Genomic DNA, 56,879 nt, shown 5'->3' on the forward strand with positions numbered 1-56,879 from the left:
CCGAACTCGGAAGTTAAGACCTCCAGCGCCGATGATACTGCAAGTTCACTTGTGGGAAAGTAGGTCGTCGCCAGGACCTTTTTTTTCTCTTCTCTTCTCAAAAAATGAGCATCACTCTCGCAATCCTCACCTTCCTTCTTCTTGTCATCGCCTTTTTCACCCATATATTCTCTTTTCCTGCAAATTGGTTCATCATTTTGATCTTGGGCGTCTGGGCCTGGATCAGTCCCGAATCTACGCTCACTCTGACAACCTTTTTGATTTTTGTGGCTGTTGCCTTCCTTGGGGAATGTATCGAGTTCGCATTGCAAACCGTAGGTGCTCGCAAATATGGCGCATCATCATCCGGAAACTGGGGTGCTTTTGCGGGCGCCATATTCGGAGCGATACTGGGAGCTCCCTTTTTCCTTGGCTTGGGCGCTCTTTTGGGAGCGGTTGCCGGAGCGTATCTGGGGTGCCTTGGCGTTGAACTGATGAATCACCGTCCTCTCGCGGACGCAAAAAAAGCGGCTCTGGGCGCAATGATAGGCAAGATTCTTGGCTTGGCAATCAAGATCGGGATAGGCATTGCGTTTCTCGTTCACGCATTCGAGCTGCTCTTCGGGAATTGAGGACGTTGACTCGTCTGGCAAAAGTCCTCAATATTCCAAGTTGATGAGGGGATGATTAGGGATGGACTTGTCAGCTATTCCCTGCATATCCTTCATCTACTTCACGTTCACGGGCTTTGGCCGCGTTTTTTGCCAGTTCGTCGCAGCGTTCATTCTCCGGGTTCCCGTCGTGGGCTTTCACCCAATGAAACATCACCTTGTGTTTTTTCAGCAAAATCAGGAGTTGCTCCCAGAGATCCCTGTTCTTGACCGGCTTTTTGGCAGAGGTGACCCAACCGTTCTTGATCCATGACTGGATCCATTTTTTTGAGATGGCGTCGCACACATAGCGCGAGTCCGAATGGACATGTACTACGCATGCCCTTTTGAGGTGCTCAAGTGCATGAATAACACCCCTGATTTCCATGCGATTGTTCGTAGTTTCGACATATCCACGGCTCAGTTCCTTTCTCGCGTCAGCCCAGATGAGAACAGCGCCCCAGCCTCCGGGACCCGGGTTGCCCAGGCTTGACCCGTCAGTATAAATTGTAACCATTGTATCACTCACATTATCCTCAATTTCTGGTTTGAAATGTTGTTGCGATTATAGAGGCGTTGTCCACGATTCCTTGACCTTGCCTCGGGAGTCTTTTACGAAGGAGCACTATGAATTGGGACTGGGAAAAACTACAAGAAAAACGACAGAGGCAGTCTGGCCCCATGCCTGGGCCGGATCTTGGTGATTTAAACGAAAAAGTCAAACAGTTTAAACAGATGAATTTGCCAGGCTGGCGGCTCATCTTGCTTGCGGCCCTTTTGTTCTGGCTCGGGAGCGGTATATATATCGTTCAACCTGATGAAGTCGGCGTTGTCAAACGCTTCGGTGCCTACGAACGCACTACTGAACCTGGACCGCACTATCGACTGCCTTTTCCGTTTGAATCCGTGTTGACTCCACAAGTCACCAAGATTCAGCGGCTAGAAGTCGGTTTTCGCGGTAGCACCGCCTTTACCGTAGGCACTGGTGTCCAGGTGCGGCAGGTTCCGGAGGAGTCCCTGATGCTGACCGGCGATGAAAACATCGTCGACGTTCAGTTCATCGTTCAGTTTCTGATCGATAATGCGCAGGACTATCTGTTCAATGTCGCCAACCAGGATAAGACGGTCAAGGACGCCGCTGAAGCCGCCATGCGTGAGGTCATCGGCTATAACAAGATCGATGCCGCGCTCACCGATGACAAGCTGACCATCCAGAATGACACCCGTGATTTGCTGCAAAAAATTCTGGACAGTTACAAGATTGGTATCAGGGTTGTCGCTGTGCAGCTGCAGGATGTGCACCCTCCGCGTCAGGTTATCGATGCCTTCAAGGATGTCGCCAGCGCGAAAGAGGACAAGAGCCGTTTCATCAATGAGGCGGAAGCCTACGAAAATGATCTGGTCCCGCGTACGCGCGGAGAGGCTGCTGCCATCATGAATCAGGCTCAGGCCTACAAGGAAACCAAAATCCTGCAGTCCAAAGGTGACAGCGATCGTTTCCTGTTTGTTCTTGAAGAATACCGAAAGGCAAAGGACATTACGAAAAAGCGTATTTATCTGGAAACAATGGAAGAGATACTTTCCAGGCCGGAAGTGGAGAAGATCATTATCTCAAATGATTCCATGCAGCGGGTATTCCCCTATTTGCCTTTGCAGCGCTCCGGAAGAGCAGCCGTGACCGGGCAGGGTAAAGACGGAGGAGCGAACTGATGAGATCAATTCAATTTGTAATAGCCGGAATAGGCATCGCTGTATTTATTCTTCTGCAATGTGTTTTTGTAGTCGATCAGACTGAACGAGCCATTGTTCTACAGTTGGGCAAACCAGTTGGTAATGCTGACTATGAACCTGGTTTGCATTTCAAGCTTCCTTTTGTGCAGAATGTCATATTTTTTGATTCACGGGTTCTTGAATACGATGCACCGGCTGCAGAGATTCTCACTCAAGATAAGAAAAATATGGTTGTTGACAATTTTTCCAGATGGAGAATTGTCAATCCGCTATTGTTTTATCAAAAAGTTCGAAGCGTGCAGAACGGATTATCCCGCATTGATGATATCGTTTATTCACAATTGAGAGAAGCTTTGGGTCGTTATACGCTTACTGAAATCGTGGCGGTTGAGCGATCGACAATCATGGACGAAGTGACGACTAGATCCAACGTGCTTTTGGGCGAGTATGGAATTCATATCATTGATGTTCGCATCAAGCGGACTGATTTGCCCCAGGAAAACCAGCTTGCGATCTATGGGCGCATGAAGGCCGAGCGTGAGCGCCAAGCCAAACAGTATCGCTCGGAAGGGCGAGAAGAGGCCACCAAGATCACGACCCTGGCAGATCGTCAGAGGGCTGTCATCCTGGCCGATGCCAGACGTGCGGCCGAGGCTGCACGGGGCGAGGGTGAAGCCGCAGCAACGGCCATATATGCCCAGGCCTTGTCTCAGGATCCTGACTTCTATGAATTTGTGCGAACCATGGATGCATACAAGAAGACCATGAAGGATCAGACCCAGTTTGTCCTGACGCCTCAGAGCGAGTTCTTCAAGTATCTCCAATAAGACGAAACGACAGTACAAAAAAAGGCGACCCTCGGGTCGCCTTTTTTTTGTACTGTATATTTCAAAGGGATTTTGCGTCTTCTTCCACCTGTTCGATCATCTTGCGCCTTTCTTCCAGTATCCGCTGCGTCAGTTCCGGATCATGCAGGGCCAGGATCTGGGCTGCTAGCCAGGCCGCGTTGCGTGCTCCGACCTTGTCCAAAGCCAGCGTGCCAACCGGAAAGCCGGGGGGCATCTGTACAGTGGCCAGCAACGCATCCCAGCCTCCCAGTGCGGATGCTGAAATCGGTATCCCAAGGACCGGCCTTACTGTTTTCGCGGCGACAGCGCCGGCCAGATGGGCGGCAAGGCCTGCTGCGCAGATAAAAACCTGAACACCATCCTCCTCCAGTTCCTTGATCAGACGGGAGGTGCGCTCCGGAGTCCGATGAGCTGAAGTGATTGTGAACGTGCAGGAAATTCCGAGTTTTTCCAGAACATCTGCGCAAGGGCGAACCGTAGCCTCGTCGGACTTGCTACCCATGAAAATTGCTACCTGTGGCATCAGGACCTCCTTAATCCTTTATTGGCGATATCTTTACGATAATAGCTGTTGTCAAAATGGATTTTGGCCACTGCCTGGTAAGCCCGCTCCCGCGCTTGTTGCAGGTCGGTACCAAGGGCGGTGACACCAAGAACCCGTCCGCCGCTGCTGACGGGAATGCCGTCTTGCAGTTGCGTACCGGCCTGGAAGACTTTGACCGATTCAATCTGCTCCGCAGCTTCGATGCCAGAGATAGCCATCCCTTTGGGATAGTTTTGCGGGTATCCCATCGCCGCCATCACGACGCAGCAGCTGGTTTCCTGATGAAATTCCACCTTTTCAGGAGAAAGGGTGCCGTTCACGCAATCAAGCATGATTTCGACCAGATCCGATTTGAGCCTGGCCATGAGCGGCTGGCATTCGGGATCCCCAAAGCGGACATTGTACTCCAGCACCATTGGACCCTTGGCGGTCATCATGAGGCCGGCATAGAGTACGCCCTTGAAAGGCTGGCCGATAGCCGCCAAATGCCTGGTGATGGGGCGAATGGCCAGATCGGCCATGGCTTCGTATCGGTCCGGCGGCAGGATGGGCGCAGGGCTGTAGGCGCCCATGCCTCCTGTGTTGAGCCCGGTGTCGCCGTCGCCGATGCGCTTGTGGTCTTGCAGCGACGGCATGGGCACGATGGTGGTCCCGTCACAGAATGCCATGAAGGAAGCTTCCTCACCGATCAAGGCCTCTTCGACCACGACGGTTTGGCCAGCCTCTCCGAACACCTGCGTGACCATCATGTCCTTGAGGGCCTCTTCAGCTTCGCTCATGCTCTGTGCTATGACCACGCCTTTTCCGGCAGCCAGACCGTCCGCCTTGATGACCATGGGCAGGACCTGTCCCCGCACGTAATCCAGCGCCCGTTCATAATTGTCGAAGACCTGGAAGTCTGCTGTAGGCACTCCGGTTTCCCGCATCATGTTTTTGGCGAAGGCCTTGGAGCCTTCCAATTGGGCGTCGAAAGTGCAAGGGCCAAAGCATGGGATATTCACCGCGTTCAGTGCCTCGTGCAGCCCAAGGACGAGGGGCAGTTCAGGTCCGGCGACGACAAGACCTATTTCATTATCGCGGGCAAAAGCGACAATGCCATCTATGTTGCTGTCTTGGAGGGGAACGTTGGTGCCCAGAAGTGCGGTTCCACCATTTCCAGGCGCGATGAACAATTTGTCCAGCAGCGGACTTTGACTGATTTTCCATGCCAGGGAGTGTTCGCGTCCACCGGCTCCAACTATAAGAATATTCAAACAATCCTCCTGTAGTCCAATTCTGTATGGAAACGGGCGCTCTAGGATCGGCGCTTAAACAGTTTTTCCAGATCGTTAACGCCCCATCGCACCGCCACCGGGCGACCATGCGGGCAGAAATTTTTTTCCGGCAGGTTTTGCCAGGAGTCGACAAGCGCCAGCGCTTCGTCCGCAGTGAGCGTATCTCCTGCCTTGATGGCGGCCTTGCAGGCCATGACAGCCCAGAGATCTTCCATGGTTGTGGCTTTCCCGGTCAGAATATCCTGCAGAAACTCCTTTGCTTTGGACGGGATCAGAAGTGCGGGGATGGATTTCAGTTTCAGGAGCCCGGGAGCCAGCTCTAGAGAAAACCCCAGTTCGTCGAGTTTTGTCCAGATCTCCTGCGCCAATGCAGCCTGTGCAGGATGGAGAGGGATCTCAAGGGGAAGGAGGAGCGGCCGTCTGTCCCCGCGTGATCCCTGTGCGCGCATCATGTTGAACAGGACACGTTCGTGGGCTGCGTGCTGGTCGATAAGCGTGATCTCGTCCCGTGCGGCAAGAATCAAATATGTTTGGGCAAATTGCCCAAGATATTGGACCTCGGAGGGACGTGGCGTTTGTGAAGCCCGCTGCAGGTCCGAGGAGAGCTGTGAAGCTTGTGTGTTCTGATCAGGTGTCCCCGGTTCTGGATACGTGCTGCCAGCGGGTTCGAAGAGTTTTTGCGCAGCGGTGGAGGATGCGAATTTCTGAGGCCACTGCTGGTCGTAAAGCAGGGGAGTCTGCCTTGTTTCGGTCTCGGCCGGGACGGTTGCGGAAAAACGATGTTCCATTGCGGGCAAGGATGCATGCATCTGACTGACGGAGAGCGGCTGGGCATGATCAACGGCCAGCGTCTGGTGCGAGTTTCGCTCAAGGGTCTGCAGCACGGCTCTGCGAACGATCCGGAAAATGAATCCGTCGTCCTGAAAGCGGACTTCGGTTTTGGCCGGATGCACGTTCACGTCAACCTCGTCCGGTGGGATCTGAAGAAAAACGACCGCCTGCGGATATTCCTTGCCGAGAATTCTCCCCCGGTACGCTTCGCGGATGGCGCTCAGTATTGTCTTGTCCTGAACCGGACGGGAATTCACATAGATCAGAATGCGGTCCGGTCGCGCTTGCGCCATGGCGGGATCCCCGACAAGGCCTTGAATGGATAGTGAGCCTTCATCATGGCTGACGACATGCAAGGCGTCGACAACCTCCTGGGGCCAGATAGCCGCAAGGCGCTGCGTGAGTTCCTGGCCTGCCAGGAAACGATGCACGCTACGCTCGGCGTTCAGGAACTCAAAATCGACATGCGGGTTGGCAAGCGCGATGCGTGCGACAAGTTCAGCGCATTTGCGTGTCTCGGTCCCTGGTTTTTTGAGAAATTTGAGGCGGGCCGGTACGTTGGAGAAAAGATCGCTGACCTCAACTTCAGTCCCGCGGGGCATGGCTGTCTTGTCCTCGCGAACAACGCGGCCATGCAGCACTTCAAGGACCCCGCCCTCCCCATCCCGCCTGGCGGAGGCGATGCGGAAGCGAGAAACCGAAGCTATGCTCGGCAGGGCCTCTCCGCGGAAGCCAAAACTTTTGATATCCTGCAGGTCCTGGAGGTTTTCGAGCTTGCTGGTGGCGTGGCGCGTCACGGCAAGTTCGAGTTGATCTTCCCGGATGCCAAGACCGTTGTCGCTGACTTTGATGCATGATTGCCCCCCGTCCCGAATTTGAATCCGGATTCGGGTTGCGCCAGCATCCAGGGCGTTTTCCACTAGTTCCTTCAGCACGCTGGACGGTTGTTCGACGACTTCGCCTGCCGCGATCTGGTTCTGCAGTTCAGGAGGCAGGAGGCGGATCTGCTTTTCAGGTTGCATGTCTTAACGGCCCAGGGAACCCAATTGCGCGAGAATGACTCGAAATTCGAAGCGGGAGTCCTCGTCGGTTTGGCTCCATGATGTTTCGGCGGAGAAGCATTGATGATCGTAGCGCAATGTCAGCCTTTTTTCCAGGTCGGTACTGGCCTCCCAATCGACACGGTACAAAAAGGCGGCACTCCACTGATTGTTAATGGCAAAGCCGCCGCCGAAGGAGGCGATACGCTGGCGCTCTTGTTCCTGTCGCAGGTATTCGTCGATCTCCTCCAGAAAATCCAGCCCGAACGATGCGTAGAGGAGATCGTCGTAGTAGGCGGAAAGGGAGTGTTCATGTTCCGTGACGCTGCCTTCGTACGTGGAGAACCAAGTCTTGTTGTTCAGGTAAAGCCAAGGGTTGATTCTTGTGGTCAGATCCGTCAGCACGTCTGAAAATGGCCGATTGGGGTAAGCATCTGTGTCTTCGTTTCGTCTTTCTTCGCGGAGGCTGTAGGATTGTTCGAAGCGCAACCGCGCCATTTCGAAAAAATCCATCTGTAGCCTGGGCTGTCCTTGTTCTTCAAGGCTGGGCTGCCATTTACCTGTTTTGCTGGTAAAAATATTCGTTATGGAGTATGTGAGTTCGTTTTTGGCGTCGATTCGATCTGTTTCATCAAAATAGGGATATTTTTCCTGTTCGGAATAGGGAATGTAGTTGTATTCCAGACGAGGCTGAAGGGCATGCTTCAATTTCAGCCAGGTTGGAGCCTGAGCATCTTTATCGATGCTGTTTTCATCGTTTATGGTAAATATCTTGGAAAATTCAGTGTATGCTGTTGTGGAAAAATCAGGAAAGAATCTGGTTTGGGTGCTCTTGTCCGTGTCGACATCGTTATCATCACCTTCAAATCGCTGTATGAAATAGCTTGTGCTGCGTAGTCCAGCTTTTGGAATTACGGAGCCGTAATCAAAGTGCATCGGCATACCAATTACGGGGTGAATATCAAAGCGGTTACCGGTGGTTCCGTATTCTCTCCAAAATGAAGCCAGCTGGGAACTTCCTTCGACGGTCAATGGGGTGTCGAACAGTTGAGTCTGGTACAGATGAAAATTGAGTTCAGGAAGCCTCTGCAGCGTGGGATCAAAGGCTCTTTGCTTGTTGGTAAGGTTATTGTTGCTGCCATACTCGAGATTTTGCGTATATTCGAGAAGTCCCTGGAAGCCGATGTCGCCCCAGTTGCGGCTCAGGAGTGCACGGTTGATTCGCAGATAGCTGTCGCTGTCTTCGATATCGCGGCCAAAATACTGGAGGAAGTCGCGACGGCTTTTGCTGAAACCTGAATATCCGTGTGAAAATTCACGCAGGTAATCCTGATCCGAAACCAGATCCAGATCAAATTTGATATTCCAGTCAGGCTCTACGATATAGCCGTCGAATTTGCCTCGAGCCCACCAGCGATTGCGGTTTTCGCGCGCCATGTCAGTGTTATCGCTGTAAAGAGACTCGCCTTCGGTCTGTTGATCGTAGAGATAGTCGAGTTTCCAGATCCCTTTGCTGTGGATGTCGGGCACCATGCGGTATTCGGCGCCGAGCATGAGTCCCTTGCTGCTCATGAGGTGGGAGTAGAGGGTGACGTCCTGCTCTTCGTCGATGACCTGATAATAGGGCTGGTCGTAGGTGATGCCGAGGCGGTCGCTGGTGCCGATCTCGGGCAGAAGGAAGCCGCTTTGCCTCTTGGTTTTGACCGGGATCACCGCGTAAGGGGCTGCAAGGACGGGTTGATCGAGAATTTGAAAGCGGGGAGTCCAGAGGTGCGCATAGCCATCGACCGTAATGTCGCCCCGTGAGGACTTGATCGACCAGGCTGGCCGCTCTCCGTCGCAGACCGTTATGGTGGCTTCCCGAAATTCGTATGTATCCGCGCCTGTTTTCTTGAGTACGGCGCCTTCGAAATACATGTGCGGGTCTTCCATGAAGATCTGGCCGTTCTTAAGCCAGCCAGTGTTCGTGTTGAGGTCGAACTCCGCTTCCTCGGCCTTCAGGAAATCCCCCTGAAACCTGGCTTCAACATTGCCCTTGAGGAAGACCCATTTTGTCGACTGGTAGTACCGCGCATAATCGGCGCGGATGTAGTCGCTCCCCCTGTCCAGGATCACATTTCCGAATGCTTCAAGATACTGGTTGTCGTGACTTGCTGCTGTCTTGTCGGCAAGCAGACGCCATGACTGGGGAGTTTCGTCCTGCGCCACGGCTGGGGCGAAAGCGGACATTGCCAGCATGGAGGTGGCGCAAAGCAGGGATATGAAAAGGATTCGCAGCTTCATGGATATGCCGTTGGATGGTCGAGAGTTGGTGTGGATGTGGCGGCACTGGTAGCATAAGCGACGCTGGATGCCTAGTCCGAAGTGTGCATGCCGCCGGTTTGGGTGTTGACGAGACGCATTGTTTGATGGTTGAGACCCAACAGCGGAGAGCTTGAATAACATATTGGATTCATGATCAAGTTTGAGTCGTCCTCCTTGTTTCATTTTTCACAAACAGCTTGACCTTGAAAAGGAGGTGATTTAAGTACCCCGCTAATCTGTCCTGTGCTTCCAATGCGTTGCGCGGTCAACTGTAAAATATTGTAATTTCAAGTATTTTAAGGTATTTATGGAACTTCAGAAATTCTTGGCTGACAACCATCACGGCATTTGTGCTCAATGGTCAGAGGCAATCATCAAGACCTACCCTGAAGAGGGTGGCAAATTTTTTTCCGGTTCTTCCAATGAATTTGCCAATCCTGTGGGGCATACTTTTCGCACTAATGTCGAGCGGATATATAAGGTGCTGATCAGCGAGGCAGACGTTTCGGAGTGCTCCACCGATCTGGACGGGATCTTGCGCATCAGAGCCGTGCAGGGCTTCGCTCCATCGGTTGCTTTATGTTTTCTTCCTGCCCTCAAGGAGATAGTTCGCCGTCAATTGGAGAAAGCTTGCACCGACGCGGAAGCTGACGCCATGTTGCATGATTGGAACATTCGGGTTGATAGACTTACAATGCTAGGATTTGATCTTTACATGAATTGCCGAGAGCTTCTTTGGAAGCAAAAAGCAAATCAGTTATATAGCAGAACTCATAAATTGCTTGAAAGGGCAAATTTATTAAAAGACGAGGAGGTAGCGGGGTAGTGTCCGTTAAGTATATTTTTTGTGTTAACCCTTTAGCGAGGTAAAAGGTACATGAAAGCTCTTTACTCCCTTTTCCTGGTCTTTGCCCTCGCGGCATTAGCCCTAGTGGGCGCCGGGGCGTTGGGTATGGAAAAAGCCTTTGGGCTGTACATACCCTTCCTGGCAGTCGCGGTTTTTGTGGTGGGATTCTGTATGAGAGTAGTAGATTGGGGGAGATCGGCGGTGCCGTTTTGTATCCCCACTACATGCGGCCAGCAGGAATCCCTGCCATGGATCAAGCAGAGCACCATCGAAAATCCATCCACCACGGGCGGCGTCGTGATGAGGATGCTTTTGGAAGTGTTGTTGTTCAGGTCGCTGTTCCGCAATACCAAGGTTGATCTGCACGAAGGTACAAAGGTTACCTACAGTTCAAGCAAATGGTTGTGGCTTGGCGCTCTGGCTTTCCACTACTCCTTTTTGGTCATTGTTCTGCGGCATATGCGCTTTTTCACAGAGCCGGTGCCGGGCATTATTGCCGGCATTGAAGCCATGGACAGCATGCTGCAGATCGGCGCTCCGACGCTCTATCTTACAGACGTCGTTTTTGTTGCCGCTGTAACTTATCTTTTTGTGCGTCGTGTAGTGGTTCCCCAGATCCGTTACATCTCCTTGGTGCAGGACTACTTTCCGCTGTTCCTGATTCTCGGCATCGCCTTTTCAGGCATTTTCATGCGGTATTTCGCCAAGGTTGACATCATTTCAGTCAAACAGTTGGCGATGGGCCTTGTGACATTTTCCTGGGTCGTGCCGGAAGGGATCGGGGTGATGTTTTACATCCATATGTTCCTTGTTTCCGTGCTTCTTGCCTATTTTCCGCTCAGCAAACTCATGCACATGGGCGGCGTGTTCCTTTCGCCCACTCGCAATATGAACTGTGCTTCCAGAAAGTTCAGGCACATCAACCCCTGGAAGTTCGAGAACGTTCATTACCACACATATGAAGAATACGAGGACGAATTCCGTGAGAAGATGGTCGATAAGGATCTTCCCGTGGACAAGCCTCTAGCAGAAGGAGCCGAGTAATGTCTGATCTGCCACGCCCTGAAGCGCTTTTTGCGAATATCGACTACACGCCGCCCAAGGCGGACTGGATGGACGTGCCGGTGGAGATCAAACCCGGCCGCTACTGCTACTCAGCAAATCCGGACAGTGTGAATTATCTGGGTCTGCCTCATGCCCGGAAGTGGAATCCTCTCGACGACGACTGGAAACTCCCGGAAAACTGGCAGGAAATCATCTTCAACGGCCTGCGTGAACGCCTGCAGAAGTACCGCTCGTTCAAGATCTTCATGGACATATGCGTGCGTTGCGGCGCCTGCGCGGACAAGTGCCATTTCTTCATCGGTTCCGGTGATCCGAAGAACATGCCGGTGCTTCGCGCTGAGTTGCTGCGTTCCGTCTACCGCGGCGAATTCTCGACCTTCGGCAAGATCCTCGGCCGTTTTGCCGGCGGACGCAAGCTGACTCCCGCGGTACTCAAGGAATGGTGGTACTATTTCTTCCAGTGCTCCGAGTGTCGCCGCTGTTCCGTCTTTTGCCCTTACGGCATAGATACCGCCGAAGTGACCATCATCGGCCGTGAACTCCTGAATCTGCTCGGTCTCAACATTGACTGGATCGCGACTCCGGTGGCCAACTGCTACCGCACCGGCAACCATCTTGGCATCCAGCCTCATGCCTTCTTCGACATGATTGACTTTTTCTGCGACGATATCGAAGACATTACCGGTATCCGTCCGGAGCCCTCGTTCAACAAGAAGGGAGCCGACATTCTCTTCATCACTCCTTCCGGAGACGTTTTCGCCGATCCGGGTACCTACACCTGCATGGGTTACCTCATGCTGTTCGAGTACCTGAAGCGCGAATACGGTTTGGACGTGACCTGGTCGACATATGCCTCCGAGGGCGGCAACTTCGGTTTCTTCACCTCGCATGAAACCATGAAGCGTCTCAACTCCAAGATGTACATGGAAGCCGACCGCCTGGGCGTGAAATGGATTCTCGGCGGTGAATGCGGCCATATGTGGCGCGTCATTCATCAGTACATGGACACGTTGAACGGTCCCGAGTTCCAGCATTCACGCATGGAAGTGCCTTCCAATCCGATCACCGGCACGGTGTTCAAGAATGCAGCCAGCACAAAGATGGTACACATCGCCGAATTCACGGCGGACCTCATCAAGCACGGCAAGCTCAATCTGAACAAGAAGCGCAATGCCAATATTCATCTGACCTGGCATGACTCCTGTAATCCCGCTCGCGGCATGGGACTTCTCGACGAACCCCGGTTCGTGGCCAAGAGCGTTGTCGAGAAATTCACCGATATGCCAGAAGGCACCATCCGCGAACAGACCTTCTGTTGCGGTGGCGGCGCCGGCCTCAATGCCGGTGAAAACGATGAGCTGCGCATGATGGGCGGCCTGCCGCGCGCCAATGCCGTTAAATATGTCCATGACAAATACGGTGTGAACATGCTTGGCTGCGTCTGCGCCATCGACCGGGCTGTGCTGCCCAATTCCATGCAGTACTGGGTGCCGGAAGTCGACGTTTGCGGCTTGCATGAACTTGTTGCCAATGCCCTGGTCTTTCCTGGTGAAAAGGAACGCGAAACCGATCTGCGCGGTGAAGACCTGCCCGGGATGGAGGATGAATAATGTACGACAAGAATAAAATTCTGATCGGTCTTGCCGTGTTCGTGGTCTTCATGACCTATCCTTTTTGGAACAACATCGGCAGCGCCGCCTACCAGAGACCTGAACTGGAAAAGCCCAAGAACGCCAAGGACTGTGTGGAGAGCGTCGAATTCATGCGCGCCGAGCACATGGCCATGCTCAACAACTGGCGCGACGAAGTCGTCCGCGGTAGCGAGCATGAGTATCATTCCGTGGCCAATCATCAGGTTTTCCAGAAGAGTCTGTCAAAAACGTGTCTGAAGTGTCATGAGAACAAGGATCAGTTCTGTGATAAATGCCATGCGACCGTTTCCGTGAACCCCTACTGCTGGGATTGTCATGTTGATCCGAAGGGGGAAAACAAATGAAAACTTTGCGTAGAGACTTCTTGAAGATCGCTGCGGTGGCGGCTTTGGGCTGGGGAGTCCGCCCAGCTTCCGAGCTGCTTGCTGCCGGAGGAGGGACGGCAAGAGAGGGACTGCTTTTCGCATCCCGGCATGCCGTTCACTCCGGACCCAATGCTCTCAAGGCTTCCCGGTGGGCCATGGTCATCGACACCGCCAAGTTGACTGATGAGATAGTTGCGGACGTGACAAACATTTGCCACACGACACATAATGTTCCTAATATTCCCGGTAGTCAGAACCTTAAGTGGATCTGGGAAACATCAATGGAGCATCTCTTTCTGGACAACCATCACGAATATCAGCCCGAGGCCGGCGCCAAATCCGCCCTGGCCTTGTGCAACCATTGTGAGAATCCCCCCTGTGTGCGGGTATGCCCGACCAAAGCCACGTTCCAGCGTGAAGACGGCATTGTCATGATGGATTTTCATCGTTGCATCGGCTGTCGTTACTGCATGGCCGGATGTCCCTACGGTTCGAGGAGTTTCAACTTCAAGGACCCGCGTCCGTACATTGAAAAGGTTGATCTTGATTACCCCACCCGTACCAAGGGCGTGGTCGAGAAGTGTGAATTCTGTGCCGAGCGCCTGGCTGAAGGGAAAATGCCTTCGTGCGTTGAAGTCTCCGCAGGAGCCATTACTTTCGGGGACCTGGATGACCCCGAATCCAATGTGCGCCAGCTGCTTGCTGAGCGCTTTTCCATCAGGCGCAGCCCGTACCTTGGAACCAAACCTTGTGTTTACTATCTCGTGTAAGGGGTGAGTCATGCTTGAAAAAGCCATAAATGGATCAAAAATTTATTGGGGTTGGATAGCCTTTTTGCTCCTGCTGATGAGCATCGGGGCTGCGTGTTACTGGCAGCAGCTCTCGCACGGCCTGACAATCACGGGTATGAGTCGTGATGTCACCTGGGGATTCTACATCGCACAGTTCACCTTTCTTGTCGGCGTGGCCGCATCTGCCGTCATGCTGGTAATTCCGAAATACCTTCACAATTACCATAAGTTCGGCAAGATTCTCATTCTTGGAGAGTTCAACGCCGTAGCCATGGTTATTTTGTGTCTGCTGTTCATTGTCGCCGACCTTGGTTCGCCGCAGCGCCTGATGAACGTACTGATTCATCCCACACCCAATTCCGTGCTGTTTTGGGACATGGTGGTTTTGAACGGCTACCTGCTCATCAACATACTTGTGGGCTGGGTTACCCTTGAGGCCGAACGCAAGCAGGTAGCGCCTCCCAAGTGGATCAAGTTCTTCATTTACCTGTCAATTCCCTGGGCAGTCTCCATCCACACCGTTACGGCCTTCCTGTATTGTGGTCTGCCCGGTCGCGGTTACTGGCTGACCGCAGTGCTTGCGGCGCGCTTTCTGGCATCGGCCTTCGCTGCTGGTCCCGCGTTCCTGATTCTGGTGACTTATATCGCCAAGATCTTTACCGGCTTTGATCCCGGCAAGGGCGTATTGGCCACGCTTGGAAAGACGGTTGTCTACGCCATGTGCGTGAATCTCTTCCTGCTCTTGTGCGAAGTGTTCACCGTTTTCTACAGCCAGATTCCCTCGCATATGGCTCACCTTCAGTACCTGTTCGTCGGCTATCACGGACACGGAGTATTGGTGCCCTGGATGTGGTCGGCCATGATCATGGCTGTTGTGGGCATTCTTATCCTGATCGTCCCCAAGAACAGGGAGCAGGACAACCTGCTCATCATCGGATGTCTGCTCATCTTCATTGGTGCCTGGATCGACAAGGGCCTGGGAATGATTGGCGGCGGTTTTGTGCCGAACCCGTTGCATGAAATTACTGAATATGTGCCCAGTCAGTTGGAACTTGGCGTTTCCCTTGGTATCTACGCCACTGGCTTCCTGGTGTTGACCATCCTCTACAAGGTCGCGATCGGCGTGAAGCAGGAAATCGAATAACACGATAACCGCGGGCGTTATTTTAACGCTCGCGTTTCTTATCTCCTTGAAATTTAAAGGTTAATTTCCTTTTCCGTCAAGGTCGCTATTTAGGTTTACAGCCTTTTTGAAGGTGTGTAAGGGTCCCTTATTCAACCCGCATAAGCGGGAATTAAAAAGAATTTTGGAGGTTGATCATGGGTTATTCGGTTATCGTCGACAGCGACAAATGCATCGGATGTGGCGAATGTGTAGATGTTTGCCCTGTAGAAGTTTACGAGCTGCAGAATGGCAAGGCAGTCCCCGTGAATGAAGAGGAATGTCTTGGTTGTGAATCCTGCATCGAAGTTTGTGAGCAGAACGCCATCGTCATCGAAGAAAACTAGGCCTTTATTTTATGGCAGGCCCTGCCGGGGCCTGCCTGTTACCTCCGGCAATTTCTATATCTGATCTTCGCGCTGCACTCGGCATGAAGTTTTTATCCTAAGTCCCATTTTTCCATGTAATCGCCATTTCTGCGGGATTTAACGTATCCCGGCGAGGGAATTTCTCCATGAATCTGGATTTATCGCAATTTTTCACAGAATATGAAGCGCTTGTAGCTCAGGTCGATGCTGTTTTCCACAAGGTTTCGGGGAATTTCGCCTCTGAAGTCCGTTGTAAGGAAGGATGCAGTGATTGTTGCCACGCTCTTTTCGACGTGACTCTGATCGAGGCCATGTATCTCAATTTCAAATTTTCCGAACTCGAGGAAATCCGCAGGAATGAAGTACTGGTCGAAGCCGACAAGGCAGACCGCAAGGCGTATCTTCTGAAGAAAAAGGCTTCGAAAGATGCCGATGAAGTCGATCATTCCGAAATTCTGCTTCGGACAGCCAAAGAGCGCCTTCGTTGTCCGCTGCTTGACTCTGCGGAGAAATGCGCCCTTTACGCCTATCGTCCCATCACCTGTCGCATATACGGGATTCCCTTGGACATCGGGGGCAAATCCCATACTTGCGGTTTGTCGGGGTTCGAACCCGGCCGTCCTTATCCCGCCGTGAAGCTTGAGCGTATCCAGGATATGCTGTTGTCAATCAGCAACAGGGTGCTTGATGCTGTTGGTTCCAAGTATGCAGATTTCCGACTGATGCACGTGCCCGTTTCCACGGCCATCATGACGGTCTATTCCGATGAATTTTTTGGCGCTGACAGCGCTCAGGCTGATGCGCCCACTGAACAGGGTTCCCCTGAACCCGGAGGCAACGATGCATAGACCCATGAATATGACCGACGAGCATGAAGCGCAGAAAAAGGCCATTTATGAAAAGATGGCCCCGCGGAGACGCAAGTTTGTGGATCGGATTGGATACGATCGATGGAACCCTTTTGCAGAGCCGAAGGAGCCCATCGAATGGCGAACCGACGGAACAAAGCGCACGACTCAACAACTCGTGCGCGAATATTTGCAAAATCATGCCCCTGAAAAGTACAGCAATGCCTACGGGCAGGGCGTTCTTGAAATGTGCCTGGGCATGGTGAACGGCGATGAGCGATACATTGGAATGTTTGAATTTTCCAGATGGTATGCTGCAGAACTCGAAAAGCATAATATCGATATCAACGACTATATGCCCTAGGTAGGTGCTTATGAAACAAAGAGCTGATTATGGTCCTAAAAGCGTCGAGGCATTGAAGGCTGCATTGCAGGATAATCCCGATTCTGCCGCACTTTTGTACAATTTGGGCGTTTCCTTGGTAGCTGACCGGAACCTTACTGAAGCAAAGAAGGCATTCCAAGAAGTGCTGGCGCTGGAGCCGAACATTGCAGAAGCTTATGTTCAGCTAGGTGGTTTGGCAATGCATGACGGCGATCTTGATGAATGCCTCAAGATGAACCAGAAGGCTGCCGACGTACGGCCACGTTTCGCCGTTCCATGGGGAAATATCGGATTTGTGCACATGCAGCAGCAAAATCCGGACAAAGCTGTCAAGGCGTTGAAGAAGGCATTGAGCTTTGACCCGCAGTTCATCCAGGCTCATACTACGCTTGGCAGCGCGTACCTTGCCCTTGGCGATCCTGAAGGGTGCATCATGCAGTGCTCAAAGGCACTTGAAATTGAACCGATGTTCGGTCCTGCATACAATAACATCGGCCTTGCTTATCTTGACAAGGGCGAACCCAAGAAAGCGCTCATGTACTTTGATAAGGCTATAGAGACCGGATTTGAGGTTGAAGCTCAGGTGCTTGAGGAAATCAAGCAGTACCGTTAAGCTAGGCCCTGACTGGGCTTAGCGAAATACAGGTTGACAAAAGAACGGCATTGTACGAAGATTCACGAGCGTCAATTTTTCAGAACTAGCTGAAATTGTTAAGAGGTTGAGGGTCGCGCAGTAGTTTAATACCAGCGCGATGACTGTGCACGGTCTAATCTTTTTAAGGAGGATGTGTAATGGCTAAACATGCGACCCCGTTGCTGGATCAGCTTCAGAGCGGTCCGTGGCCGAGTTTTGTGGCGGACATCAAGGAGGAAGCCGAGAGACGTCATAAAAACGTGAATAGTGTGGAATACCAGATTCCTGTTGACGTTTGTGATGACCTTCTCGGAATCCTGGAGCTGTCCTACAAGGATGGCACCACTCACTGGAAGCACGGCGGCATCGTCGGCGTTTTCGGTTACGGCGGCGGCGTTATCGGCCGTTATTGTGACCAGCCCCAGATGTTCCCCGGCGTTGCTCATTTTCATACCGTTCGTGTCGCTCAGCCTGCAGGCATGTACTACACGACTGAGTTCCTGAATCAGCTTTGCGATCTGTGGGAGATGCGTGGCTCCGGTTTGACCAATATGCATGGCGCCACCGGCGACATCGTGTTGCTGGGAACGACCACTCCTCAGCTGGAAGAATTCTACTTTGAGCTGACTCACAAGATGAATAACGACCTGGGCGGTTCCGGTTCCAACCTGCGTACCCCTGCTTCCTGTCTTGGTGACTCCCGTTGCGAATGGGCTTGTTACGACGCTCAGGAACTGTGCTACCAGATGACTCAGGAATACCAGGACGAATTGCATCGCCCTGCATTCCCCTATAAGTTCAAATTCAAGTTTGATGGTTGCCCGAATGGTTGCGTGGCTTCCATTGCTCGTTCCGACATGTCCTTCATCGGTACCTGGCGCGACGAAATCCGCATCGATCAGGAAGCTGTTGCCGCCTATGTTGGTGGTGAAATCCAGCCCAATGGCGGCGCACACGCCGGCAAGGATTGGGGCGCTTTTGACATCGAGAAGGAAGTCATCGGTCTTTGCCCCACCGAATGCATGTGGATGGAAGACGGCAAGCTGAAGATCAACGACCGCGAATGTACCCGCTGCATGCACTGCCTGAACGTCATGCCCCGCGCTCTGCGCATCGGTAATGACCGTGGCCTGTCCATCCTGGTTGGCGCCAAGGCTCCGATCCTGGACGGCGCACAGATGGGCTCCCTGCTCGTACCTTTCATCAAGGTCGAGGATCCTTACGATGAGGTCAAGGAAATCATCGAAGGTATCTGGGAATGGTGGATGGAAGAAGGCAAGAACCGCGAGCGTCTTGGTGAACTCATCAAGCGTCAGGGCTTGGCCAAGGCCATCGCCGCTGTCGGCCTGACTCCTGTGCCCCAGCATGTAATGGAACCCCGTCACAACCCGTACATCTTCTGGAAGGAAGAGGACGTTGAAGGCGGCTGGGATCGCGACATCGCGGATTACCGTAAACACCATCAGAGATAAGAAGGGGGTTGAAAATGGCTTTTGTTTCTTCCGGATACAATCCCGAAAAACCAATGGAAAACAGGATTTCGGACATCGGCCCCCGCCATGCTTCCGACTTCTTTCCTCCGGTCATTGCCAAGAACAAAGGGCAGTGGCTGTGGCATGAAATCTGTGAACCCGGCATCCTGATGCACAAGGCCGAGAGCGGCGACGAAGTCTACACCGTTCGTTGCGGCGGCGCCCGCCTCATGACTGTTGGTCATATTCGCGAAATCTGCAACATCGCCGACAAGTTCTGCGGTGGTCATCTGCGCTTCACCACTCGTAACAACATCGAGTTCATGGTTACCACTCTTGATGAAGCCAAGAAGCTCAAAGAGTACTTGAATGCGCAGAAGTTCGAGGGCGGCAGCTTCAGGTTCCCCGTTGGCGGAACCGGCGCCGGCATCACCAACATCGTTCACACCCAGGGTTGGGTTCACTGCCACACCCCTGCCACGGACGCTTCCGGTACAGTCAAGGTCGTTCTGGATGAACTCTTCGAAGAGTTTGGTCAGATGCGCATGCCTGCACAGGTCCGTATCTCCATGGCTTGCTGTCTGAACATGTGCGGTGCCGTACACTGCTCCGACATCGCAATCCTCGGTTACCACCGCAAGCCCCCAGTCATCGACCACGAGTGGCTGGACAACCTCTGCGAAATCCCGTTGGCCGTTTCCGCTTGCCCCGTAGGCGCCATCCGTCCGACCAAAAAGGAAATCGTCACTGAAAAGGGCGAGACCAAGACCGTTAACACCGTTGCCATCAAGAACGAGCGCTGCATGTTCTGTGGTAACTGTTACACCATGTGTCCGTCTCTGCCCCTGTCCGACCAGACTGGTGACGGCCTGGTCATCATGGCTGGTGGCAAGGTTTCCAACCGCATCAGCAATCCCAAGTTCTCCAAGGTCGTCGTGGCCTTCATTCCCAACGAACCGCCTCGCTGGCCCAAACTGGCCAAGGTTATCCGCCAGATCGTCGAAGCATACGCTGCTGACGCCCGCAAGTACGAGCGCGTTGGTGACTGGGCAGAGCGCATTGGTTGGGAGCGTTTCTTCGAGAAGTGCGAACTGGATTTCTCCGAGCACATGATTGATGACTTCCGTGATCCCGCGTACTACACTTGGCGCCAGACCACGAACTTCAAGTTCTAGACTGGTCGCTGAGAATCGACAACCTATAGGGCCGACGCAAGTCGGCCCTAAACCATAAGAGAGGCGAGCATGGCAGATCCTAAAGAGATCGTGTTGGAGTTCATCCAGTCCAAATCCAAGCAGAAATCTAAGTTTTATTTCAATGACTTGGCCGCTCTTTTTCCCGATATGAAAATGCGTGAAGCCAAGAAAGTAATCAACCAGCTTGTGTCTGAAGGTGTTCTTGAATACTGGTCCAGCGGCAGCACCACCATGTACGGTGTTCCCGGCGCTGGAAAGCAGGCACACACAGAAGGCGAAGATTAAGATTTCCTGATGCCTGCCTCTTCACTGACGTGTCCTCGGATACTTGTTGCCGGCCTTGGTGGCGGTTCCGGCAAGACTATCGTCAGCTTGGGGCTGGCACGCGCCTTCACAGAGCAAGGTCTGACAGTTCAGGCCTTCAAGAAGGGTCCAGATTATATTGATGCCAAGTGGCTTGGTTTAGCCAGCCGCAGCATCACAAGCAATCTGGATCCTTTTTTATTGTCTTCCGAAGTGCTTCGGAATCTTTTCTGGTCCAGGTCGCAATCCTATGACCTGGCTTTGCTGGAAGGCAACCGGGGACTCTATGACGGCAAGGATGTGCTTGGGTCCTGCTCTTCTGCAGAGCTTGCTAAAGCGCTTAAGTGTCCGGTCATTGTCGTGGCCGATTGCACAAAGGTTACACGGACCATGGCAGCCATCATTCTCGGCCTGACCATGTTCGATCCTGAAGTGGACATCCGGGGCGTGATCTTGAATCGTACCGCCGGCGGAAGACATCAAAAAATTCTGCGGCAATCCATCGAGAAGTATACCGACGTGCAGGTCCTCGGCGTTCTGCCCAAACTTTCTGAAAATCCCATTCCCGAACGGCACATGGGGCTTATTTCCGATGCTGAATACAGCGGCGACCCATTTTCAGAGCTGGCCACTTTTTTGCGTACCCATGCAGACCTCGATGCCTGTCTGAATATCGCGCGTCAGGCACCTGCCGTCGAGATGGATCTGGCTCCGCTGTATCCATGCCCGCAAACAAACTCTCCAGTGCGCATCGGAGTCGCTCGGGACGCCGCGCTTTGGTTTTATTATCAAGAAAATTTCGAAGCGTTGCGCCACGCCGGCGCCGAATTGGTTGAATTCAGTCTTCTGACCGACCAGGAAATTCCTGCTGTTGATGCCGTTTATATGGGCGGTGGTTTTCCCGAGACCTTGGCCGAGGGCCTGACACGAAACATTTCCATGCGGCAATCGGTCAGGGAGCGCGTTCAGGAAGGCATGCCGCTGTACGCCGAATGCGGCGGACTCATGTACCTGAGCCGGGAACTTCACTATGAAGGCGTCCCATATCCCATGGCTGACGTTTTCCCCCTGGACACCAAGGTCTTCAAAAAGCCCCAGGGACACGGTTACACGAGCGCGCTCATTGCCACTGCCAATCCGTTCTATCCTCTGCAAAGCCGTCTGACGGGACACGAATTTCACTATTCCCGCTGCGTGGATACCAGCGGCATTGATTCCTTTGTTTTTCAGATTGAGCTTGGCCAAGGCATGGCCAAGGGGCACGATGGCGTCTTGTATCGAAATTGTCTGGCTGGCTATACGCATATGCATGCCCTGGGAAATCCCCTGTGGGCGAGCAATTTCGTCGCGGCCGCCCGACTTTACAGGCAGTACCGCAATGCCGGACAGGCTTGTCCTGATATCAGATTGAAATAGTCCACTTGACGTTCTCAGTAATTGTTATTAATAATTCTTCTCAAGAGAAACGGAGGTGAATTATGGGACAGTTACGAGCTTTCAAGGATCTGATAATCGATTGGGAAATGACTCCGGAAGATGCGGTTGCCATTTATCTGGAATGGGGAAACAACGGTTATCGCGGTGGCTATCAGTACGCGGTCAAGGGAAAGGAAGACCATTCTCACTACTTTGTCGTGAATACCTGGGATGAAAAGCCGATAGTAACGCTTTTATACCGCAACTCAGATGGGGCTGACGAACTCGCCGTGTTGCCGCTTCCCGAGAAACTGGCCAACCAGTTCATGAAGGAAGTTTACAACCACAAGGGCGTATATCCCGTAAACGCTGATGTGAAGCAGTGGCTTGAGAGTGAACTCTACAACTAGCTACTGAAATCATCTCGAAAATATCCTCGAAAAGCCGGCTCGTCCGGCTTTTCGCTTTTCCGGGGCATTGACTGTTTTGTACATGAAGCTAACCTAACTCAATCAGGTGGACGAGAATATGAGCAGGGCGCGGAAGTCAGGGATCAGTGGGTTGATATTCCAGAAAACGGAGAGAAAATGGCGATGAATGCATGTCAACGATGCGGAACGTGTTGCGAGAAGGGCGGCCCTGCCTTGCACGAGGCGGATATGGCTTTGCTTGAACATATTCCCATGAGGGATGTTGTGTGCCTGCGCCGTGGGGAGTTGGCATTTGATCCACGAACCCAATCCTTGCAGCCTCTGACCTCGGAATTGATGAAGATTCGCGGAAAAGGCACTGGTTGGGAATGTGTTTATTTCCTGGCGCAGGAAAAATCATGCACGCTATATGCCCATCGTCCTCTTGAATGTCGGTCACTTTTTTGTGCCGATACCACCGCGATCCATGAGGCCATGGCTGAGCCGGCTTTATCCCGCGAAGACATCGTTCACAGGGAATCGGGACTTTGGAGCTGCATCGAAGATCATGAAAGAAGTTTTTCCGTGGAAGAAGCCCTGCGCCTGGCCAAGACTGAACGTGGGTCCGTAAGTGCGATCTGTTCCGAACTGGATGATCTGCTCAGGCGTGAGATCCATTTCAGAAGGGTTCTTGCCGAAAGGGTGGGAGCTGTGGATGAGGACTTGTGGGCGTATCTGGGACGCCCCCTTTGGCTTGTACTTTTACCGTTGAATCCGAAATTTTCGCGCTATGAACAAATCTGAAAATTTATGTCAAATTGTTGACTTGGTTGGGAAGCGCATTATCTTTCGCGTACATCTCGAGCATAAGGAGTGGTACTACTTTGGAATATAAAGATTATTACAATCTGCTCGGAGTGACGAAGGGCGCAAGCCGGGAAGAAGTCAGCAAAGCTTTCAAGAAGCTTGCGAGAAAATATCATCCTGACCTGAATCCGGGCGATCCAGCGGCCGAAGGCAAGTTCAAGGAAATCAATGAAGCCTATGAAGTTCTGAAGGATCCGGAAAAACGCAAGCTCTACGACTCCCTCGGACCCAACTGGAAGGAGGGGCAGAATTTTCAGCCGCCTCCCGGATACGAGAATTTCCAGTTCCGGTCAGGAGGATTCGGAGGGGAAGGTTTCAGCGATTTCTTTGAAACTATTTTTGGGCAGGCCGGTGGGTTCAACCAGTCGGGGGGCTTTGGCAGTCGTTTTGGCGGAGATCCTTTCGGGCGGACCATGCGTAGCAAGGGCCGCGATGCAGAGGTACGCCTGACCCTGAGCATGGAGGAAGCCTATCGCGGCGGCCTCAAGTCCATCACCCTGCAGGAGCAGGTTCGTGGCGCCGACGGCATGCCGAACCTGCAGTCCAAGACCCTGGAGATCAACATCCCGGCTGGAGTGAAGGACGGAGCCAAGATCCGCCTCTCGGGGCAAGGCTCACCCGGAATGGGCGGCGGGCCGTCGGGGGATCTGCTGCTGCAGGTCTCCATCGCCGAGCATCCTCTGTTCCGGCTAGAAGGCGTTAATGTTATCTACGATCTGCGCTTGGCTCCATGGGAAGCGGTTCTGGGTTGCTCGGTGCGCATTCCGACCCTGGACGGTCCCGTGGACATGAACATCCCGGCGGGTCTGAGCAGCGGGCAAAAGCTCCGTCTGGCGGGCAAGGGCCTGGGCAAGGGCGAGAGTCAGGGCGACCAGTTCGTGCGCATCTCAATCCGGTCACCCAAGACCTTGACGGATCGGGAACGCGAACTCTGGAGCGAACTGTCCGCAATATCCACATTTCAGGTCAGGTAGGAGCAGGGAATGACATTTGTGCAGATTCACGAACATGGACTTCCAGCGACTTCCGAGCGCATCGGCACGAGGGAGTTTCTCGAGTTGACCGGCCTTACCGAAGAAACACTTTTGGAACTTGTGCGCATGGAATGGCTCGTTCCTTCCACAACGGCTCAACAGGAATTCCTGTTTGTGCGCATGGATGTGCTGCGTGGTCGAAAGTACAGGCGACTGTGCGCCGATTTTGAGCTGAGCCCGGTGGCAGGGACCATCATTGTCGATCTGCTGGAACGCATCGATCATTTGGAAGGGCGACTGCGCGGTCTGTCGAATCGGATTTGACGACGCAGATAAGGGGAGGAATCTCATGGATTTAAGCAAATTTACACAAAAATCACAGGAAGCCGTGTCCGAGGCTCAGGCCGTTGCCATTCGCCTGGGACACCAGCAGGTTGACGCGGATCATCTTTTCCGCGCCCTAGTCGGACAGGAGAAGGGCCTGGTCCCGCGTCTGCTGGAAAGGGCCGGTTGCGATGTCCGTGCCCTGGCTTCCGCCCTGGACCAGGAGCTGGGCAAGATGCCGCGCGTCAGCGGCCCCGGTGCCCAGCCCGGACAGATATACGTCACTCAGCGTATGAACGAGATCATGCTCGCGGCCCAGGATCTGGCCAAGAAGATGCAGGACGAATATGTCAGCGTGGAACATGTGCTCCTGGCCATCCTGGAAAAGCCCGGAACGGGCCCCATCGCCGTGGTGCTGCGCCAGTTCGGGCTGACCAAGGACAAGGTTCTGGCCGTGCTGGCCGAGGTGCGGGGCAACCAGCGGGTCACATCCGATAATCCCGAGGAAACCTACGACGCGCTCAAGAAATACGGACGCGATCTGGTCGAGGACGCTCGCAAGGGCAGGCTCGACCCTGTTATCGGACGCGACTCCGAGATCCGGCGCTGCATCCGCATCCTGTCCCGGCGTACCAAGAACAATCCCGTCATGATCGGCGAAGCGGGCGTGGGCAAGACGGCCATCGTCGAGGGGCTGGCCCAGCGCATCCTGAACAAGGACGTGCCAGAGGGCCTCAAAGACAAGACCATCTTCGCCCTCGATATGGGCGCGCTCATCGCTGGGGCCAAGTATCGCGGCGAATTCGAGGAACGCCTCAAGGCCGTATTGAAAGAGGTCCAGAAGTCCGAAGGCCGCGTCATCCTCTTCATTGACGAGCTGCACACCATCGTCGGCGCGGGCAAGACCGAGGGCGCCATGGACGCGGGCAACCTGCTCAAACCCATGCTGGCGCGCGGTGAACTGCACTGTATCGGCGCCACCACCCTGGACGAGTATCGCAAGTACATCGAGAAGGACCCGGCCCTGGAGCGCCGTTTCCAGCCGGTGCTGGTGGAAGAGCCCAGCGTCGAGGACGCCATCTCCATCCTGCGTGGCCTCAGAGAGCGCTTTGAGGTCCATCACGGGGTGCGCATTTCCGATTCGGCCCTGGTCACCGCCGTGACACTGTCCAGTCGGTACATCGCGGACCGCCAGCTCCCCGACAAGGCCATCGACCTCATCGACGAGGCTGCGGCCATGATCCGCACCGAGATCGACTCCCTGCCCACGGAACTTGACGAGATCAATCGCAAGGCCATGCAGCTGGAGATCGAGCGCGAGGCCCTGCGCCGCGAAACCGACGCCGCGTCACGCGAACGGCTGGAGCGGCTCGAAAAGGAACTGGCCGAGCTCAAGGAGACCCAGACGGGCCTCAAGGCGCAATGGGAGCGGGAAAAGAGCGGCATCGACGAAATCAGCCAGCTCAAGAAGGACCTGGAGGCGACCAAGGAAGCCATCGCCAAGGCCGAGCGCGAATACGACCTGAACAAGGCGGCCGAACTCAAGTACAGCCGTCTCATCGAACTCGAGCGCAAGCTCGAGACGCTCTCGGGCGGACATGACGGCGAACAAAGGCTGCTGCGGGAAGAGGTCGGTCCCGACGACATCGCGGCCATCATCTCAAAATGGACGGGCATCCCCGTGGTCAAGCTGGTCGAAGGGGAGCGCGAGAAGCTTCTGAAGCTCGGCGACATCCTCCACGAGCGCGTCATCGGCCAGGACGAGGCCGTGCAGGCCGTGGCCGACGCGGTGCTGCGCGCCCGGGCGGGCCTCAAGAACCCGCAGCGGCCCATCGGTTCCTTTATGTTCCTGGGGCCCACGGGCGTGGGCAAGACCGAGCTGTGCAAGACCCTGGCGAAAAGCCTTTTCGACACCGAAGAGAACATGGTCCGCCTCGACATGAGCGAATACATGGAGAAGCACACCGTGGCGCGCCTTATCGGCGCCCCTCCCGGCTACATCGGCTACGACGAGGGCGGCCAGCTGACCGAGGCCGTGCGGCGCAAGCCCTACAGCGTGGTGCTCTTCGACGAGATCGAGAAGGCCCATCCGGACGTCTTCAACGTGCTCCTGCAGATCCTCGACGACGGCCGCCTGACCGACAGTCACGGCCGCACCGTGGATTTTAAGAACACGATCATCATCATGACCTCGAACATCGGTTCGCCCATGCTGCTGGATGGAATCAGCGAAACCGGGGAACTGCGTGAGGGCGTTCGTGAAGGGGTCATGGGCGTGCTGCGTGGGCACTTCCGGCCCGAGTTCCTGAACCGGGTGGATGAGATCGTGCTCTTCAAGCCGCTTCTCATCGAACAGATCAAGCGCATCATCGAGCTGCTTCTGGGCAACCTGCAGGCACGTCTGGACGATCGCAAGATCACCCTTGAGCTGACCGAAAGGGCCAAGGAGTTCGTCGCCCGCGAAGCCTATGACCCCGTCTATGGCGCGCGGCCGCTGCTCAGATACCTGCAGCATCATCTCGAGACGCCGCTGGCCCGGGAGATCATCGCCGGCCGACTGCATGACGGGCAGAAAGTGGTGGTGGATGAACTGGACGGCACCCTTGGCTTTGAACTCTAGATAGCGTGATCGAATCCGATCCGCCGGCTTCGGCAGACCATGCCGGGGCCGGCCTTTTTTTTGGGCTCTTTTTTGACGCCAGGAAGAATCCGGGCCCAAGGCGCGGCTTCATTTCTGGACCTTGAGACCGAAACAGACTAACTCGGCTTGCTTTGGCCACGAACACGGACGCCTCTTTCTGGCGCACCGCGCGTCGTGGAAGCGGACGAACATTTCAAGGAGCATCGGCATGACAGCCAAGACCTGTCTCATTCTCGACATCGGCAGCGGCACCCAGGACGTTCTGTTGTACCAGGAAGGCCTGGAGCTGGAGAACTGCCCCAAGTTCATCCTGCCCTCGCCAGCCCGGAACGTGGCGGCCCGCATTCGGGAACTGACAGCCGCCGGGCGCGACATCTATCTGCACGGCCAGAACATGGGCGGCGGATTCTGGCGGGCGGTCAAGGCCCATCAGGACGCCGGGTTCAAGGTCTTCGCGCATCCTGACGCGGCGCTGGCCCTGGGGGACGATCTGGATCAGGTGCGCGGGCACGGCATCGACATCACTTCGGTTCCGCCGCTCTCGGCATCCCAGGTGCTTCTGACGGATTTCGATCCCGGCTTCTGGCGCGGCCTGCTGCAACACGCAGGCCTCTCGCAGCCCGATCTCGTCCTGGCCTGTGTGCAGGACCACGGCTTTCATCCCGGCAAGAGCAACCGCATTTCGCGGTTCGCGTACTGGGAACGCTTCATGAACGAGGATGGCGGTGAATTTTCGCGGCTGCTTTACGCCGATCCGCCGGAGGAGATGACCCGGCTGCAATGCCTGCGTCGTTCCATCGGCGTGGGACTGGTGGCCGATACGGGTTCCGCGGCCCTGCTCGGGGCTCTCTTCGATCCCGGCGTTGCCCGGACGGCCGCCACGGACGGCGTGCTCGTGCTCAATGTCGGCAACAGTCACACCATTGCCTTTCTCGTGCTCGGGCAAAAGGTCCTGGGCGTGTACGAGCATCATACCGGGCATCTGGACGAGACCAAGCTCCTGGATCATCTGGCCCGGTTTCGGCGTGGGGAGCTTGATAATCAGGAGGTCTTCGATGACGGCGGACACGGCTGCGTGACCGTGCCGGACCTGCCGGAAGGATTCCGGCGCATTGTGGTGCTGGGCCCCCGGCGGGCCCTGCTGGCCGACGCCAAGGTGGAGTTCCTCGCTCCGGGCGGGGACATGATGCTGGCCGGATGCTTCGGGCTTCTGAAGGGTTGGCGTGAGGCGGGCTGGTAATCCGCCAGCCCGGTTCGTAAGTCGTCTTCCAAGGCCTTGATTCGTGCAGGGCACGCACCCAGGTGGACCATTTTCAGGAAAAAGATTTTTTGCCCGTCATTTCAAGCACCTCGATTTTCCACACATCAACACCGCCGATTTTTTTTTCGGGAACTCGCGGGGCGTCCGTGGCGTAATTTTCCGTGATGATCTGCAGGGCGGCGAGTTTGGCCTCAGGGTCGACGACCCTGGTGACCGAACCGTGGATGATGACAGTGGCGTAATCGAAGCCCCAGTTGCAGGGGCCGTCACCCTTGCGCCTGAGCTCCGCCTGTGCCTCGAAGAGACCGCAGACGCGGGGGTTTTTAGTCAGGATGTCAGTCTTGAGGCCTTCGGGGGCGCAGTGGAAATAGATGTGTTCCCCGTCGTACCCGTGGGACAGGGGGATGACGTAGGGCGCGCCGTCGAGGCACAGGGCCAGGCGCATGACCGGGCTTTTTCGGATGATGTCCCGCATTTGCGCGGGATCGGTGATCTCGTTCTTCCTGCGGCGCATGGGGTGATGCAGCATAGCAATTTTTCCGCGGTTGATGATTTGGCACTCAGGCTTGGTCATGCGCCGGCCTTCAGCGCAGCAGGGCTTCGGCCAGGTCCGACCCGAGCTGCTCGGCCCGGATGAGTGCCTCGTTGTCTTCCTTGACCTTGCCTTTTTCGAACACCTTGAACACCGGCAGCACACCGACAATCTCGTATCCCAGGGCTTCCAGAGGCAGACGCATGGCGTCGACGGTAAAGCCCATGTCCCGCTCGTCCACCTGCTCGCAGATGGCTCCGATGACGGCCTTGCGGCCCTGGCCCGCCAGGCGGCTGGACCAGCCCCGGGGGCACTCGCGGTCGAAGTTGTAAAAGCAGTAAAGGCGGTCGATGAAGGCCTTCATCCAGGCCGTGACATTGTAGTTGTGCGTGGGCGAGACGAGGATGAGCCCCCGGGAATCGAGGATGTCCGGGTACAAAAACGACATGCCGTCCGTGAGCCCGGTGCAGATCTTGTCTTTCCTGCACCGCTCGCAGCCGACACAGCCCTGGAAGCTCACGTCGCGCAGGTGCAGGCCATGGGCCTCGATCTTGTGTTTGCGGGCTCCTTCAATCATGAACCTGAGCAGGGTATCGGAGTTCCCGCCTTTTCTGGGACTCCCGCCAATGCCCAGTATGCTGGCCTGGGGCGGCTGGAGGTCGTTGCCTTTTCTGATGAGGTTTTCCCGTGCGTTCATGGTCATGCCTCCTGATTAAAGGTTTTTCGATATTCATGCCGTCGTCGCATGGCATCGGGTACACCGGGAAGTATTTTCTGTCGACACGGGGGAGACCGTCCTGCACCGCAGCGGATGCTCCTTCCACGCACCAAACCAAAGGGAGAGACACATGTCTGAAACCGATATATATCAGCGCGTAAGCGCAGCCAGCGCCATTTCCAGGGGACAGGTCGAAAGCGTCGCGGCTTTGCTTGACGAAGGCGGCACGGTGCCCTTCATCGCCCGCTACCGCAAGGAGCGCACCGGAGGGCTCGACGAGGTGGCCATCCAGAAGGTGCGCGACGCGCTGGAGGCCGGGCGCGAGCTCGACAAACGCCGCGAGGCCATCCTCGGCAGCCTGACCGAACGGGGGCTCCTGACCGACACCCTTGGTCAGGCGGTCAGGCAGGCCCCCACCCTGGCCGAGCTGGAAGACGTGTATCTACCGTACAGGCCCAAGAAACGAACCCGGGCGACCATGGCCAGGGAGAGGGGGCTTGAGCCTCTGGCGCAGGCCATTCTGGCCGGGAAGATCGATCCCCAGTCTGCTGCTGCCGGGTTCGTGAACGCCGAGTTGGATGTGCCGGACGTTCAGAGCGCGCTGGCTGGCGCACAGGATATCATCGCCGAAATCATGAGCGAGGATCGGCGCTGCCGCGAGGGTATGCGCAGGCTTTTTGCGTCGGGGGGCGTCATCGCCTCGGCCGTGCGCAAGGGCAAGACCGAGGAAGGCGAGAAGTACCGCGATTATTTCGACTGGCGCGAGACCGCCCGCACGGCTCCGGGGCACCGCATCCTGGCCATGCTGCGCGGCGAGCGCGAGAAGATCCTCTCCCTGTCCCTGCGTCCCGACCAGGATCAGGCCTTAAGCGGTCTGGCCAGACTTTTTCTCATCCCTAAGGGCCCTTGCGGGGCAGTGGTACAGGAGGCTGTGGCGGATGGGTATTCCCGCCTGCTGGCCCCCTCGCTTGAAACGGAACTTTGGGGCGAACTCAAGGCCAGGGCCGACGCCGAGGCTATCGGCGTGTTCGCCGCCAACCTGCGCGAGCTGCTGCTGGCCCCGCCGCTGGGCCCGCGCCGCATCCTGGCCCTGGACCCGGGGCTGCGCACGGGCGCCAAGCTCGTCTGTCTCGATGAGCAGGGGAACCTCCTGCACTGGCAGACGATTTTTCCCGTCGGCGGCAAGGGGCAGGCCGAAGAGGCGGGGCGGGTCATCACCGCGCTGGTCAAGAGCCACCGCGTGCAGGCCATTGCCGTGGGCAACGGCACGGGCGGCCGCGAAACCGAAACTTTTGTGCGGGGCCTGAACCTGCCCGTCGATGTGGATGTGATTCTGGTCAACGAAGCCGGGGCCTCGGTCTATTCGGCCTCGGAGATCGCGCGCCGGGAATTCCCGGACCTGGACCTGACCTACCGTGGATCGGTGTCCATTGGCCGCAGGCTCATGGACCCGCTGGCCGAACTGGTCAAGATCGACCCCAAGTCCATCGGTGTCGGCCAGTACCAGCACGACGTGGACCAGACGGCCCTGAAGAAGAGCCTTGGCGACGTGGTCGTGTCCTGCGTCAACCAGGTCGGCGTGGACGTGAACACGGCCAGCCCGGAGTTGCTGGCCCATGTCTCCGGCCTGGGCCCGGTCCTGGCTGGAAACATCGTCGAGCACCGCCGCGAGAACGGGCCTTTCGCGGACCGCAAGGGGCTCCTCAAGGTCAAGCGCCTGGGCCCCAAGGCATTCGAGCAGTGCGCGGGATTCCTGCGCGTCCGTGACGGGAAGAACCCTCTCGACGGCAGCGCCATCCACCCCGAGCGCTACGCCCTGGTGGGGCGCATGGCCAAGGACGCGGGCTGCACCGTGGCGGAACTGCTGAAAAATCCCGAGGTCCGGCGAGGCATCGACCCGGCCCGCTACGTGGACGCCGAGGTGGGCCTGCCGACCCTGCGCGACATCCTGGCCGAACTGGAGAAGCCGGGCCGTGACCCGCGCCCTGCCTTCCAGGTTTTCCGCTTCGCCGACGTGCACGACATCGCCGACCTGCATCCGGGCATGACCGTGCCGGGCATCGTCACCAACGTGACGCGTTTTGGGGCCTTCGTGGACGTGGGGGTGCACCAGGACGGGCTGGTGCACATCAGCAACCTGGCCGATCGCTACGTCAGCGATCCCGGCGAGGTGGTGCGGGCCGGTCAGCAGGTGCAGGTCTCGGTGCTGGAGGTGGACGCCAAACGCAGGCGCATCGGGTTGTCCATGCGCTCAGTTCAGTCCGGCTGAACTCTCCGGCTATAGGCTCCCGTGAACGTCCTCGGGAAAAAAAGGGTCATGACAAGGACTAGGTTCCTGTCATGACCCTTTCGCGTTGCGTCGAATTCTGCTTCAGTTGATGTCCTTGGCGATTCGAAGCCCCGTTCTTTCGCCTCAGGAAGAAGGGCGATTGGCCAGATACACTCCGGAGATGACCATGGCCCCGCCGCTTAAAAGTGAGGAGGTCACGGGTTCGTCCAGAATGATGTAGCCCATGGCGATGGCAAAAACCGGCACCAGGTTGATGAAGATCCCGGCCCTGGCCGGGCCGATGGCCCGGATTCCGGCGTAGTACCAGGTGAAGGCTACGCCCGTGGCGATCACGCCTAGAAAAAGGATGTTGCCCCAGTCCACCAGCCCCGCCCGCCCGATGTCCGCCAGCAGTCCGTGGCTCAGGGCCGGGCCGATGAGCATGAGGGTGCCCAGCAGGCATGACCAGGTCACCGTCAGGAGCGGATCGAGTCTGCGCATGACCCGGCTGCCGGCCAGGGAATAAGCGGTCCAGGCGCCGACGCAGCCGAGGATCATGAGGTCTCCGCGCGATAGGCCGCCGTGAAAGAGGCTCAGGGGATTTCCTCCGGAGAGGACGACGCTGGCCCCGGTAAGTGACAGCAGGGTGCCCAGGATTTTTCCCCAGGTGAGCTTGTCTCCCAGGAAGATCGTCGCCATGATCCCGATGACCACAGGCACAGAGGCGATGATCAGCGCCGCCCGTCCGGCCGGTACGGTCTGAAGGCCCGTAAAGAAAAAGGCGTTGTAGAGGAAGATGCCGGTCAGACCGAGAAAGGCAACGGGCAGAATCTCCTTTTTGGGCAAGCGCGGAAAACCATGCCCTGCGTGCCAGGACCACAGGAAAAGAAAAATCGAAGCGGTCACGAAGCGCAGCAGGGCGGCGGAGAACGGTCCCATGTCCTGAGCCAGGACCCGGCCGGAGATCCAGGTCGCGCCCCAGAAAAAGACGGAGCCGACGAGTTTGGCGTAGACGAGCATGGGCAGTTCCTTTGCGTTATAAGCGTGATGCGTGATGCGTGATGCGCTGGAAAGAGTGGTTGCTTACTCCTCTGTCGGCGGAGGTTCAAGGGGCGGGGGAGATGAATTCGGTTTTGAAATGACTTGCCCCGCGGCCCCGGTCTTTGCTAAACATGGTCTGCACCTTTTGTTGAAGCAACGAACCTCAAATATTTCAGGAGAAAACCATGACTGAAAGACTTCCCAAAGAAGAACGCAGGGCGAAGGTCATCGACGTATTGAACCAGGCTCGCTCCATGGAACTTTTCGCCATTACCCAGTACATGAACCAGCATTACGGCCTGGACAGCATGGACTACGGCGAGTTGGCCGCCAAGATGAAGCTCATCGCCATTGACGAGATGCGTCACGCCGAGATGTTCGCCGAGCGCGTCAAGGAGCTTGGCGGCGAGCCGGCCACTTCCTACGAGGGCGACCTGAAAAAAGCTCAGGATGTGCGCTCCATCTACCCCTACGACGCGACGCTGGAAGACGACACCATCGACATCTACAGCCAGTTCCTGCTGATCTGCCGCGACAATGGCGATGCCATCAGCGCCAAGCTCTTCGAGACCATCGTCGAGGAAGAGCAGGCCCATATGAACTATTTCGAGAACGTGGGCACACATATCGATACCCTTGGAGATACCTATCTCTCCAAGATCGCGGGCACCTCCGCCTCCACCGGTCCTTCCACCAAGGGCTTTTTGATCAGCGGCGGAAACTGATTTTTGACGGGCGAAATGCCGAAAGGCGCACGGGCGTGAAGTCCGTGCGCCTTTTTGTTTTAAAAGGCCTGGGATTTTCGGATTCAAAGACCCGCTCGGGCTGGTCCCCGGCACGAGAAGCCGGCGCTTGACCGAGGATGGTTTACAGGCCAATTTACCGGGCGATCTTGCGATAAAAGCAAGTCTTTTCCTCGGCGAACATGTAGCCCCTTGCCCATCAGACATACGGGAGTTTTGATGTCCAAATTGCCGGATTTTACTTCAGTACGTGAACTGCGTTACGGCCGGGACCCATATCTTGACGCCTGGCTGCTGCATTTCATGACCGAAAACAATATCGAGCCCACGGTCAACCCGGCGGAGAACGCCCAGCAGGAACAACTGCGTTTCATGGTCGACGTCGATGACGATCAGGTCTTCGTGCCCTGTTCGGACGAGATGTTCGAGAACCTGCTGCACACCCGCCTCTCTTCGACCCTGCGGCAGGAGTACCGGGAGAAATGGCGCATACTGGTGCATCTGGCGCGCATCAACATCAAGGACCGCTACACCCGGCGCAAGATTTTCGCCCTGTCCAGGCACAAGGTCCGGCAGGTGCTCCATGCCCCGTTTCTCATCCCTTCACGATTTTTGAAGCAGCTCATGACCATCTTCATGGCCATGAGCGGGGTTCACGACCCGCAACGCAAGGAAAAGCGCCAGGCCAACAAACGTGCCCTGGATTTCATGAACAGCCCGGACATGAACCGAAGTCTTTACGCCTGCCCCGAATCAAACTTGGGCTGTTCCTCCATCAAACACCTGCGCTGGGAACTTGAACTGCTGGAGATGGCCCGCCTCTGCCGACTGTCGCTGCGTTCACAGATCTGGGATAAGCCGGGCATGGTCCACGAAGACGCCGCGTTTTTCGACGAGATTTGCGCTCCGTGGCCCGAATTCGCCGAGATAATGACCAGAATCATGGGCCCATCCAGCGAACAGAAAAAGCTCAAGATTCTCTATCTGCCCGGCAGCAGCGGCGGGATCATCTTCGATCTGCGCCTCATCCGCGTGCTGATCCGCCTGGGGCACAAGGTCATCCTGGCCCTGAAGGAAGGCTATTGCCTGGACAGCACCGCGATTTGGGATGTTGAGCATGACAAGGCCCTGCAGGACGCCCTGGGCGAGGCTCTTTTTGTGGAAAACAGCCGCATGAGCAAAAACGAGCTTTTACGCGTCCAGCGTGAGAGCTCGCTCCTGGTCATCTCCGACGGTACCCGCGAGCGGCTCAACCTGTGGCGTACCAGCGTGACTTTCGCCCGCTCCTGGAAAGAGGCGGACCTGATCATTGCCAAGGACTTTCCCCATCATCGCAGGCTGATCAAGAACTCCCACCTCTTCACGCGCGACATTCTCTGTCTGTATAGAGACCGGGATGGGCTGGATCAGGTCCGTTTCAAGGAAAAATCGTCGCGTGTGACCAAAATCACCGAATCCCAGATCGTGGCCCAGTCCGACGCCATCATCGCGCAGATGCGAACGGCTCGGGGAATGGGCCGCCAGGTCATGTTCTACAGCGCCATCATCGGCAGCATCCCGGGGCAGACCAAGGTCGCCCTGGGTGTCGTGAACACTTTTGTGTCCCATTTGCGGTCCAAGCACGCCAACCTTCTGATCATCAACCCGGCCGAGCATTTCGTCGATGGGATGGACGGGGACGACCTGATGTACATGTGGGAGAGGGTCCAGCGCAGCGGGTTCATTGATGTCTGGCGGTTCCAGACCGTTGGCGACATCGAGACCAGCTTCGAACTGACGGGCGAGGCGGTCCCTGCGGAATGGCACGGCAAGGATTCGACATTTTCCACGGGCTGCACCAAGGAGATGAACATCGCTCTTGAAATGCAGCAAAAGCATCCCGAAATGCAGATCATCGGCCCGGATCCCAAGCGCTTCTTCAGGCGCATGGAGTACGGGGTGGGCAAGTATTTCGATGCGCGCATCACGGACAAGGGGCGCAGCCTGTGAGGAGACTTTTTGCGGCATGTCTGTGTCTGGCGCTGCTCTGCGCCTGCGCCGTGGCTCCCAGGCAGCCCATGCTCGTGGAGCAGGCTCCCGGGAGAGATCTTGCGGCGCGGGTGGCAAGCACTGCAGCCAGCGATCCGGCCGCGCTGACTCGCGCCATCGGGCACTCACTGGCCTACGTGCTGACCCGGCCCGCGGATGGCAAGCCCTTTGGCGCGGACGGCCCGGCGTGCACATGGGGGGAGCTTGGGGATTCTCTGGAGCACCTGCGTACGCTCATCCCTGGCCTTGCGCAGGACCCGGACCTCCTGACCCGGGAGTTCCGATGGATCGAAGTAAGACCGGAACCGCTCATGACCGGCTACTACGAGCCGTGGATGGAGGGCAGCCTTGAGCCGGACCCGCGTTTTCCGGTACCCATATACGGGCTCCCGGCCGATCTGCGCAGCGTCGACCTGGGGTTATTCCACCCACGCTGGAAGGGGCAGCGGCTGACGTACCGCCTGGATGAAAACGGCATCGCGCCCTACCATTCGCGAGAGGAGATCGATGAGCTGGGCGCCCTGACTTCGAAGGAGACTCCCATCGCCTGGACCCGGGATCTCGTGGACGTCTTTTTTTTGCAGGTGCAGGGCTCGGGCCGGTTGAATCTGCCGGACGGCTCGGTGCGTCATGTCCTGTACGCGGGTAAGAACGGGCACGAGTACGTTTCCCTGGGCAAGGTCATGATCGAGCGCGGACTTGTCCCGGCCGAGGAAATGTCCATGCAGCGCATCCGGGCCTATCTGCGCGAGCATCCGCATGAGGTTTCGGTACTCTTGAACACCAACCCGAGCTACGTCTTTTTCCGGTTGGCGCAAGACGGGCCGCTCGGAGCCATGGGGCGAACATTGACGCCAATGGTCAGCATGGCTACTGATTCTGCCTTTCTGCCGCTCGGCAGTATCCTGGCTGTGGATGCCGTGCTTCCGGATGCGGACGGCACGGAGACACGGACGGCGTTTCTGGGATTGGCCCAGGACCGTGGCGGGGCCATCAAGGGCAGCCGCCTGGATCTTTTCTGCGGCGCGGGGCAGAGGGCCGAATTTCTGGCCGGGCATCTGCAGGCCACGAGCCGCGTCTATCTTCTGCTCAAGAAAAAGGAATAATCATGCAGCCCATGGACCCCCAGACCTTGAAGGACCTTTTGCATCAGGCCTGGACGGCGCAGCTCGCGAGCGTCGCCCTGTGGCATGAGGAGGACGCTCCGGCAGACCTCCCGGCGCGTCCAGGCGACGGACTGGTGGAGCTCGTTCTGCGCCAGCATCTGAAGAATTTTCTGCTCTGGCATGTCGAGGACAGAGCCCGGCGCAAGGATGTGGACGCCAGTGTCATCACCGGCTGCAAGCGCGAGATCGACGGCCTCAACCAGCAGCGCAACGACCTCATGGAGCAGGTCGATGCCTGGCTGGTGCGCGTCGTGGGCGCCTTTGCCGCACAGAAGGATCTGCCTGAGGAGTCGCGCCGCTTCAATACCGAGACGCTGGGTGCGGCTCTGGACCGCCTCTCCATCCTGAGCCTCAAGATTTTTCACATGCGCGAACAGACCGATCGCATGGACGTGGACGCCGGGCATCTTGAGAGCTGCCGGGGCAAGCTCGCCCTGCTTGAAGCCCAGCACCGGGACCTCTCTCAGTCCATCCTGGAACTGATCGACGACTACGCCCGGGGCGTGAAGAGCCCGAAGGTTTATTTTCAGTGCAAAATGTATAACGATCCGGCCCTCAATCCGGAATTGTATGCCGCAAAGCCTGTCGCGGGCTGACGCGGGAAGGAGCCAGTATGCGCGATTACGAAGTGGTCATCGGCCTTGAAGTACATGCCCAGCTTAAGACCAGCAGCAAGATATTCTGTTCCTGTTCGACCCTGTTCGGGGCCGGCCCCAATGAGAACACCTGTCCGGTCTGCACGGGGATGCCAGGCCAGCTGCCCGTCCTGAACGCCCGGGCCGTGGAATACGCGGTCAAGATGGCCATGGCCGTGGATTGCACCGTCAATCGCCGTTCGCTTTTCGCGCGCAAGAACTATTTTTATCCCGACCTGCCCATGGGCTACCAGATATCGCAGTTCGAGCTGCCGGTGGCCGAGCACGGGCACATCGTCATCCACACGGAGAAGGGCGAAAAGCGCATCGGCATCACCCGCATCCACATGGAGAATGACGCGGGCAAGAACATCCATTCTTCCACGGACAACGCATCTTACGTGGATCTGAACCGCGCCGGAGTGCCGCTCATTGAAATCGTGAGCGAGCCGGACATGCGCTCCGCCGAGGAGGCCGTGGCCTACCTGAAGAGCCTGCGCGCCATTCTGGTGTACCTCGGCATCTGCGACGGCAATCTGGAAGAAGGAAGCTTTCGCTGCGATGCCAACGTTTCCGTCCGCCCCCGCGGGCAGGAAGAGTTCGGAACCCGCGCGGAACTCAAGAACATGAACTCCTTTCGCAACATTCTGCGGGCAATAGAGTACGAGGTGGAGCGCCAGATCGATCTGGTCGAGGACGGGGAGAAAGTTGTGCAGGAGACCAGGCTCTTTGATGCGGCCAAGGGCGTGACCCGCTCCATGCGCGGCAAGGAGGAGGCCCACGACTATCGCTACTTCCCGGATCCGGATCTCTTGCCCCTCATTGTCGAGGAAGAGTGGATGGAGAAATGGCGGGGCGAGCTGCCGGAGCTGCCGGAGGCCCGCTGCCGTCGCTTCCAGGAAGCGCTCGGGCTGCCTGGGTACGACGCCCTGGTCCTGACGGCGGAGAAGGAGGTGGCCGACTATTTTGAGACCGCGCTTGCGACCTACAACGAGCCCAAGAAGATTTCGAACTGGGTTATGGGCGAGGTCATGCGCGAGTTGAACGACCGCGGCGTGACTCTGGCCGAGTGCAAGCTCCGTCCGGAAGATTTGGCCCGGCTGGTCAAATTGGTCGATGACGGACTTGTGAGCGGAACCATCGCCAAGGGCGTGTTCAAGGAGCTGTTCGAAACCGGCGGCGATCCCGAGGCCTACGTCAAAGCCAAGGGCCTGGTGCAGATTTCGGACACTTCGGCCATCGAGAGCCTGGTGGACGAGGTTCTCGCCGAAAATCCGTCGGAAGTGGAACGATACAAGGGCGGAGACAAGAAGCTGACCGGCTTTTTTGTCGGCCAGGTCATGAAAAAATCCAAGGGCAAGGCCAATCCGGGACTGGTCAATCAGTTGCTGGCGAAGAAGCTCGGCTAGACGGAATGGAAGGCCCCGCAAAAACGAAACGGGCGGCCCAAGGGTCGCCCGTTTGCGTTCGGACGGAGGGGCGCAGCAATTCTCCCCTCGTCATCATGCTATTGCCGACAGTGGGCTGCGGACCGCACATCTCGGAACCTTTCGGCCTTCTATCTCTGCATCAGCGCCGCGGTCAGTTGCACGGCCTTGACCATGTCGTCGACCCGGATGAACTCGTCCGTGGTGTGAACCCGGCTCATGCCGATGCCCAGGTTGATGCAGGACAGGCCCTGGCCGGCGAAGATGTTGGCGTCGCTGCCGCCGCCCGTGCCCTTGACCGCAGCGACGAGGTTCAGATCGTTGCAGGCGTGCAGGGCGCGATGCAGGAGCCTGCTGTCAGCGGGAACGTCCATGGCTGGGTAGGAGATTTCGTGACTGAAATCGAAGTTTCCGCCCGCTTCCTGGGCCGCTTCGACGCAACACAGGCGCATGTGCTCGATCTGGGCCATGAGTCTGGCGTTGTTCTGCGATCTGGCCTCTCCGGTAAGGGTCACGCAGTCCGGCACGATGTTCGTTTGTCCGCCGCCCTCGATGCGTCCGAGATTGGCGACGGTTTCTTCATCGATGCGCAGGAGTTTCATGCGGCTGATCGCATTGGCCGCCATCTGGATGGCGCTGATGCCTTTTTCCGGCTCGATGCCGGCATGGGCCGAGCGGCCGTGAAAGGTGATGGTCATGCCGGCCTTGGATGGCGCGCGGACAATGATGGTTCCCACATCCCCGCTTGAATCGAGGACCACGACCTCTTTGGCCTTGACCCGCGAAAAATCGAGATGCTTGGCTCCGAACATCCCGGCTTCTTCGCAGACCGTGAACAGCAGGAAAAGTTCGGGATGAGGGGTGCCGTCTTCCTCAAGGTGGAAGAGGGCTTCCAGAATGGCGCTGATGCCGGCCTTGTCGTCGCCGCCGAGGACCGTATTCGAGGCGGAGCGGATGATTCCGTCGCTCAGGACCGGCTTGACGCCAACGCAGGGGTCGACGCAGTCCATGTGCGCGGAGAACGCCATGGCGTCGCCGGGGCCGGTGGCGGGAACGCGGACAATGACATTGCCTGAGTTGCCGCCGAAAAAAGTGCCTGCATTGTCGACGTGAACGTCATAGCCCCGGGCGCTGAGCAGGGCGCACAGGTGATCGGCCACGGGCTTTTCCTGTCCGGAGGGGCTGTCGAGGCGGACCAGGTCGAGAAACGTGTTTGTCAGTCGGTCTTTATTTATCATGGGAAATATGTTCCTTGTCGATGAGAGTTGCCGGGATCATTGCTTTTTGAATAGAAAAGGTCAACAAGCCAGAACGAGTCGGTACTGGCCCTACAACGTCCGGCCGCGGCTTTCAACTTGCGAAACCATTTGGTCGGCCAGTATATAATTCAATGAAACAGGGATCATTCTTGCAGGGAGAGAATATGGTTGAAACACACAGCACTTTCATGGGCTATCTGCTCTGGATTTTCGGATTCACTGGCGCGCATCGTTTTTATTATGGCCGCCCCATTTCCGGGACGATCTATTTTTTTACACTCGGACTTCTTTTCATCGGCTGGATCGTGGACCTCTTCCTGATTCCCTCCATGGAGCGCACGGCCGCACTGCGTTTTCGGCCCGGACGCATCGATTACTCCCTGGCCTGGATTCTGCTAACATTTCTGGGCGTTCTGGGGGTGCACCGAATGTACATGGGCAAGTGGATTACGGGCATCCTCTATATGCTGACCGGAGGGTTTTTTCTGATCGGGTATATATACGATTTCTGGACATTGAACGATCAGATCACCGTCATCAACGCAACCAAAGGCTAGCAACCTGCCCTCTCGCGACGAACTGTTGAAAATCCAGAGCCGATACGTATGTAAATTACGTATCGGCTCTGGATTTTCTTTGTTTCTCGCTGCTCGGCATTCTTGCGCGGCCTTGGCATTTGCAAATCCCTGACAGAGATCCGGGAAGAGCTGGAGTTTCTAGTCGTGCAGTACTGGGGGCTCCCCGGAGAACCATTTGCGGGCCAGGGCATCGAGTTCTCCATCGGCCTGAAGATCCCGCAGCGCCGCGTTTATCCTCCCGAGCAATTCGGGGTGCCCCTTGCGTAGCGCGATGGCAATATCGGAACCTGGGTCCGGATTGCTGAGCGTTCGGATTTCAAGGCCTCTCAGGGCGGCCAGATATTTTCCGACCTCCCGCGGCATGATGGCCGCCGCGGTTTCTCCACGGGCCAGCAGGTCCAAGGATTCTTCCTTGCTCCCAACCTGCATGATGCGGATTTTCTGAAAGATGCCCCGCTCTTTCCAGTGCAATTCTACAAAGGAATGCCTGTCTCCGGTGATGACGAGGCCAAACAGGTCTTCAACGCTGGTCACGGTGCTGTTCGCGCAGACAAAAACCACATCGTGACGCTTGGCGTACGGCGTGGAAAAGTCGAAGTAGTCGTGCCGGAATGCGTTGACCTCCATGCCCACGATCATGTCGATCCGGCCGAAAAGCAGCATGCTTACGACATTGTCCCATTTTCCCTGCTCGAAACGGGCCGATACTCCGAGCCTGGCACAGACGGACTTTGCCACGTCCACATCGAATCCGGCAGGCCGGTCGTCAATGGCGAATTGATACGGTGGAAATCCGGTGGCGACCCCGCAGGTCATTTGCAGATCCTGGGCACGTCCAGAAACGGCGCTCAGGAAAATGATCAGGAGGAGAGTGGGCAAAACCCGAATCATGGGGACTCCACGGAAATTGAAGGGTAGTAGTTCATAACCCTACCTGATCCGCCGTGGTTGAACAAGGACGGGGCGTGAAATTTCGCGCCCCGCTGTTTGCCGTCCTGGTGACCGGAAAGGAAAAACCCGGCTGGGCCGGGTTTGATTTCTAGTTCTGATCGGGGTTGAGTATCTTCTTGTCGAGTACGAAGACCGCTCCAATGAGCAGCAGGACGAACACGATAAAGGAGAAAAATCCGAATCCTCCGGACGAAGGGGCCTCTGCTGCCTCGGTGTGACCTTCAGCATTGGCCTGCTCCACGGCGGGTTCTGCATGGGCGGGAGTGTCCTTGGCGGGCTCGGCGTGGGTGGCGGGCTCGGCGTGGGTGGCGGGTTCGGCGTGGGCCGGGGGAGTCACTCCACCCAAAAGCGCGGTCTGGTTCGGATGGGTGCCCAGAATGTTCACCTTGCCGGTAAGGATGTCGTAAACGCCCCCAACCACGACGACCCGGCCGTCTTTTGCCCGGTCGGCGATGGCGTGACTTTTGCCCAAAAGATCTTCGATGGCCTGCCAGACGTTGGTCTCGATGGCCTTGACGATGAGTTCGGGAGTGTCGGCATCCGGGTGCTCTTGGCGCGCCTTCTCCACTGCAGGAACGATGTTGTCCACCAGAGCGGGGATGCTGCCATGGACTTCGGCTCCTATGGTCACGGCCGTCACGGCGCCGCAATAGGAGTGCCCGAGCACCATCAGCACCGGAGTGCCGAGGTGATCAACGCCGTATTCGGCGGACCCTATTTCGTCCGTGTCGGCCACGTTGCCCGCCACCTTGATGACGAACAGATCCCCGACTCCCTGATCGAAAAGAATTTCAACGGGGACCCTGGAATCCGAACAGGCGATGACCGTGGCGAAGGGAGCCTGTCCTTCCGTGGTGGTCAGCAGGCGTCGGGAGAAGCTTGTGTTGGGGTGGGTAGATTGGCCCAGGGCGAACCGCAGGTTTCCCTCGGTGAGCATCTTGAGCCCTTTTTCTGGACTTACGGGATGAACGCCGGGAGCCGAGGCCATGGCCGCAAGCGGGGCCAGAACGAGCAGAAAGACCAGGATAAGACGTTTGATGAACATGTTGAACCCCTGATAATGTTTGAGGTGAACAGCCGTGGCTGCGATCTTGTGAGTGTTTCACGCTTGAGAAAATTTTCTCAAAACTAACGCAGCTTCAGGCACATTTCAAGAACTGTTGCGGAGAAAAGTTCCTTTTGCGGCTGGACCTGTCACTCAAAAACCCCGCGCCAACAAAACAGGCCACTTCATTCTTGACGGTGGCTCACACAAGAAAAAAAACGGCGCGCGACCGAAGCCGTGCGCCGCATGCAGGCGGAGTTGCACTTGCTGGCGGCTAGCCTTTGAGCACGGTCTTGTCCATGAACACGATAACTCCGATGAGGGCGCCGATGAACACGAGGACAAGCATGAAACCCGAGCCGCCGGATTCCTGGGCAGCCTGGGCGTCGTCGGCTGCTGCCGCGTGGACTGTTTCGGCGGGAGCAGCGTGGCTTTCTGCCGGGGCGGCGTCTTCCTGGACCATTGCCTCATGGGTTTCGGTGTCCGCTTTTTCTTCCGCTGCGGGAGCCAGAGCTGCCTGCGCTTCGGCCGCGGCTGCGGTTTCAGGCGCAACTTCTGAAGCAGGTTCGGCAGCCCCCTCAGCCTCGGTACCGGAAGGCAGCGTGAGCAGGTACTGTCCGACCAGAATCTGCAGTTCCGGGTGAGCGCCCAGGACCGTAACGGCTCCGCTTTGCGCGTCGACCACGGCGCCTACGGCTGAGATCTGGCCTTTCATCACCGCATGGATCAGATCAGGAGAAGCTACCAGCGTATTGGCATATACCGTCCACACGGCATCTTCGGTCAGCCCGAGAACAACGACCAAGGGAGCGGTGAGGTCGGCGCTCTTGACGGCAATGCCGGTCGTGGGTGCAAAGCCGCCTTCGGGCTTGACCACGGCGATCCGTGATTCGCTCATGCCAAAGAGATCGGCTGCCGGTACGGAGATGGCCGGATCGGCGATGACGATGGCCAGGGGAGCGGGCGCAAGGCTTTGTTCCAGTACGAATTTTTCATTGCCCAGAGTCAGGGCTTTCAGGGCTGCCTCCGGAGCGGCGGCCAGAGCGGACACGGCAACGGCACAAAAGAGCACCGTCAGGGAGAGGATTCTTTTCATGTACGGTTTCCTTATGAAATGAAGTTTATGGTCTCAAAGAATGCCCGGGTCCGAACCGTTCCCGGAGCACAAGCCTTGTTTGTATGCTTCTATGGCGTCCTTGTAAGCGCTGGCCAAGACGTCACTCCCGCAGGACCTGCAGGAGATGCGGGCCGCGGCTCACCTGCCCGTGATCTGCGCTGGTTTGTCACAGATCGGGCAGGGAATGTGGTCGTTTTCGCGGGAGTGATCCCGCTTGTTATTTTTCAAGTTGCTGAATGCCTTCCACTACCCAGTGTTTCTCGCCGCCGGTTTCGTAGCGGCTGAAATGCCAAGCCTCGCGAACCTGTTCGGCCGGAGCCGATGCAGAGTCCTCGCGCAGCATGGTGTCAAAGAGAACCGTGGCGATGGTCTGGTTGCCCAGCGTTTTTACTTCAAGCAGAGTGGCCTCGAGAAGCAGGATTTCTGTCTTGCCCGGAGCGGAATCCGCCGCCGCCTGGGCCTGAATCTCGGCAAAGACATCCGCGGAGGTGAACTGACGCAGGTCATCCATGTCGCGGGCGTCCCATGCCGCCTGAAGACGTGTATATGCAGCCTTGGCGCCTTGCAGGAAGTCGTCGGCGTCAAACCCTGCCGGATAGTTCGGGGCAGTGGGGGCGGTGTTCTGCTGCGTGGTGCGCAGGTTGTCCCATGCACCGCGGTTCATGTCGTGTACCCGGCCCGGCCCTCCTGCGGTCTGCGTGGCTGGTTGACGGCTGCGCAGAAAACGCATGAGCAGAAAAAGACCGCCTCCGATCAGCAGGATGTCGATGAACGAGATCCCGGAAAATCCGCCGCCGAAAAAGAGCGAACCGAGCAGACCGCCCATGAGCATGCCGCCGAGAAGCCCTCCGAACATGCCGCGTCCACCCATGGGTGAAGCTCCGGGTGCCGCCTGTTTCGACTGCGAGGAAGTGGGCGCTGCGGGTTTTTGATAGCTTTTGGAGTAGGATGGCCTGCTCCCGAAAGAACCTCCTCCGCCAAGGCGTCTTGCTTCGACCAGGTCCGGCATGGTCAGCAAAACAAGTCCAAGGCTCAGAATGATGGCTCCCAGGAATGAGAATTTTGTCACAAGTCCTCCTTGATAAGTTTGATCCCGTAACCGATATGGGCACAGGATGGAAACTGGAAACATGAATGCGCGTTATTTATGATTATAATGACCCGATGAGGATGGGGAAGGGTTGTGCGCGCGGAAGAACAACTCAAATGTAAAAAAAAAGGCAGGAGCGAAAATTTCGCACCTGCCAGGGAAGCCGGGTACCCGAAAACAACTGTTACCGCTGCTTCCTTTCGGACCTGACGGGGTTGGCAGCGTTTCCGCCACCCGGCTTCCCTTTCATTTTCAAAAAATGGCGGAGAGGAGAGGATTCGAACCTCCGGTACCCGTTGAGGTACACACACTTTCCAGGCGTGCGCCTTAAACCAGACTCGGCCACCTCTCCGCGATCGGGAAAAACGTCTCTATGTCAGAGGACTTTGTTTGGCAAGGGAAAAGTTGGCGAAAATCACAAATTCAGAATCTTTAAAGAGACGAGATTGCGCCTTGGTATTGACAGTTTTTGTGATAGTTTCATATTGTGCATGCACAATGATGGCAAAAAAGGAGGCGTTATGAAGACATTAAGCATTCGCGGCGTGGATGAGGATTTAGGTAAGCTCATCAAGTGTGCAGCAAAAAAAGAAGAAAAAAGCGTCAATAACTTCGTGTTGGATGTCCTGCGCAAACAGGTCGGAGCAGGCAAGGAAAAGCGGTTCTCAAGGGAGTGGCATGATCTGGACAGTCTTTTCGGCATTTGGAGCGACGAGGAATATTCCAAAATCCAGGGCAGGATCGATGCGCAGAGACAGGTCGACGAAGAGTTGTGGAAATGAACAGAATACTCATCGACACCAATATCTATTCCGGCGCTCTGCGCGGCGATCAGGAGATTGTCCGGGTTTTGCGGGGAGCGGAGCACATCGGCCTGAGCGCCATATCACTGGGTGAACTGTTTTCCGGGTTCAAAGGAGGAAACAGAGAGGAAGAGAACAAAAGGGAACTTGGTATTTTTATCGACTCAGCCCGGGTGGCACTCTATCCTGTGGACGAGTACACCGCCCAGCATTATTGCGCCATTCTCGATCAACTGCGCCGCAGCGGTACGCCTATACCCACCAACGACATCTGGATAGCGGCCATAGCTTTTCAGCACGGACTTCCGCTCTTCACGCGGGATCGGCATTTTTCAAAAATCGAAGGCCTGCTCCTCCGCTAGGCCTTCAACATCTCCTGATGCTTTATTGCTCGTTGCATCATGGATAGATTGCGTTGGTGTGTGAAAGGCGTTGTTCCAGCAAAATTCCTCAGATTTGCTGCCTTACCCAAGCCTGGATTTGGCCTGCAGGCATGGCTCCGGCCTTGCGAGCGGTTTCTTTGCCCTGCCGAAAGAGAACCAGACTTGGTACGGACTGGATGTTGAAGCGGGAAGGAACGGCGCGCTGGGCCTCGGTGTCCATCTTGGCGAGGATTACCTGTCCCTGAAGGGCCGCAGCGGCCTGGGCGAAGGCCGGAGCCATCATCTTGCACGGGCCGCACCAGGGCGCCCAGAAATCAACCAGCACCGGCAGAGTGGAACGGGAGATGAAGCGCTCAAAGTTCTGGTCTGTAAGGTCCACTGGGTGAACGGGAAGGAGAGGTGTGGCGCATTTGGCGCAGACCGGGTTCTGGCGGATGCGTTCGGTGAGGACGGCGTTGACGGTCTGGCAGCCTGAGCAGACGGCGTGTATTTTTTCCATGAGGGTGACCTCCGGTTTGTGGTGAGGTTGAGAAGTATTGGAAATAAACATCTCTGAGCGCTGTGCAAGGTGGAAGGGAAGAAATTCAGGGGCGACAGCACGGAACGCGGCCCGCTATCGACATGGCCGTCGACCCCGCCGGAACTCCTTCTCCGGCCTCGTAGAGTTGAATCGTTGCGTGCAGTGCGAAAAATCCGAGCAGTTCGCCAGGCAACGATTCAACAAACGATGCCTGGCTCAGTCAGACAACCGACGAGGCCGACGGCCATGTCGACATCGGGCCTTGAGGCGCTGGGGGGGGATTTTTGACTGACGGTGAAGAATATGACTGCGGAATTCGCTCGAACATACGCATCATTCAACCCGTCATTACGAGGAGTCTTTGTACGTAGCCCGACTTTCGTCGCGGCAATCCAGCTTTTTCTGCGTCCGCTCCATGCATTTGATCCGCTATAAAACGCAGCGGTCGACTCAAAGGGAGAAGCGAAGCCAACAAAAAAACCCCTTCGCGGGAAGGGGTTGGTGTCGATTGCATGGTAGGCAGGGGCTCAGATGCCCATGATGTTGTAGCCCGAATCCACATAGATGACTTCGCCGGTGATGGCGCGGGACAGGTCCGAGGCCAGGAAGAGGCCGGTCTTGCCTACGTCTTCCTGGATGATGTTGCGGCGCAGGGGGGCACGTTCCTCGATGGTGGAGAGGATGGTCTTGAATCCGGAGATGCCGGACGAGGCCAGGGTCTTCAACGGACCGGCGCTGATGGCATTGACTCGGATGCCGCGTTCGCCGAGATCCATGGCCAGGTAACGCACGCTGGCTTCCAGGGCCGCCTTGGCCACGCCCATGACATTGTAATGGGTGATGACCTTTTCCGCTCCGTAGTAGGTCATGGCCATGACAGACGAGTTGTCATTCAGAAGGTGCTCGTAAGCCTTGCATATGGCCACCAGGGAATAGGCGGAAATGTCGAGGGCCAGATGAAATCCTTCGCGGGAGGTTTCGACATAGCGTCCCTTCAGGTCGTCGCGGTTGGCGAAGGCCACGGAGTGGACCAGAATGTCGAAATTGCCCCATTTTTCCTTCACCAGTTCCGCAGACTCGGCAATGGCGGCATCGTCGGCCACGTCACATTGAAACAGGAAATCACTGCCAAGTTCCTCATGAATGGGCTCGACCCGTTTTTTGAGCGCCTCCCCTGCGTAGCTGAGGGCGATGGATGCTCCGTTGTCCTTGAGCTCTTTGGCAATGGCGTAGGCGATGCTCTTGTCGTTGGCCACGCCAAAAATCAGGGCTTTCTTCCCTTGAACGAGCATGGATTTTCTCCAGTTATGTTTGCGCCTTACGGCAATTGCAAAGGGGATCCGGTCAGCAGTTCGAAAGCTTCCAGGTATTTTTTCTGTGTTTCAGCGATAACCTCGGCGGGCAGCGTCGGGGGCGGAGGGGTCTTGTCCCAATCCGTTTCGCTCAGCCAATCGCGCAGGTACTGCTTGTCGAAGCTGGGTTGCGCCTGGCCCGGGACGTACCTGTCGGCGGGCCAGAACCGGGAGGAGTCCGGGGTCAGAACCTCGTCGATGAGCAGGATATCCTTTTCGTTCAGGCCGAATTCGAACTTGGTATCAGCGATGATTATCCCGCGCTTGGCAGCCAGATCCCTGCCACGTGAATAGATGGCCAGGGACAGCTCCTGGATTTTTTTGAGCAATCCTTCGCCGATGCGCGATTTGGCGTCGGCCAGGGTGATGTTTTCATCGTGTGCACCCAGGTCCGCCTTGGTGGACGGGGTAAAGAGCGGAATCTCGAGTTTGTCGGAGTCTACCAGCCCGGCGGGCAGTTTGTATCCGCAGACCGAGCCGGTGGCCTTGTAGTCCTTGAAGCCCGAACCGGTCAGATAGCCGCGTACGATACACTCGATGGGCAGGGGTTTGGCCTTCCTCACCACGACTGCGCGGCCTTCCAACTCGTCCTTGTAAGGTGCGAGGGCGGCAGGAAAATCGCTTACGTCAGTGGCCAGAAGATGGTTGGAAACCAGATCCTTGAACGCGTCCATCCAATAGAGGGTGATCTGGTTGAGGACAACGCCCTTGTAGGGGATGGGCTCGTTCATGATCACGTCAAAGGCGGACATGCGGTCCGTGGTCACGATAAGAAGGGTTTGTGGGTCGATTTCGTAGATATCGCGGACTTTCCCGCGAGAGATGAGCGGAAATTCACGAATTTTAGTTTTGGTAACGATTTTCATGGGTTCTCCAGACGTTGTTCGACGCTGCGGGCATGAGCTTCCAGGCCTTCCAGGCGGGCCAGACGGGCCACCTTGAAACCGTGGTTGCCCAAGTATGCCAGATCGGTGCTGATCAGGCTGGTTTTTTTGCAAAAAGTGTCCACGGACAGGGCTGATGAAAAGCGTGCCGTGGAAAGAGTGGGCAGCACGTGGTTCGGGCCCGCAAAATAATCACCCACGGGTTCGGGGGTGCTGTGGCCCATGAAAACGGCTCCGGCGTTGCGTACCGAGCCGATCCAGGCCCAGGGGTCGGCCACGCTCAGTTCAAAATGTTCCGGCGCAAGGCGGTTGATGAGGTCCATGCCGGTTTCAAGATCAGGCACATGAACGAGCGCACTCCAATCGGCAAGGGACTTGGTTGCGATCTCCTGACGCGGCAATTCCGAGAGCTGTCGGCCAAGTTCTCTTTTGACCTCGTTCAGGAGTTGGCTGTCCGAAGAAATAAGAATGCTTGAAGCCAGCGGATCGTGCTCGGCCTGGGAGAGCATGTCGGCGGCCAGCCATTTCGGGTTGGCGGTAGAGTCAGCCAGGATGGCGATTTCGCTTGGGCCTGCGATCATGTCAATGCCGACTTGGCCAACCAGCAGGCGCTTGGCCGTGGTCACGAAAATATTGCCCGGTCCTGCGATGACATCGACACGGGGGATGGATTCTGTGCCGTAAGCCAGGGCAGCAATGGCCCATGCCGAACCGCACATGAAAATGGTGTCAATCCCGAGAATGGCGGCGGTGGCCAAAATGTAAGGGTTGAGCGTGCCATCCTTGCGCGGCGGGCTGACCACGCAGATTGCCTTTACGCCTGCAACCTGAGCCGGGATGGCGTTCATGAGCAGGCTCGAAATGAGCGGAGTCTCCCCGCCCTGGCCACCGGGCACGTACAGCCCCGCACGGTCCACGGGCAGTACGAACTGGCCCAGCGTAGTTCCGGGAGCGGGGGTGGTGATCCAGGAGTTCTGCTTCTGGCGCAGGTGGAAGTCGCGGATGTTGGCAGCGGCTTCACGGATGATGGCCGCATCCTCTGCCGGGATCTGTTCCAGGGCTCGGCTGATATCGGCCTTTGGCACGGCCAGTTGGGTCGCTGTCAAAGACGGGCAGTCAAAGCGCCTGGTGTAATCGGCCACGGCTTCGTCACCGCGCTCACGCACTTGGGCCAGAATGTCTCGCACCAGAGGTTCGACATTGTCCTCGCTGGCATCCCGGCGCGCCAGCCAGGACGTGATGCCGTTCCAGTCATTGGATGAAATATATTCAAGGAGTCTCAAAGGCATGAATGCTCTCGCATGGGTTCGCGGTGGAATGCCGGGGTGGACAAATGCAGGATTCCGCGCCGTTGCCCGACAGGGCCCGTTTCCACGGGAATGACATAAATTCGCTCGCCGCTTCGTGTCATTCCCGCGAAGGCGGGCCATGTCGGGCAACAGCGCGGAATCCATCCTTTCGCTAAAGGGGCTGCTTTACGCAACGACAAAATGTCTATGCCCCGAATCCTCCAAAAGTCAATTCCTTCATCAGGCGTGAAGTACCGCCCACGGGGTTCACCACTCATGAAGGCCGCCTGCAAATAAAAAAGGGCCGGAGTTTTGCGTCTCCGGCCCAAAGTGGCGTCAGGTGTGAAAACCCGAATTAGAACTTGTACTGGAAGCCGACGGTGGCGAAGTAGGAAGCGTCGAGGTCGTCGCCAGTGGCATCTTTATAGGTTTCGCTGGAAGCCTTGAAGTAACCGAGCTCATTGATGGCGGCCAGGTTTTCATAGATCATGTACTTGTTGACCAGCCAGAATTCCCACAGGTCGTCTTCTTCGGTGAAGGCAACGCCGCTGTCTTCGTCGGAAGTACCCTGGGCATATGCGATGACCAGCTTGTGGGACAGCTTTTCAACAAAGGAGATGTCGTCCAGTACGAGGCCCAGGACCCAGAGGCCGGTGCCGTCGCTTCCAACACCAAGGGCTTCAGTGCCCCAAGAGTCGTTAGCAGCGATGAAAGCGCGATCGCCACCAACGTAGGGGGTCAGGCCCCAGCCTTCACGGAGGGTCGGCAGGTAGTTGTCTTCACCATCTTCATCATCAGCACCAGTAGCATAGGTGGTGAACAAGGTGGCGGTCAGCATGTCCATCTTGTAGGAAGCGGCCAGAGCGGCGTACCAGCCCTTGGTCTCGTATTCATCATTGTCGCCAACACCGTAGATCAGGTCGGCGGCAAAGGTCAGCGGATCGAACATGGTCAGAGCTGCGTTAGCACCAAGAACCCATACAGTGGAGTCGTCAGTGTTGTTATAAGAAGCGCCAGAATTCTGACCAAGCCAAGCGTAACCAAAGTAAGGAGTGAGGGCAAAGCCATCAAGGGTGATGGGCGCAGCAATGAAAGCCATATCGACATCATCACTCTCGGTGCCATCTTCCATCAGCTCATCGCTGAAGGAGGTGCTTCCGTCAGTGCCGCGGGTGTAACCGACGGTCACGCCAAACATTTCATTGATGGGTGCGGACACAGTGATTGCGGCAGCATCGTCATCGAAGACAGGGTTGCCGAAAACGCCAGGCAGGGCAACGTACTGCAGACCGGCCTGCACGTTGATCTGAGTGTCAGGGAAATTGAAGTTGAGGTAAGCGTGCTTGACTTCCAGGCTATCCTTTCCGTCAGTGCCCCAGTCAGAGCCGGTGTCTGCGCCCCAAACGTTGTCAAATTCAAAACCCAGGACAGCCTTCAGATTTTCGTTGGCCACGTAGTCAAAGTAGGTACGCATGCGCTGTACGGTGGAATAGTTGTCTCCGTCTTTGTAGTTGGAGTCATGGTCATTCAGGTTGGCTGACCAAATTCCGTAGACATCGAAGTTGCCGCGAACTTTCAGTTCGGTGGCGGAAGCGCTGGTGACCATGCTGAAAAGCAGGGCGGCAACCAAGGCTACGAGTGCAAAACGTTTCATGTTCTTTCTCCTTTTGCTGTGAAAAAAACGAATCATCTGACGCCTGGAAAGCTTCTAATCCAGCTGCGGTCCAAAAAGCAAGCCTTTTATGGCCGATTGGTGACTGAAAGTTTAATTTTTTTTACCGTCCAGTTTTTTGAATCAACCTATTGATTGTCCAAGTTTAAAGGATACGCCACCACCATCGTGCGTTTTTTGGCCGTCCCGGCCATGCCGGTGTGGGAGTTGATGCTGACCACGAGGTCAAGGGCCCCGTCGTTGTCCAAGTCCGCCAAGGCGTAGTCCGTGACAGTGCCCTTGATGCGGGCCGTCTTCCACTGCAGGCTCATGCCGACGCCATCCCAGTACATGGAATGGATTTCGCCCTGCGGATAGTCCCTGTAGTTTGAGAAAATCTGGGCCGAGACGGAGATGTTACGGCTGAGAATGAGTTCGTGGCGGCTGTCCCTGTCTAGATTTGACGGGATGGCGCGCAAGGGGATGAAAACTTTGTTCGACGGCATGTTCTGCTCCGTGGGCGGCTGCAGGCCCATGGGGGCAGAGTGGTATTCGATCCCGAGGTTGGACCCGGCATAGGTTTCGTCCGTTGAAGTCAAGAGCGCTCCGGTTGAGCTGTATATTCTCATATGGTCATAGTCGTCGATCATGACGATCTGATGTCCATCTTCGAAGGGCAGGAAGGTCACGTTAAAAACAGTGCCGCCAAGGGGTAGATCTATGGCCGGACCGAGGTCATAGGAATCGTCACGCTTGATCATCTGGTGAATCTTGCTGTCCAGATATTTGGTGCGTCCCGTTTCCTGTCCAACCAGTGTCGGCATGAAGGCCGGAGGCATGTTGAGGACTCCGAGAAAGTAGGGGATCGAATCGGCCTTGATGGAGAACTTGCCGTCGAAGTCGACGATGAGGGACTTGGGGGCTTTGTCCAGAGCTGCGGCGATAACTAGCTCGTGGCGGCCGTCGCGGTTAATGTCGATGCTGTTCAGGCGCACGTAATTCCGGTTTTTTGGCAGGTCGAGTTCAGCGACCTGTTTCATTTCTCCGCCAGTGACTCTGTAAGCGAGCAGGGTGCTGTCCGTCATCAGGAACACTTCATTCTGCCCGTCCCCGTCCCCGTCACACACCACCATCCCGCGAGAGGCAAACGGCAGGGTCTGGCTGCGCCAGCGGCCCATGGAGGTGTCGGCGTCTTCATACTTCAGGGAGGGGTTGGCGTAGGCCGTGTCAGCCTTGGTTTCGTTGACGATGAGGGCCTTGTTCATGGGGGTGGCTACCGGCTGCGCCTTGGCAACGGCGGTTTCTGGCTTGCCGAAGACCTGGGCGTTGATGTCTTTGGCGACCGTCTCCAGACTCGGGATGACCTGGCTCAGTTGCGTCTGTGTGGGCCGGGGCAGGTTATTGCCTTGGGGATCGATGGTGTTGACGTCGAGGCTGCATTCCTGACCCATGACGGTCAGCGAGCCCCAGACCAGATAGTCGACGCCCAGAGCCTGGCGGATTTTCTCGGCTGCGCCGGAATCCGCAGGCAGGCTGGTCACGGTCTTTTTGACTGTCCCTGCATCAAGGGGAGTTAAATTTTCGGGCCAGGTCAGACGCGTGGTCAGCATGCTTTGAATGCCCTGGCTCAGATATTGATACTCCTGCGGTCCATGCACCCCAAAGGGCAGCACCGCGAAGGTCTTGGCCTCCTGGGCCAGGGCCGGGGCGGCGCAAAGAAGCAGGACGGCGAGGTTGATGAGAAGTCTCTTGAACATTGTCTCCTCCGGGAATACAGATTTCGGACTTTGTCGGTTGAATGGCTAACAATAAAGTGGTTCTTCATGGTAAGGAATCCCGGGAATGTCAACAACGGCGGTGGATACGGCGGGTTGGGCCGGGGGTGGTTCGGGCGGGACGCAGGGAAGTCGCTGCGGTCGTAGAAATGGATTTCACGCATAGCCTGACCTGCCGCGTCGAAAGTCGGGCTACGCGCGAAGACTCCCACGCAGAGCCTGGCTTCTCGCAATGACGACGTCGGTGCTGCGTCATTGCGAGCGCAACGCGGACTTGTCGGGCGCATGCGCGAAATCCATGCCTTTGCCAAAGGCCGCGAGAACTATGGATGGCCGACGATGTATTATCCTGGTTGGCCCTGCAAATTCTTTTCATCATAACAATAGAGGTATCCATGATCTCAAGACGCGACCTTCTCTTCGGCATGGCCCGCCGCCTGCGCGAGTCGGGTGGGGACAAGCCTGTCTCCGGTATCGGCGCGGATATCGGCGCCGCCGATGCCGCCTATGTCCGCAAGGACTATGGCGCTGCCCGTGACCTTTACAAGGACGTGCTCAAGGAGAACCGCGCTCACAAGGAGGCCAGGATCAGGCAGGGCATGTGTCATTACCATCTGGGTGAGTACGTGCAGGCCAAGGATCAGTTGCTCTTGGTCTGCAAGCAGCATCCCGGTGAATACCTGGCCTGTCTGTATCTGGGGCTGGCCTATGCCCGGCGGGAGCAGCTCGAGAAGTGCATGGAGGTCTGGAAAGGCTTTGTGGACCGCGATCATATCGCCGTGATGCGTGAAATCAACGTGCATCGCGCTCTTTTTGAAACCGGCGAACCTCTGACCGGAGTGGAAGTGGCCGACGCCGTGGAAAAGGCGCTGACTCAGGCGTAGTGAGTTTATCCTGTCGTTTTTTTGCCCCTATGCCGTTATGTTTCCATAAGCTTGGAAAGGATTTTTTTTGTGACTGGGCGCTGCTTCTTTGCAAGCTCAATGTTTTCGCTTTCAAGGCCGGGGCAAAACGCCCCGTTTTCTCCTGCCTGTTAATATTTCATCCATGATTTCAAGCAAGTTGCCTGCCCGATGTCCAGTTCGGGGCGAAACGTCCCTGTGGGGCGAAACGCCCCGGTTTTGGGCTCGAAATCGTTTTGGCGCGGGTTTCGTCGCGCTTTGATGGCGAATCATCCAGTCGCTCTTCTTTGTACCCGTCCATAAAATCAGCTAGTTGCAAATATGGCATGGCCTGGCCTTTGATAGTTCAACCGCAGAAGGCGGTTCGCGTTGGCATACGCGTTGCTTTATGCGATTGAACCAGAAGGAGGCTTGCTCGCGGATCATGCAGGCAGGCCCGTCAAGGAGGACTGAGTGACCGACGCCAATATTTTGCTTGTCGACGACGATGCGCAGTTCATCGAAATCATGAAGAAACGCCTGACCATGCGGCGCATGGAAGTGTTTCACGCAAGCAGCGGCGAAGAGGCCTTGCAGAAGCTTGCAATGCATGGCGAAATCGAGGTTGTCATCCTTGACGTGAAGTTGCCCGGGCGGAGCGGCATTGAGATGCTGCAGCTCATCAAGCAGCAATTTCCTCTGGTGGAAGTGATCATGCTGACCGGACACGCCACCGTGGAATCGGCCATCGACGGCATGCGGCTGGGGGCTTCGGATTATCTGATGAAGCCTTGCAGTATCGACGTGCTGGTTGAAAAGGTCAAAGAAGCGGTGGAAAAGAAGCGCAGGCATGAAGAGAAGATAGTCGACGCACGGGTTCGGGAGATCGCCAGTCGCCGAACGTAGAGGCGATTAAAAATGGAGCGTTCATGGCTGACAGCATTCTTCTCATCGACGACGAGACGCAGTTCCTGATCACCATGGCCAAGCGCCTGCGTAAAAGGGGGTTTCTCGTCAGGGAGGCCGGCAGCGGTCTGAATGGGTTGCGAGAGCTAGAGGCGGAGCCCGCCGATGTGGTAGTGCTTGACGTCGGAATGCCGGGTATGGACGGCATTCAGGTCCTACGGGAGATCAAGTTGCGTTTTCCGCAGGTGCAGGTGCTCATGCTGACCGGGCACGCCGACATGGAAGTTGCGCTTTCGGGAATGGCCATGGGCGCGTTCGACTATCTGATGAAACCGGTGGAGCTTGATGTCCTGGTCGGTAAAATCCGGGAGGCCTGTTCCCGGAGCAGGAAAGCGGGTGAGAGGCGCGGGTTGGAGTAAGCCACCTGCACAGGGAACATGGTCCTGTATACACAAGATTACGAGGAGGCGGTAACGCGTATGGGATTCTTTAAAGATTGGGGATCATTCATGGTGGAGGGCTCGCGGTCCTTTGCCCGGTGGGAAGTGGAAAACGCCCGGATCATCCTGGGCGACAAGAAGCGTATCTGGCTGCTTTGTCTCATGCTCATTCCCGCCCTGCTTGGCGGATGGGCCTATGCCGATGAAATCGGGCAGGCCTTGCCGACAGTGATCGGAGGCAAGGAAGCCTATAGTCCTTCCTTTTACAGCCTTTATATTTTCTTCGTGTCAATTTTTGTCGGTGTGGGCGCGGGCCTCATTTCTGGCTGTATCGGCGCGGGTGGCGGCTTCATCATCGCTCCCGCGCTCATGAGCGCGGGCGTCAAGGGCATCCTGGCCGTCGGCACGGACCTCTTTCACATCTTCGCCAAGGCCATCATGGGTAGCGTGCTGCATCGCAAGATGGGCAACGTGTCCGTGCCCCTGGCGTTCGTCTTCCTCATCGGCGCCATCATCGGCACGACTGTCGGCGCAGGCATCAACCGTGCTCTCTACAATGTAAACCCGGTTTTGAGCGACGCCTTTATCACCACCGTGTACACGGTCATGCTCGGCTTCCTGGGTTTTTACGGCATGTACGACTACTTCAGTGCCAAGAAGGCTGGTCATTCCGGCGGCGCGCATGATACCGGCGAAGGCTCCGGCATGACCGGCATCGCCCAGAAGCTGCAGTCCGTGAACCTGCCCCCCATGGTCTCCTTCGACCAGGGCCTCATTCCCGGCGGGCGCAAGATCTCCTGGATATTCCTGGTCCTGTCCGGCGTGCTGGTCGGCATGGCTGCGGGCATCATGGGTGTCGGCGGCGGCTTCCTGACCTTCCCCATCTTCGTCTACATCCTGGGCGTTTCCTCCCTGACCACCGTAGGCACGGACATCTTCCAGATCGTGTTCACGGCCGGTTACGGTGCCATCACCCAGTACGCCATTTACGGCTTCATCTTCTACACCCTGGCCATGGGCATGCTGCTCGGTTCCCTGATCGGCATCCAGGTCGGCGCGCTGGTGACCAAGGTCGTTCCCGGGATCACCATCCGCGGCTTCTTCGCCCTTTCGGTCATGGCCGGTTTCGTGAACCGATTCTTCGCCCTGCCCAAGAAGATGGTTGCAATGGGCTATCTGCCCGAATCCATGGCCGGTTTCACCAAAGTCATGGA

54 protein-coding genes, 1 tRNA gene, 1 other RNA gene and 1 pseudogene (1 of these 57 running past the window's edge) are annotated in these 56,879 nt (G+C 56.6%); 36 read left to right on the forward strand and 21 right to left on the reverse strand.

Going from position 1 to position 56,879, the window contains the following annotated elements:
- Nucleotides 1-104: 104 nt before the first annotated feature.
- Nucleotides 105-611 carry a DUF456 domain-containing protein gene (locus tag CVU60_09240; protein ID PKN41572.1) on the forward strand — a complete coding sequence of 169 codons (507 nt, stop codon included), beginning with the start codon at nt 105-107 and terminating at the stop codon, nt 609-611.
- Nucleotides 612-681: 70 nt separating this feature from the next.
- Here the strand turns inward: CVU60_09240 and CVU60_09245 are convergent, their stop codons facing one another.
- Nucleotides 682-1,146 carry a ribonuclease HI gene (locus tag CVU60_09245; protein PKN41573.1) on the reverse strand — a complete coding sequence of 155 codons (465 nt, stop codon included), beginning with the start codon at nt 1,144-1,146 and terminating at the stop codon, nt 682-684.
- Between the two features lie 110 nt (nt 1,147-1,256).
- Here CVU60_09245 and hflK point away from each other — a divergent pair, with 110 nt between their 5' ends.
- On the forward strand, nt 1,257-2,339 hold the full coding sequence (hflK, locus tag CVU60_09250; GenBank protein ID PKN41574.1) for an FtsH protease activity modulator HflK: 1,083 nt from the start codon (nt 1,257-1,259) through the stop codon (nt 2,337-2,339).
- Nucleotides 2,339-3,187 (forward strand): protease modulator HflC, encoded by an 849-nt coding sequence (gene hflC / locus CVU60_09255; GenBank protein ID PKN41575.1) that lies wholly within the window; start codon nt 2,339-2,341, stop codon nt 3,185-3,187. The genes hflK and hflC overlap by 1 nt, the downstream gene beginning before the upstream one ends.
- A gap of 61 nt (nt 3,188-3,248) precedes the next feature.
- On the opposite strand, the gene purE is transcribed toward hflC, so the two are convergent.
- From purE to CVU60_09275, 4 genes are read right to left on the reverse strand one after another with little or no spacing between them, the layout of a single operon-like run.
- Nucleotides 3,249-3,731: a 5-(carboxyamino)imidazole ribonucleotide mutase gene (purE, locus tag CVU60_09260; protein ID PKN41576.1), complete on the reverse strand. Its 483-nt coding sequence runs from the start codon at nt 3,729-3,731 to the stop codon at nt 3,249-3,251.
- Nucleotides 3,731-5,005, reverse strand: coding sequence for a phosphoribosylamine--glycine ligase (locus CVU60_09265; protein PKN41577.1), 1,275 nt, complete (start codon nt 5,003-5,005; stop codon nt 3,731-3,733). Before CVU60_09265 ends, purE begins: the two co-directional genes overlap by 1 nt.
- Nucleotides 5,006-5,046: 41 nt before the next feature.
- Complete coding sequence (locus tag CVU60_09270; GenBank protein PKN41578.1) at nt 5,047-6,879, reverse strand: DNA mismatch repair protein MutL; 1,833 nt, start codon at nt 6,877-6,879, stop codon at nt 5,047-5,049.
- A 3-nt stretch (nt 6,880-6,882) separates the two neighbouring features.
- Nucleotides 6,883-9,384, reverse strand: coding sequence for an LPS-assembly protein LptD (locus CVU60_09275; GenBank protein PKN41579.1), 2,502 nt, complete (start codon nt 9,382-9,384; stop codon nt 6,883-6,885).
- A 124-nt stretch (nt 9,385-9,508) separates the two neighbouring features.
- On the opposite strand from CVU60_09275, the gene CVU60_09280 reads away from it, so the two are divergent.
- From CVU60_09280 to CVU60_09375, 20 genes are all read left to right on the forward strand, one after another.
- A complete protein-coding gene (locus tag CVU60_09280) occupies nt 9,509-10,027 on the forward strand; it encodes a hypothetical protein (GenBank protein PKN41580.1) in 519 nt (172 codons plus the stop codon).
- A gap of 51 nt (nt 10,028-10,078) precedes the next feature.
- Nucleotides 10,079-11,092: a menaquinol oxidoreductase gene (locus CVU60_09285; protein PKN41581.1), complete on the forward strand. Its 1,014-nt coding sequence runs from the start codon at nt 10,079-10,081 to the stop codon at nt 11,090-11,092.
- Nucleotides 11,092-12,723 (forward strand): menaquinol oxidoreductase, encoded by a 1,632-nt coding sequence (locus CVU60_09290; GenBank protein PKN41582.1) that lies wholly within the window; start codon nt 11,092-11,094, stop codon nt 12,721-12,723. The genes CVU60_09285 and CVU60_09290 overlap by 1 nt, the downstream gene beginning before the upstream one ends.
- Complete coding sequence (locus CVU60_09295) at nt 12,723-13,109, forward strand: cytochrome C (protein ID PKN41583.1); 387 nt, start codon at nt 12,723-12,725, stop codon at nt 13,107-13,109. Before CVU60_09290 ends, CVU60_09295 begins: the two co-directional genes overlap by 1 nt.
- Nucleotides 13,106-13,900 (forward strand): 4Fe-4S ferredoxin, encoded by a 795-nt coding sequence (locus CVU60_09300; GenBank protein PKN41584.1) that lies wholly within the window; start codon nt 13,106-13,108, stop codon nt 13,898-13,900. The genes CVU60_09295 and CVU60_09300 overlap by 4 nt, the downstream gene beginning before the upstream one ends.
- A gap of 10 nt (nt 13,901-13,910) precedes the next feature.
- The gene (locus CVU60_09305; GenBank protein ID PKN41585.1) at nt 13,911-15,065 is read left to right on the forward strand and encodes a menaquinol oxidoreductase; all 1,155 of its coding nucleotides are present in this window, start codon (nt 13,911-13,913) and stop codon (nt 15,063-15,065) included.
- A 176-nt stretch (nt 15,066-15,241) separates the two neighbouring features.
- Complete coding sequence (locus tag CVU60_09310) at nt 15,242-15,430, forward strand: 4Fe-4S dicluster domain-containing protein (GenBank protein PKN41586.1); 189 nt, start codon at nt 15,242-15,244, stop codon at nt 15,428-15,430.
- A gap of 167 nt (nt 15,431-15,597) precedes the next feature.
- Nucleotides 15,598-16,299, forward strand: a complete 702-nt coding sequence (locus CVU60_09315; GenBank protein ID PKN41587.1) for a hypothetical protein — start codon at nt 15,598-15,600, stop codon at nt 16,297-16,299.
- Nucleotides 16,292-16,663, forward strand: coding sequence for a hypothetical protein (locus CVU60_09320; GenBank protein ID PKN41588.1), 372 nt, complete (start codon nt 16,292-16,294; stop codon nt 16,661-16,663). The genes CVU60_09315 and CVU60_09320 overlap by 8 nt, the downstream gene beginning before the upstream one ends.
- A gap of 10 nt (nt 16,664-16,673) precedes the next feature.
- Nucleotides 16,674-17,297, forward strand: coding sequence for a hypothetical protein (locus CVU60_09325; protein PKN41589.1), 624 nt, complete (start codon nt 16,674-16,676; stop codon nt 17,295-17,297).
- A gap of 179 nt (nt 17,298-17,476) precedes the next feature.
- A complete protein-coding gene (dsrA, locus tag CVU60_09330; GenBank protein ID PKN41590.1) occupies nt 17,477-18,790 on the forward strand; it encodes a dissimilatory-type sulfite reductase subunit alpha in 1,314 nt (437 codons plus the stop codon).
- Between the two features lie 14 nt (nt 18,791-18,804).
- Complete coding sequence (gene dsrB, locus CVU60_09335; protein ID PKN41591.1) at nt 18,805-19,965, forward strand: dissimilatory-type sulfite reductase subunit beta; 1,161 nt, start codon at nt 18,805-18,807, stop codon at nt 19,963-19,965.
- Between the two features lie 69 nt (nt 19,966-20,034).
- On the forward strand, nt 20,035-20,271 hold the full coding sequence (locus CVU60_09340; protein PKN41592.1) for a dissimilatory sulfite reductase-asociated protein DsvD: 237 nt from the start codon (nt 20,035-20,037) through the stop codon (nt 20,269-20,271).
- Between the two features lie 9 nt (nt 20,272-20,280).
- On the forward strand, nt 20,281-21,705 hold the full coding sequence (locus CVU60_09345; protein ID PKN41593.1) for a cobyrinic acid a,c-diamide synthase: 1,425 nt from the start codon (nt 20,281-20,283) through the stop codon (nt 21,703-21,705).
- A 62-nt stretch (nt 21,706-21,767) separates the two neighbouring features.
- A complete protein-coding gene (locus tag CVU60_09350; protein PKN41594.1) occupies nt 21,768-22,115 on the forward strand; it encodes a hypothetical protein in 348 nt (115 codons plus the stop codon).
- A gap of 177 nt (nt 22,116-22,292) precedes the next feature.
- Nucleotides 22,293-22,919 carry a YkgJ family cysteine cluster protein gene (locus CVU60_09355; protein ID PKN41595.1) on the forward strand — a complete coding sequence of 209 codons (627 nt, stop codon included), beginning with the start codon at nt 22,293-22,295 and terminating at the stop codon, nt 22,917-22,919.
- Between the two features lie 80 nt (nt 22,920-22,999).
- Complete coding sequence (locus CVU60_09360; protein PKN41596.1) at nt 23,000-23,956, forward strand: molecular chaperone DnaJ; 957 nt, start codon at nt 23,000-23,002, stop codon at nt 23,954-23,956.
- A gap of 9 nt (nt 23,957-23,965) precedes the next feature.
- On the forward strand, nt 23,966-24,280 hold the full coding sequence (locus CVU60_09365; protein ID PKN41597.1) for a MerR family transcriptional regulator: 315 nt from the start codon (nt 23,966-23,968) through the stop codon (nt 24,278-24,280).
- A gap of 25 nt (nt 24,281-24,305) precedes the next feature.
- Complete coding sequence (gene clpB, locus CVU60_09370) at nt 24,306-26,900, forward strand: ATP-dependent chaperone ClpB (protein ID PKN41598.1); 2,595 nt, start codon at nt 24,306-24,308, stop codon at nt 26,898-26,900.
- Nucleotides 26,901-27,129: 229 nt separating this feature from the next.
- Nucleotides 27,130-28,161, forward strand: a complete 1,032-nt coding sequence (locus tag CVU60_09375; GenBank protein PKN41599.1) for a hypothetical protein — start codon at nt 27,130-27,132, stop codon at nt 28,159-28,161.
- Between the two features lie 73 nt (nt 28,162-28,234).
- Here the strand turns inward: CVU60_09375 and CVU60_09380 are convergent, their stop codons facing one another.
- Complete coding sequence (locus CVU60_09380; protein ID PKN41600.1) at nt 28,235-28,756, reverse strand: pyridoxamine 5'-phosphate oxidase family protein; 522 nt, start codon at nt 28,754-28,756, stop codon at nt 28,235-28,237.
- Nucleotides 28,757-28,766: 10 nt separating this feature from the next.
- Nucleotides 28,767-29,411 (reverse strand): flavodoxin family protein, encoded by a 645-nt coding sequence (locus CVU60_09385; GenBank protein ID PKN41601.1) that lies wholly within the window; start codon nt 29,409-29,411, stop codon nt 28,767-28,769.
- A gap of 151 nt (nt 29,412-29,562) precedes the next feature.
- Between CVU60_09385 and CVU60_09390 the strand changes: the two genes are divergently transcribed.
- Nucleotides 29,563-31,701 (forward strand): RNA-binding transcriptional accessory protein, encoded by a 2,139-nt coding sequence (locus tag CVU60_09390; GenBank protein PKN41602.1) that lies wholly within the window; start codon nt 29,563-29,565, stop codon nt 31,699-31,701.
- A gap of 144 nt (nt 31,702-31,845) precedes the next feature.
- Here CVU60_09390 and CVU60_09395 read toward each other — a convergent pair whose 3' ends face one another.
- Nucleotides 31,846-32,721, reverse strand: a complete 876-nt coding sequence (locus CVU60_09395; protein PKN41603.1) for an EamA family transporter — start codon at nt 32,719-32,721, stop codon at nt 31,846-31,848.
- Between the two features lie 206 nt (nt 32,722-32,927).
- Here CVU60_09395 and CVU60_09400 point away from each other — a divergent pair, with 206 nt between their 5' ends.
- The 5 genes from CVU60_09400 (at nt 32,928) to CVU60_09420 (ending at nt 38,723) form a co-directional block, all read left to right on the forward strand.
- On the forward strand, nt 32,928-33,467 hold the full coding sequence (locus CVU60_09400) for a bacterioferritin (GenBank protein PKN41604.1): 540 nt from the start codon (nt 32,928-32,930) through the stop codon (nt 33,465-33,467).
- Between the two features lie 237 nt (nt 33,468-33,704).
- Nucleotides 33,705-35,474: a hypothetical protein gene (locus CVU60_09405; protein PKN41605.1), complete on the forward strand. Its 1,770-nt coding sequence runs from the start codon at nt 33,705-33,707 to the stop codon at nt 35,472-35,474.
- Entirely contained in the window at nt 35,471-36,619 is a 1,149-nt protein-coding gene (locus CVU60_09410) for a transglycosylase (GenBank protein ID PKN41606.1), read from the forward strand. The genes CVU60_09405 and CVU60_09410 overlap by 4 nt, the downstream gene beginning before the upstream one ends.
- Before the next feature lie 2 nt (nt 36,620-36,621).
- Nucleotides 36,622-37,275, forward strand: a complete 654-nt coding sequence (locus CVU60_09415; protein ID PKN41607.1) for a hypothetical protein — start codon at nt 36,622-36,624, stop codon at nt 37,273-37,275.
- 17 nt (nt 37,276-37,292) lie between these two features.
- Nucleotides 37,293-38,723: an Asp-tRNA(Asn)/Glu-tRNA(Gln) amidotransferase GatCAB subunit B gene (locus CVU60_09420; GenBank protein PKN41608.1), complete on the forward strand. Its 1,431-nt coding sequence runs from the start codon at nt 37,293-37,295 to the stop codon at nt 38,721-38,723.
- Nucleotides 38,724-38,872: 149 nt separating this feature from the next.
- Here the strand turns inward: CVU60_09420 and CVU60_09425 are convergent, their stop codons facing one another.
- Nucleotides 38,873-39,979, reverse strand: coding sequence for a peptidase M20 (locus tag CVU60_09425; protein ID PKN41609.1), 1,107 nt, complete (start codon nt 39,977-39,979; stop codon nt 38,873-38,875).
- A 152-nt stretch (nt 39,980-40,131) separates the two neighbouring features.
- On the opposite strand from CVU60_09425, the gene CVU60_09430 reads away from it, so the two are divergent.
- Nucleotides 40,132-40,557 carry a hypothetical protein gene (locus CVU60_09430; GenBank protein ID PKN41610.1) on the forward strand — a complete coding sequence of 142 codons (426 nt, stop codon included), beginning with the start codon at nt 40,132-40,134 and terminating at the stop codon, nt 40,555-40,557.
- 159 nt (nt 40,558-40,716) lie between these two features.
- Here the strand turns inward: CVU60_09430 and CVU60_09435 are convergent, their stop codons facing one another.
- The 6 genes and pseudogenes from CVU60_09435 to CVU60_09460 all read right to left on the reverse strand — a co-directional run bounded on the left by CVU60_09435 (nt 40,717) and on the right by CVU60_09460 (nt 45,133).
- Nucleotides 40,717-41,469, reverse strand: a complete 753-nt coding sequence (locus tag CVU60_09435; GenBank protein ID PKN41611.1) for a hypothetical protein — start codon at nt 41,467-41,469, stop codon at nt 40,717-40,719.
- A 403-nt stretch (nt 41,470-41,872) separates the two neighbouring features.
- Nucleotides 41,873-42,574 (reverse strand): annotated as a pseudogene (locus CVU60_09440) (carbonic anhydrase).
- Between the two features lie 274 nt (nt 42,575-42,848).
- On the reverse strand, nt 42,849-43,670 hold the full coding sequence (locus CVU60_09445; protein ID PKN41612.1) for a hypothetical protein: 822 nt from the start codon (nt 43,668-43,670) through the stop codon (nt 42,849-42,851).
- Between the two features lie 238 nt (nt 43,671-43,908).
- Nucleotides 43,909-44,823 carry a Tim44 domain-containing protein gene (locus CVU60_09450; GenBank protein ID PKN41613.1) on the reverse strand — a complete coding sequence of 305 codons (915 nt, stop codon included), beginning with the start codon at nt 44,821-44,823 and terminating at the stop codon, nt 43,909-43,911.
- A 109-nt stretch (nt 44,824-44,932) separates the two neighbouring features.
- An RNA gene (gene ffs, locus CVU60_09455) (signal recognition particle sRNA small type) lies at nt 44,933-45,028 on the reverse strand.
- A gap of 13 nt (nt 45,029-45,041) precedes the next feature.
- Nucleotides 45,042-45,133: transfer RNA gene (locus CVU60_09460), tRNA-Ser, on the reverse strand.
- Nucleotides 45,134-45,302: 169 nt separating this feature from the next.
- Between CVU60_09460 and CVU60_09465 the strand changes: the two genes are divergently transcribed.
- Both CVU60_09465 and CVU60_09470 read left to right on the forward strand, forming a co-directional pair.
- Nucleotides 45,303-45,563: an antitoxin gene (locus tag CVU60_09465; protein ID PKN41614.1), complete on the forward strand. Its 261-nt coding sequence runs from the start codon at nt 45,303-45,305 to the stop codon at nt 45,561-45,563.
- The gene (locus CVU60_09470) at nt 45,560-45,946 is read left to right on the forward strand and encodes a VapC toxin family PIN domain ribonuclease (GenBank protein PKN41615.1); all 387 of its coding nucleotides are present in this window, start codon (nt 45,560-45,562) and stop codon (nt 45,944-45,946) included. The genes CVU60_09465 and CVU60_09470 overlap by 4 nt, the downstream gene beginning before the upstream one ends.
- A gap of 88 nt (nt 45,947-46,034) precedes the next feature.
- On the opposite strand, the gene CVU60_09475 is transcribed toward CVU60_09470, so the two are convergent.
- The 6 genes from CVU60_09475 to CVU60_09500 form a co-directional block, all read right to left on the reverse strand.
- On the reverse strand, nt 46,035-46,466 hold the full coding sequence (locus CVU60_09475) for a thiol reductase thioredoxin (protein PKN41616.1): 432 nt from the start codon (nt 46,464-46,466) through the stop codon (nt 46,035-46,037).
- A 548-nt stretch (nt 46,467-47,014) separates the two neighbouring features.
- Nucleotides 47,015-47,779: an enoyl-[acyl-carrier-protein] reductase FabI gene (locus CVU60_09480; protein ID PKN41617.1), complete on the reverse strand. Its 765-nt coding sequence runs from the start codon at nt 47,777-47,779 to the stop codon at nt 47,015-47,017.
- A gap of 26 nt (nt 47,780-47,805) precedes the next feature.
- Nucleotides 47,806-48,705, reverse strand: coding sequence for a phosphoribosylaminoimidazolesuccinocarboxamide synthase (locus CVU60_09485; protein PKN41618.1), 900 nt, complete (start codon nt 48,703-48,705; stop codon nt 47,806-47,808).
- Entirely contained in the window at nt 48,702-50,012 is a 1,311-nt protein-coding gene (hisD, locus tag CVU60_09490) for a histidinol dehydrogenase (GenBank protein PKN41619.1), read from the reverse strand. The genes CVU60_09485 and hisD overlap by 4 nt, the downstream gene beginning before the upstream one ends.
- Before the next feature lie 355 nt (nt 50,013-50,367).
- Nucleotides 50,368-51,666 carry a hypothetical protein gene (locus CVU60_09495; protein ID PKN41620.1) on the reverse strand — a complete coding sequence of 433 codons (1,299 nt, stop codon included), beginning with the start codon at nt 51,664-51,666 and terminating at the stop codon, nt 50,368-50,370.
- 146 nt (nt 51,667-51,812) lie between these two features.
- Nucleotides 51,813-53,420 (reverse strand): VCBS repeat-containing protein, encoded by a 1,608-nt coding sequence (locus CVU60_09500; GenBank protein ID PKN41621.1) that lies wholly within the window; start codon nt 53,418-53,420, stop codon nt 51,813-51,815.
- A gap of 413 nt (nt 53,421-53,833) precedes the next feature.
- Between CVU60_09500 and CVU60_09505 the strand changes: the two genes are divergently transcribed.
- The 4 genes from CVU60_09505 to CVU60_09520 form a co-directional block, all read left to right on the forward strand.
- Entirely contained in the window at nt 53,834-54,322 is a 489-nt protein-coding gene (locus CVU60_09505) for a hypothetical protein (GenBank protein ID PKN41622.1), read from the forward strand.
- 471 nt (nt 54,323-54,793) lie between these two features.
- Nucleotides 54,794-55,225, forward strand: a complete 432-nt coding sequence (locus CVU60_09510; GenBank protein PKN41623.1) for a two-component system response regulator — start codon at nt 54,794-54,796, stop codon at nt 55,223-55,225.
- A 23-nt stretch (nt 55,226-55,248) separates the two neighbouring features.
- Nucleotides 55,249-55,644, forward strand: coding sequence for a response regulator (locus CVU60_09515; GenBank protein ID PKN41624.1), 396 nt, complete (start codon nt 55,249-55,251; stop codon nt 55,642-55,644).
- 60 nt (nt 55,645-55,704) lie between these two features.
- Nucleotides 55,705-56,879, forward strand: partial view of a hypothetical protein gene (locus CVU60_09520; GenBank protein PKN41625.1) — the 5' portion only. Its footprint extends 103 nt past the window's final position; the window shows 1,175 of its 1,278 coding nt (coding positions 1-1,175); it begins with the start codon at nt 55,705-55,707; the stop codon falls past the right edge of the window.

The sequence above is a fragment of the Deltaproteobacteria bacterium HGW-Deltaproteobacteria-18 genome (assembly GCA_002841885.1).
Classification (GTDB): Bacteria; Desulfobacterota; Desulfovibrionia; order Desulfovibrionales; family Desulfomicrobiaceae; genus Desulfomicrobium.

Excerpts from the sequence above, each read along its gene's own strand:
- CVU60_09240 (PKN41572.1), top strand. The coding sequence starts at position 105 with ATGAGCATCACTCTCGCAATCCTCACCTTCCTTCTTCTTGTCATCGCC.
- CVU60_09245 (PKN41573.1), bottom strand. The coding sequence starts at position 1,146 with ATGGTTACAATTTATACTGACGGGTCAAGCCTGGGCAACCCGGGTCCC.
- hflK (PKN41574.1), top strand. The coding sequence starts at position 1,257 with ATGAATTGGGACTGGGAAAAACTACAAGAAAAACGACAGAGGCAGTCT.
- hflC (PKN41575.1), top strand. The coding sequence starts at position 2,339 with ATGAGATCAATTCAATTTGTAATAGCCGGAATAGGCATCGCTGTATTT.
- purE (PKN41576.1), bottom strand. The coding sequence starts at position 3,731 with ATGCCACAGGTAGCAATTTTCATGGGTAGCAAGTCCGACGAGGCTACG.
- CVU60_09270 (PKN41578.1), bottom strand. The coding sequence starts at position 6,879 with ATGCAACCTGAAAAGCAGATCCGCCTCCTGCCTCCTGAACTGCAGAAC.
- CVU60_09275 (PKN41579.1), bottom strand. The coding sequence starts at position 9,384 with ATGAAACAAGGAGGACGACTCAAACTTGATCATGAATCCAATATGTTA.
- CVU60_09280 (PKN41580.1), top strand. The coding sequence starts at position 9,509 with ATGGAACTTCAGAAATTCTTGGCTGACAACCATCACGGCATTTGTGCT.
- CVU60_09285 (PKN41581.1), top strand. The coding sequence starts at position 10,079 with ATGAAAGCTCTTTACTCCCTTTTCCTGGTCTTTGCCCTCGCGGCATTA.
- CVU60_09290 (PKN41582.1), top strand. The coding sequence starts at position 11,092 with ATGTCTGATCTGCCACGCCCTGAAGCGCTTTTTGCGAATATCGACTAC.
- CVU60_09295 (PKN41583.1), top strand. The coding sequence starts at position 12,723 with ATGTACGACAAGAATAAAATTCTGATCGGTCTTGCCGTGTTCGTGGTC.
- CVU60_09300 (PKN41584.1), top strand. The coding sequence starts at position 13,106 with ATGAAAACTTTGCGTAGAGACTTCTTGAAGATCGCTGCGGTGGCGGCT.
- CVU60_09305 (PKN41585.1), top strand. The coding sequence starts at position 13,911 with ATGCTTGAAAAAGCCATAAATGGATCAAAAATTTATTGGGGTTGGATA.
- CVU60_09310 (PKN41586.1), top strand. The coding sequence starts at position 15,242 with ATGGGTTATTCGGTTATCGTCGACAGCGACAAATGCATCGGATGTGGC.
- CVU60_09315 (PKN41587.1), top strand. The coding sequence starts at position 15,598 with ATGAATCTGGATTTATCGCAATTTTTCACAGAATATGAAGCGCTTGTA.
- CVU60_09320 (PKN41588.1), top strand. The coding sequence starts at position 16,292 with ATGCATAGACCCATGAATATGACCGACGAGCATGAAGCGCAGAAAAAG.
- CVU60_09325 (PKN41589.1), top strand. The coding sequence starts at position 16,674 with ATGAAACAAAGAGCTGATTATGGTCCTAAAAGCGTCGAGGCATTGAAG.
- dsrA (PKN41590.1), top strand. The coding sequence starts at position 17,477 with ATGGCTAAACATGCGACCCCGTTGCTGGATCAGCTTCAGAGCGGTCCG.
- dsrB (PKN41591.1), top strand. The coding sequence starts at position 18,805 with ATGGCTTTTGTTTCTTCCGGATACAATCCCGAAAAACCAATGGAAAAC.
- CVU60_09340 (PKN41592.1), top strand. The coding sequence starts at position 20,035 with ATGGCAGATCCTAAAGAGATCGTGTTGGAGTTCATCCAGTCCAAATCC.
- CVU60_09345 (PKN41593.1), top strand. The coding sequence starts at position 20,281 with ATGCCTGCCTCTTCACTGACGTGTCCTCGGATACTTGTTGCCGGCCTT.
- CVU60_09350 (PKN41594.1), top strand. The coding sequence starts at position 21,768 with ATGGGACAGTTACGAGCTTTCAAGGATCTGATAATCGATTGGGAAATG.
- CVU60_09355 (PKN41595.1), top strand. The coding sequence starts at position 22,293 with ATGGCGATGAATGCATGTCAACGATGCGGAACGTGTTGCGAGAAGGGC.
- CVU60_09365 (PKN41597.1), top strand. The coding sequence starts at position 23,966 with ATGACATTTGTGCAGATTCACGAACATGGACTTCCAGCGACTTCCGAG.
- clpB (PKN41598.1), top strand. The coding sequence starts at position 24,306 with ATGGATTTAAGCAAATTTACACAAAAATCACAGGAAGCCGTGTCCGAG.
- CVU60_09375 (PKN41599.1), top strand. The coding sequence starts at position 27,130 with ATGACAGCCAAGACCTGTCTCATTCTCGACATCGGCAGCGGCACCCAG.
- CVU60_09380 (PKN41600.1), bottom strand. The coding sequence starts at position 28,756 with ATGACCAAGCCTGAGTGCCAAATCATCAACCGCGGAAAAATTGCTATG.
- CVU60_09385 (PKN41601.1), bottom strand. The coding sequence starts at position 29,411 with ATGAACGCACGGGAAAACCTCATCAGAAAAGGCAACGACCTCCAGCCG.
- CVU60_09390 (PKN41602.1), top strand. The coding sequence starts at position 29,563 with ATGTCTGAAACCGATATATATCAGCGCGTAAGCGCAGCCAGCGCCATT.
- CVU60_09395 (PKN41603.1), bottom strand. The coding sequence starts at position 32,721 with ATGCTCGTCTACGCCAAACTCGTCGGCTCCGTCTTTTTCTGGGGCGCG.
- CVU60_09400 (PKN41604.1), top strand. The coding sequence starts at position 32,928 with ATGACTGAAAGACTTCCCAAAGAAGAACGCAGGGCGAAGGTCATCGAC.
- CVU60_09405 (PKN41605.1), top strand. The coding sequence starts at position 33,705 with ATGTCCAAATTGCCGGATTTTACTTCAGTACGTGAACTGCGTTACGGC.
- CVU60_09415 (PKN41607.1), top strand. The coding sequence starts at position 36,622 with ATGCAGCCCATGGACCCCCAGACCTTGAAGGACCTTTTGCATCAGGCC.
- CVU60_09420 (PKN41608.1), top strand. The coding sequence starts at position 37,293 with ATGCGCGATTACGAAGTGGTCATCGGCCTTGAAGTACATGCCCAGCTT.
- CVU60_09425 (PKN41609.1), bottom strand. The coding sequence starts at position 39,979 with ATGATAAATAAAGACCGACTGACAAACACGTTTCTCGACCTGGTCCGC.
- CVU60_09430 (PKN41610.1), top strand. The coding sequence starts at position 40,132 with ATGAAACAGGGATCATTCTTGCAGGGAGAGAATATGGTTGAAACACAC.
- CVU60_09435 (PKN41611.1), bottom strand. The coding sequence starts at position 41,469 with ATGATTCGGGTTTTGCCCACTCTCCTCCTGATCATTTTCCTGAGCGCC.
- CVU60_09445 (PKN41612.1), bottom strand. The coding sequence starts at position 43,670 with ATGAAAAGAATCCTCTCCCTGACGGTGCTCTTTTGTGCCGTTGCCGTG.
- CVU60_09450 (PKN41613.1), bottom strand. The coding sequence starts at position 44,823 with ATGTTTCCAGTTTCCATCCTGTGCCCATATCGGTTACGGGATCAAACT.
- CVU60_09465 (PKN41614.1), top strand. The coding sequence starts at position 45,303 with ATGAAGACATTAAGCATTCGCGGCGTGGATGAGGATTTAGGTAAGCTC.
- CVU60_09470 (PKN41615.1), top strand. The coding sequence starts at position 45,560 with ATGAACAGAATACTCATCGACACCAATATCTATTCCGGCGCTCTGCGC.
- CVU60_09475 (PKN41616.1), bottom strand. The coding sequence starts at position 46,466 with ATGGAAAAAATACACGCCGTCTGCTCAGGCTGCCAGACCGTCAACGCC.
- CVU60_09480 (PKN41617.1), bottom strand. The coding sequence starts at position 47,779 with ATGCTCGTTCAAGGGAAGAAAGCCCTGATTTTTGGCGTGGCCAACGAC.
- CVU60_09485 (PKN41618.1), bottom strand. The coding sequence starts at position 48,705 with ATGAAAATCGTTACCAAAACTAAAATTCGTGAATTTCCGCTCATCTCT.
- hisD (PKN41619.1), bottom strand. The coding sequence starts at position 50,012 with ATGCCTTTGAGACTCCTTGAATATATTTCATCCAATGACTGGAACGGC.
- CVU60_09495 (PKN41620.1), bottom strand. The coding sequence starts at position 51,666 with ATGAAACGTTTTGCACTCGTAGCCTTGGTTGCCGCCCTGCTTTTCAGC.
- CVU60_09500 (PKN41621.1), bottom strand. The coding sequence starts at position 53,420 with ATGTTCAAGAGACTTCTCATCAACCTCGCCGTCCTGCTTCTTTGCGCC.
- CVU60_09505 (PKN41622.1), top strand. The coding sequence starts at position 53,834 with ATGATCTCAAGACGCGACCTTCTCTTCGGCATGGCCCGCCGCCTGCGC.
- CVU60_09515 (PKN41624.1), top strand. The coding sequence starts at position 55,249 with ATGGCTGACAGCATTCTTCTCATCGACGACGAGACGCAGTTCCTGATC.